This is a genomic window from Campylobacter concisus (assembly GCF_003049065.1).
Lineage (GTDB): Bacteria > Campylobacterota > Campylobacteria > Campylobacterales > Campylobacteraceae > Campylobacter_A > Campylobacter_A concisus_BE.
Window position 1 is genome coordinate 229469 of record NZ_PISC01000002.1, and the last position, 54815, is coordinate 284283.

47 protein-coding genes and 1 tRNA gene are annotated in these 54815 nt (G+C 33.6%); 18 read left to right on the forward strand and 30 right to left on the reverse strand.

Features of this window, described 5'->3' with window-relative positions:
- Positions 1–454: 454 nt before the first annotated feature.
- Positions 455–1906 carry a pyruvate kinase gene (pyk, locus tag CVS81_RS02840; RefSeq protein ID WP_103615659.1) on the reverse strand — a complete coding sequence of 484 codons (1452 nt, stop codon included), beginning with the start codon at positions 1904–1906 and terminating at the stop codon, positions 455–457.
- A gap of 92 nt (positions 1907–1998) precedes the next feature.
- Between pyk and CVS81_RS02845 the strand changes: the two genes are divergently transcribed.
- The 5 genes from CVS81_RS02845 (at position 1999) to CVS81_RS02865 (ending at position 8074) form a co-directional block, all read left to right on the forward strand.
- The gene (locus CVS81_RS02845) at positions 1999–3060 is read left to right on the forward strand and encodes a TRAP transporter substrate-binding protein (RefSeq protein WP_021089010.1); all 1062 of its coding nucleotides are present in this window, start codon (positions 1999–2001) and stop codon (positions 3058–3060) included.
- 115 nt (positions 3061–3175) lie between these two features.
- The gene (locus CVS81_RS02850; RefSeq protein ID WP_107965019.1) at positions 3176–3940 is read left to right on the forward strand and encodes a hypothetical protein; all 765 of its coding nucleotides are present in this window, start codon (positions 3176–3178) and stop codon (positions 3938–3940) included.
- Positions 3941–4087, forward strand: coding sequence for a diadenosine tetraphosphate hydrolase (locus tag CVS81_RS02855; protein ID WP_107965020.1), 147 nt, complete (start codon positions 3941–3943; stop codon positions 4085–4087).
- A gap of 99 nt (positions 4088–4186) precedes the next feature.
- Positions 4187–4822 carry a hypothetical protein gene (locus CVS81_RS02860; RefSeq protein WP_159070950.1) on the forward strand — a complete coding sequence of 212 codons (636 nt, stop codon included), beginning with the start codon at positions 4187–4189 and terminating at the stop codon, positions 4820–4822.
- 36 nt (positions 4823–4858) lie between these two features.
- Positions 4859–8074 carry an Mbeg1-like protein gene (locus CVS81_RS02865; RefSeq protein ID WP_159070951.1) on the forward strand — a complete coding sequence of 1072 codons (3216 nt, stop codon included), beginning with the start codon at positions 4859–4861 and terminating at the stop codon, positions 8072–8074.
- An 8-nt stretch (positions 8075–8082) separates the two neighbouring features.
- Here the strand turns inward: CVS81_RS02865 and CVS81_RS02870 are convergent, their stop codons facing one another.
- Entirely contained in the window at positions 8083–9282 is a 1200-nt protein-coding gene (locus CVS81_RS02870; protein ID WP_107965023.1) for a molybdopterin molybdotransferase MoeA, read from the reverse strand.
- 136 nt (positions 9283–9418) lie between these two features.
- Between CVS81_RS02870 and yedE the strand changes: the two genes are divergently transcribed.
- The 3 genes from yedE to CVS81_RS09735 all read left to right on the forward strand — a co-directional run bounded on the left by yedE (position 9419) and on the right by CVS81_RS09735 (position 11076).
- On the forward strand, positions 9419–10477 hold the full coding sequence (yedE, locus tag CVS81_RS02875) for a YedE family putative selenium transporter (RefSeq protein WP_107965024.1): 1059 nt from the start codon (positions 9419–9421) through the stop codon (positions 10475–10477).
- 116 nt (positions 10478–10593) lie between these two features.
- Positions 10594–10670: transfer RNA gene (locus CVS81_RS02880), tRNA-Met, on the forward strand.
- A gap of 241 nt (positions 10671–10911) precedes the next feature.
- On the forward strand, positions 10912–11076 hold the full coding sequence (locus CVS81_RS09735) for a hypothetical protein (RefSeq protein ID WP_159070952.1): 165 nt from the start codon (positions 10912–10914) through the stop codon (positions 11074–11076).
- A 255-nt stretch (positions 11077–11331) separates the two neighbouring features.
- Here CVS81_RS09735 and CVS81_RS02885 read toward each other — a convergent pair whose 3' ends face one another.
- From CVS81_RS02885 to CVS81_RS02910, 6 genes are all read right to left on the reverse strand, one after another.
- Positions 11332–11589, reverse strand: a complete 258-nt coding sequence (locus tag CVS81_RS02885) for a hypothetical protein (RefSeq protein WP_103596516.1) — start codon at positions 11587–11589, stop codon at positions 11332–11334.
- Complete coding sequence (locus tag CVS81_RS02890) at positions 11589–12158, reverse strand: GTP-binding protein (protein WP_107965025.1); 570 nt, start codon at positions 12156–12158, stop codon at positions 11589–11591. The genes CVS81_RS02885 and CVS81_RS02890 overlap by 1 nt, the downstream gene beginning before the upstream one ends.
- Positions 12159–12299: 141 nt before the next feature.
- The gene (locus tag CVS81_RS02895) at positions 12300–13928 is read right to left on the reverse strand and encodes a hypothetical protein (RefSeq protein WP_107965026.1); all 1629 of its coding nucleotides are present in this window, start codon (positions 13926–13928) and stop codon (positions 12300–12302) included.
- A 51-nt stretch (positions 13929–13979) separates the two neighbouring features.
- Complete coding sequence (locus CVS81_RS02900) at positions 13980–14252, reverse strand: hypothetical protein (protein ID WP_103596513.1); 273 nt, start codon at positions 14250–14252, stop codon at positions 13980–13982.
- A 68-nt stretch (positions 14253–14320) separates the two neighbouring features.
- The gene (locus CVS81_RS02905) at positions 14321–15646 is read right to left on the reverse strand and encodes an McrC family protein (RefSeq protein WP_159070953.1); all 1326 of its coding nucleotides are present in this window, start codon (positions 15644–15646) and stop codon (positions 14321–14323) included.
- Positions 15627–17306 (reverse strand): McrB family protein, encoded by a 1680-nt coding sequence (locus CVS81_RS02910; protein ID WP_107965028.1) that lies wholly within the window; start codon positions 17304–17306, stop codon positions 15627–15629. The genes CVS81_RS02905 and CVS81_RS02910 overlap by 20 nt, the downstream gene beginning before the upstream one ends.
- 217 nt (positions 17307–17523) lie before the next feature.
- On the opposite strand from CVS81_RS02910, the gene CVS81_RS02915 reads away from it, so the two are divergent.
- Complete coding sequence (locus tag CVS81_RS02915) at positions 17524–19011, forward strand: DUF2779 domain-containing protein (RefSeq protein ID WP_234399508.1); 1488 nt, start codon at positions 17524–17526, stop codon at positions 19009–19011.
- A gap of 382 nt (positions 19012–19393) precedes the next feature.
- On the opposite strand, the gene CVS81_RS02925 is transcribed toward CVS81_RS02915, so the two are convergent.
- The 4 genes from CVS81_RS02925 to CVS81_RS02940 form a co-directional block, all read right to left on the reverse strand.
- Positions 19394–21844: an aminotransferase gene (locus tag CVS81_RS02925; protein ID WP_107965029.1), complete on the reverse strand. Its 2451-nt coding sequence runs from the start codon at positions 21842–21844 to the stop codon at positions 19394–19396.
- Complete coding sequence (locus CVS81_RS02930) at positions 21834–22196, reverse strand: plasmid mobilization relaxosome protein MobC (RefSeq protein WP_103617925.1); 363 nt, start codon at positions 22194–22196, stop codon at positions 21834–21836. The genes CVS81_RS02925 and CVS81_RS02930 overlap by 11 nt, the downstream gene beginning before the upstream one ends.
- 152 nt (positions 22197–22348) lie before the next feature.
- Positions 22349–22894, reverse strand: coding sequence for a hypothetical protein (locus CVS81_RS02935; RefSeq protein ID WP_107965030.1), 546 nt, complete (start codon positions 22892–22894; stop codon positions 22349–22351).
- Positions 22872–23174 (reverse strand): hypothetical protein, encoded by a 303-nt coding sequence (locus CVS81_RS02940; protein ID WP_107965031.1) that lies wholly within the window; start codon positions 23172–23174, stop codon positions 22872–22874. Before CVS81_RS02940 ends, CVS81_RS02935 begins: the two co-directional genes overlap by 23 nt.
- Positions 23175–23936: 762 nt before the next feature.
- Here CVS81_RS02940 and CVS81_RS02945 point away from each other — a divergent pair.
- A complete protein-coding gene (locus CVS81_RS02945) occupies positions 23937–24644 on the forward strand; it encodes a hypothetical protein (RefSeq protein WP_107965032.1) in 708 nt (235 codons plus the stop codon).
- Between the two features lie 159 nt (positions 24645–24803).
- Here CVS81_RS02945 and CVS81_RS02950 read toward each other — a convergent pair whose 3' ends face one another.
- The 3 genes from CVS81_RS02950 to CVS81_RS02960 are packed head-to-tail and all read right to left on the reverse strand — an operon-like array spanning position 24804 to position 26852.
- The gene (locus CVS81_RS02950) at positions 24804–25049 is read right to left on the reverse strand and encodes a hypothetical protein (protein ID WP_199907140.1); all 246 of its coding nucleotides are present in this window, start codon (positions 25047–25049) and stop codon (positions 24804–24806) included.
- Between the two features lie 13 nt (positions 25050–25062).
- The gene (locus tag CVS81_RS02955) at positions 25063–25980 is read right to left on the reverse strand and encodes a helix-turn-helix transcriptional regulator (RefSeq protein WP_107965033.1); all 918 of its coding nucleotides are present in this window, start codon (positions 25978–25980) and stop codon (positions 25063–25065) included.
- 53 nt (positions 25981–26033) lie between these two features.
- Positions 26034–26852 carry an SIR2 family NAD-dependent protein deacylase gene (locus CVS81_RS02960; protein WP_107965034.1) on the reverse strand — a complete coding sequence of 273 codons (819 nt, stop codon included), beginning with the start codon at positions 26850–26852 and terminating at the stop codon, positions 26034–26036.
- Between the two features lie 127 nt (positions 26853–26979).
- Between CVS81_RS02960 and CVS81_RS02965 the strand changes: the two genes are divergently transcribed.
- Complete coding sequence (locus CVS81_RS02965) at positions 26980–27645, forward strand: DUF262 domain-containing protein (RefSeq protein WP_107965035.1); 666 nt, start codon at positions 26980–26982, stop codon at positions 27643–27645.
- A 63-nt stretch (positions 27646–27708) separates the two neighbouring features.
- Here the strand turns inward: CVS81_RS02965 and CVS81_RS02970 are convergent, their stop codons facing one another.
- The 6 genes from CVS81_RS02970 to CVS81_RS02995 form a co-directional block, all read right to left on the reverse strand.
- Positions 27709–28923: an LlaJI family restriction endonuclease gene (locus CVS81_RS02970; RefSeq protein ID WP_107965055.1), complete on the reverse strand. Its 1215-nt coding sequence runs from the start codon at positions 28921–28923 to the stop codon at positions 27709–27711.
- Between the two features lie 46 nt (positions 28924–28969).
- A complete protein-coding gene (locus tag CVS81_RS02975) occupies positions 28970–30208 on the reverse strand; it encodes an McrB family protein (protein ID WP_107965036.1) in 1239 nt (412 codons plus the stop codon).
- Positions 30205–30813 carry a hypothetical protein gene (locus CVS81_RS02980; RefSeq protein WP_159070954.1) on the reverse strand — a complete coding sequence of 203 codons (609 nt, stop codon included), beginning with the start codon at positions 30811–30813 and terminating at the stop codon, positions 30205–30207. The genes CVS81_RS02975 and CVS81_RS02980 overlap by 4 nt, the downstream gene beginning before the upstream one ends.
- A gap of 73 nt (positions 30814–30886) precedes the next feature.
- Positions 30887–32356 (reverse strand): DNA cytosine methyltransferase, encoded by a 1470-nt coding sequence (locus CVS81_RS02985; protein WP_107965038.1) that lies wholly within the window; start codon positions 32354–32356, stop codon positions 30887–30889.
- Between the two features lie 9 nt (positions 32357–32365).
- A complete protein-coding gene (locus CVS81_RS02990; RefSeq protein WP_012001261.1) occupies positions 32366–33532 on the reverse strand; it encodes a DNA cytosine methyltransferase in 1167 nt (388 codons plus the stop codon).
- Positions 33529–33771: a hypothetical protein gene (locus tag CVS81_RS02995; protein ID WP_012001260.1), complete on the reverse strand. Its 243-nt coding sequence runs from the start codon at positions 33769–33771 to the stop codon at positions 33529–33531. The genes CVS81_RS02990 and CVS81_RS02995 overlap by 4 nt, the downstream gene beginning before the upstream one ends.
- A gap of 151 nt (positions 33772–33922) precedes the next feature.
- Here CVS81_RS02995 and CVS81_RS03000 point away from each other — a divergent pair, with 151 nt between their 5' ends.
- Complete coding sequence (locus CVS81_RS03000) at positions 33923–34687, forward strand: hypothetical protein (RefSeq protein WP_107965039.1); 765 nt, start codon at positions 33923–33925, stop codon at positions 34685–34687.
- Positions 34688–34701: 14 nt separating this feature from the next.
- Here the strand turns inward: CVS81_RS03000 and CVS81_RS03005 are convergent, their stop codons facing one another.
- Complete coding sequence (locus CVS81_RS03005) at positions 34702–35532, reverse strand: agmatine deiminase family protein (RefSeq protein ID WP_320205041.1); 831 nt, start codon at positions 35530–35532, stop codon at positions 34702–34704.
- A 101-nt stretch (positions 35533–35633) separates the two neighbouring features.
- Between CVS81_RS03005 and CVS81_RS03010 the strand changes: the two genes are divergently transcribed.
- The 4 genes from CVS81_RS03010 (at position 35634) to CVS81_RS03025 (ending at position 40599) form a co-directional block, all read left to right on the forward strand.
- Positions 35634–36221 (forward strand): hypothetical protein, encoded by a 588-nt coding sequence (locus CVS81_RS03010; protein ID WP_107965041.1) that lies wholly within the window; start codon positions 35634–35636, stop codon positions 36219–36221.
- 9 nt (positions 36222–36230) lie between these two features.
- Positions 36231–37127 carry a hypothetical protein gene (locus tag CVS81_RS03015; protein ID WP_107965042.1) on the forward strand — a complete coding sequence of 299 codons (897 nt, stop codon included), beginning with the start codon at positions 36231–36233 and terminating at the stop codon, positions 37125–37127.
- 41 nt (positions 37128–37168) lie between these two features.
- On the forward strand, positions 37169–38449 hold the full coding sequence (locus CVS81_RS03020) for a DUF2130 domain-containing protein (RefSeq protein WP_107965043.1): 1281 nt from the start codon (positions 37169–37171) through the stop codon (positions 38447–38449).
- 134 nt (positions 38450–38583) lie between these two features.
- Positions 38584–40599, forward strand: coding sequence for an ATP-binding protein (locus CVS81_RS03025; protein WP_107965044.1), 2016 nt, complete (start codon positions 38584–38586; stop codon positions 40597–40599).
- 180 nt (positions 40600–40779) lie between these two features.
- On the opposite strand, the gene CVS81_RS03030 is transcribed toward CVS81_RS03025, so the two are convergent.
- The 4 genes from CVS81_RS03030 to CVS81_RS03045 all read right to left on the reverse strand — a co-directional run bounded on the left by CVS81_RS03030 (position 40780) and on the right by CVS81_RS03045 (position 45227).
- The gene (locus CVS81_RS03030; protein ID WP_103641932.1) at positions 40780–41064 is read right to left on the reverse strand and encodes a helix-turn-helix domain-containing protein; all 285 of its coding nucleotides are present in this window, start codon (positions 41062–41064) and stop codon (positions 40780–40782) included.
- Entirely contained in the window at positions 41061–41390 is a 330-nt protein-coding gene (locus CVS81_RS03035; protein ID WP_103616518.1) for a type II toxin-antitoxin system RelE/ParE family toxin, read from the reverse strand. Before CVS81_RS03035 ends, CVS81_RS03030 begins: the two co-directional genes overlap by 4 nt.
- A gap of 359 nt (positions 41391–41749) precedes the next feature.
- On the reverse strand, positions 41750–42949 hold the full coding sequence (locus CVS81_RS03040; RefSeq protein WP_107965045.1) for an ATP-binding protein: 1200 nt from the start codon (positions 42947–42949) through the stop codon (positions 41750–41752).
- Positions 42950–43085: 136 nt separating this feature from the next.
- On the reverse strand, positions 43086–45227 hold the full coding sequence (locus CVS81_RS03045) for a tyrosine-type recombinase/integrase (RefSeq protein WP_107965046.1): 2142 nt from the start codon (positions 45225–45227) through the stop codon (positions 43086–43088).
- Positions 45228–45801: 574 nt separating this feature from the next.
- Between CVS81_RS03045 and CVS81_RS03050 the strand changes: the two genes are divergently transcribed.
- Positions 45802–47223 carry a hypothetical protein gene (locus tag CVS81_RS03050; protein WP_107965047.1) on the forward strand — a complete coding sequence of 474 codons (1422 nt, stop codon included), beginning with the start codon at positions 45802–45804 and terminating at the stop codon, positions 47221–47223.
- A gap of 98 nt (positions 47224–47321) precedes the next feature.
- Here CVS81_RS03050 and CVS81_RS03055 read toward each other — a convergent pair whose 3' ends face one another.
- From CVS81_RS03055 to CVS81_RS03065, 4 genes are all read right to left on the reverse strand, one after another.
- The gene (locus CVS81_RS03055; RefSeq protein ID WP_107965048.1) at positions 47322–50237 is read right to left on the reverse strand and encodes a tetratricopeptide repeat protein; all 2916 of its coding nucleotides are present in this window, start codon (positions 50235–50237) and stop codon (positions 47322–47324) included.
- 688 nt (positions 50238–50925) lie between these two features.
- Positions 50926–51036, reverse strand: a complete 111-nt coding sequence (locus CVS81_RS10180; RefSeq protein WP_234399510.1) for a hypothetical protein — start codon at positions 51034–51036, stop codon at positions 50926–50928.
- Entirely contained in the window at positions 50985–51242 is a 258-nt protein-coding gene (locus CVS81_RS03060) for a type II toxin-antitoxin system RelE/ParE family toxin (RefSeq protein WP_234399511.1), read from the reverse strand. Before CVS81_RS03060 ends, CVS81_RS10180 begins: the two co-directional genes overlap by 52 nt.
- A complete protein-coding gene (locus tag CVS81_RS03065) occupies positions 51235–51498 on the reverse strand; it encodes a type II toxin-antitoxin system prevent-host-death family antitoxin (protein ID WP_107965049.1) in 264 nt (87 codons plus the stop codon). The genes CVS81_RS03060 and CVS81_RS03065 overlap by 8 nt, the downstream gene beginning before the upstream one ends.
- Before the next feature lie 201 nt (positions 51499–51699).
- On the opposite strand from CVS81_RS03065, the gene CVS81_RS03070 reads away from it, so the two are divergent.
- A partial coding sequence (locus CVS81_RS03070) for a hypothetical protein (RefSeq protein WP_159070955.1) occupies positions 51700–54815 on the forward strand: 3116 nt, incomplete at its 3' end.

Sequence of the window (54815 nt, forward strand, 5' to 3'; positions counted from 1 at the left end):
TAATCAAATTTAGATGTTTGCTTCTTTGTTAAGGGGGAAGAGGCTTGAATTACGAAGTCGCTCCCTTCCCCCTTAACAATACCCCAACCCCTACGACGTTCAAGGTGCATGCAATGGTGCTGAAGCACTGTATGCGGTTTGCTTCTAAGAAATTTCTAACAAATTTTAAAATTTCATGAACGAGTAATTTCGGCTCTAAAATTTGAGCTAAGCTGTAGGCGAAGCCAAATTTTAGTAGTCAATTCTTGCGAGTGAGTGGAATTTTAAAATTTACAAAAAAGTAGTAGTTTTATTTTAAAGCACATAGTTTAAATTTCAAATTTAGATCCGACATATCACGCTTTTAAATTTAGTGGCAAAAATGTAGAAATATAAATTAAGGCGATTGCATAAAAGCGTATAAATTTAAAAGAAATTTTAGTGCCCAAAATATCAGGCACTAAAATCCATAAATTTACTCAGTTGCAAGGTCTAAGTAATAATCAAGCTGGTCGCGTCTGATGATACGTATGAGGTTTGTGCTGCCCTCTACACCTGTTGGGTGGCCAGCTGTGACGAGATAGGTCTTGTCATGCTCGACATATCCAGCGTCGTAAGCCTTTTTGATGACATTTGCGAGAAGGACATTTAGCTTTGTCTTTTCAAGCACGAGCGCTGGCGTCACGCCCCAAGCAAGAGTCAGCATGTGAGCCGTCTGCTCGTCGTGCGCGATAGCGATGATATCGATGTTTGTGCGATTTCTAGCTAGTTTTATGGCTGATTTGCCTGAGCCTGTGATAGAGAGTATCGCATTTGCCTTGATGCGAACAGCTAGCGAAGCTGCGCTATTTGCGACCATGTCAGTCTCGTCAAAAAAGTCAAATTCGTCAAATTTATTGTATGGATAGATGCTTTGCGTTTGGATGATCGTTTTGCTCATCGCCTCTACGACTGCGACTGGGTTTTTGCCGATCGCGCTCTCCTCGCTTAACATAACCGCATCAGTGCCGTCTAGCACGGCGTTTGCCACGTCGCTGATCTCCGCTCTTGTAGCAGTTTCATGCTCAGCCATGCTTAGCATCATCTGAGTTGCTGTGATGACTGGCTTGCTGGCTGCATTTGCCTTTTTGATGATGAGCTTTTGTATCGTTGGCACCCTGTAAAATGGCACTTCTATGCCAAGATCGCCACGAGCTACCATGATACCGTCGCTCTTTGCGATGATGTCGTCTATGTTTTCGACCGCGTCAAATTTCTCGATCTTAGACAAGATAGCCGCTTTGGAGCCAAATTCTTTTAAGATATTTCTTGCTTTTATCACGTCATTTGCGTCTTGCACGAAGCTAATGGCGACAAAATTTACGCCCTGCTTTGCGCCAAATTCCATATCTTCTTTATCTTTTGGCGTGATGATGTCGATGCCAAGGGCGGTGTTTGGGAAATTTACACCTTTGTTTGAGTTTAAAATCCCGTCATTTTCGATGATCGTTTTTACCACATCTTTGCCCTCGCCCGTAACTCTTGCTCTGATCGAGCCATCATAGAGATAGACGTACTCGCCAGCCTTTAGCATAGGTAAAATTTGAGGCTGATTTAGGCTCACTCTATAAACGCCCTTTTCGATCTTCTCGCCCACGATATCCTCTGCGTAGATGCTAAGCTCGTCGCCAGCTTTTAAGTAAAATGGCTCGCTAAGCTTGCCAACTCTGATCTTTGGACCGCAGATATCTTGCAAGATGCCTATGCGTTTGTTTAGTCTTTTTTCGATGTTTCTTATCTTATCGATGTTTGATTTGTGGTATTCGTGTGTTCCGTGGCTAAAATTTAAACGAAAGACATTAACACCTGCTTTAACCATCGCCTCCATCGTCTCTTCGTTGTCACTTGCTGGCCCTAAAGTCGCTACAATTTTCGTCTTTTTTATCATTTTTATGCCCTGTAATTTGATTTTTGCGATTATAACACAATTTAATAATGTAAATTTTTTGTATAATATGCAAAATTTTTAAAGGAGAGAGTATGAATAAATTTTTATTAGCATCTCTTGGTCTAGCAGCTCTTGCTTGCGCTGCCATGGGAGATGACAAAGTCTATAAGCTCAAGCTTGCAACCTCGTGGGAGAGCACTATGCCAGTGCTTGGTGACGTGCCAAAAGAGCTAAAAGAGAAGGTCGAAAAGATGAGTAACGGCCGCATCGAGATCAGGATCGACTACCCATCAAAGCACAAGTCACCTTTCGCGATGCTTGACTTTGCAAAGAGCGGTCAGTACGACATCGGCTACACAGCTAGCTACTACTACAAAGGCAAAGACCCTAAGACTATGTTTTTTACAGCGACACCATTTATGATGAATACCGACGAGCAAACAGCTTGGTATGAATTTGGCGGCGGTAAAGAGCTAGAGGCGAAAGTTTTTGACCCATATAACATCAAAATTTTTAGAGCTGGTAACACTGGCATGCAAATGGGCGGCTGGTTTAAAAAAGAGATCAAGTCAGTTGATGATATCAAAGGCTTAAAGATTAGAATTCCGGGCTTTGGCGGTGAAATTTACGCTAAACTTGGCGCAAACATCAACACTATCCCAACTGGCGAGCTTTACATGGCGCTTGAGATGGGCACGATCGATGCAGTCGAGTGGGTTAGCCCAGCTTATGACATGGCACTTGGCTTTCACAAAGTGGCAAAATACTACTACACAGGCTGGCAAGAGCCAGATGGCGAAACTCAGTTTTTCTTCAACAAAAATGCGTATGAAAAACTTCCAGATGATCTAAAAGCTATCTTTGAAGCGGCTGCTGCTGAAGTAGCAAGAGATGTAAATACTAAGGTATTTTACGCAAACGTAGAGTACTGGGACAAGATGAAGGCTGAGTACCCAGACATCCAAGTAAAGTCTTTCCCACCAGAGGTCATCGCAGCTCTTAAAAAGGCTACAAACGAGCTACTTGATGAAGAGAGCGCAAAAGATCCGCTATTTAAAGAGATCGTCGAGTCTCAAAGAGCTTTCCTCAAAAAAGCAAGAGAGTGGACTAAAATTTCTGACTACGCTTACATCAAAACAAACGAAGAGAAATAATCACAGCAGGGAGCTCTCCCTGCTTTTTAAAATTTAAAACCACCACAAAAACTAATCACAATAAGACTTTAAAGCAAAAGATAAGACAATAATGAAAATTTCATAGGAAAAAGAGATGAAAAAAGTCAAATTTATAGTTTTTATCTGCTTGTTTATACTGCTACCACTTGCTTATTTTAATGGCTTTATAAGAATTTCTGATCTGACTAGCGAACAAGAGAGCATTGCTAAAAAATATGGTGGTGTTTATGTATTTGATGAGAGGCTAGAGAAGGAGATAGATAAGAGAGAAGAAGAGATAAAAGAGTTAAGAGATTGTTATGCCACCAAAACAACAAAAGAGTGTGAGCTTGTCGTTAAAAAGCAGGTTAGCACTAATGGATATTTTTTAAACAAAGTTTGGAACAATAATAAAGAAAAATTTAGACAAAGATATAACACTGAGATCGATAGTGAAGCACAAGATAAATTTATAAAAGATACTGCAAATCAACAATCAACACCTATTCAGACATTATCTAATGGAAAAAAATATTATGTAACCACAAGAGACTACGGAAATGATTTTAAGAAACAAGCTTGGATGCCTAGAGAATACTCTGAAAAAATAAACGAATTTATTGGAAAAGAAAATTTAGAAAAGATTAAACCAAGTAAGCTTTTATCTTATTTTTATGCAGATAATGAAAATGGCGATATAGTGCCTATTGTTGTATCTGTATATTACAATGTGCCAACAATAGTATTTGGACTATATGGGGACGAGGCAAGTGGGATAAAATTTTCTAAAACAATAATAAATGATGTAGGTGGAGATGATTACTTTTACCTAATAGACAACAAATTTCAAAAAATCAGCAATAAAGATAAGGACAAATAAATGAATACTCTTAAAAATTTAACTAACAAAGAAATGGTAAATAAGATAAAAGACTATGCTGATATAGCCGATGTTGCTTATGCTTTTTTTGAATACATAGATGAGAATGAAATTTGGAGTGTGTCTGATAAATTTTATAATCAATAAACCTCAACTAAGCATAATAAATTAATAATATTATAAATATATTCACAATAAGATTATAAGAAATTTCTATCTTGTATAGTTTTAAATTTAAAAGGATTTATGATGAAAAAAGTCAAATTTATAGTTTTTATCTGCTTATTTATACTGCTACCACTTGCTTATTTTAATGGCTTCATAAGAATTTCTGATCTAACTAGCGAACAAGAGAGCATAGCTAAAAAGTATGGTGGTGTTTATGTGTTTGATGAGAAGTTAGAGAAGGAGATAGACAAGAGGGAAGAAGAGAGACGAATAATGACAAAAGGCTTAAGTGGTAAAAAATTAGCCGAAAATCGTTATGCAGTTGATATGACGCCAGTTAATGAAAAATTACCTAGAGTTTTATCTAATGGAAAAAGATACTACTCAAGAAAAGACAATATAAAAATAGATAACTACAAAATTTTGAATAACTATGAAGAAAAACTAAAAGAATTTATGGGTAAAGATTACGATAAATATGAAAACTATCTAAGCATAAATTTGGGATATTTCTATATAGACAACGACACCATTATACCTATAAGCATAGGAGTTTCTACACTTTATACAGAAGTTACATTTGGGGTATATGGCGATGAAGCAAGTGGGATAAAATTTACCAAAGAAAGCACTCAAAGACTAATTGGAGATAATAAATTTTATCTAACAGACAATAAATTTGAAAAAGTCAGCACATCAGATAAGGACAAATAAATGAACACTCTTAAAAATTTAACAAATAAAGAAATGGTGAATAAAATAAAGGACTATGCTGATATAGCTGATGTAAGTTATGCCTTTTTTGAGTATATAGACGAAAATGAAATTTGGAGTTTTTCGGATAAATTTTATAATGAGAAAATTTTAAAGACGCCAAATCCTAGATGGGATTATGCTGATAATGTAAATTATGGTCACACTTTAGAATTTGACATTAAAGATGAGAATGGAAATACTATAAAAGCCGCTGGCACTCCTACCGCTTACGCTCTTTGTGTTGAAGCTAGGTTTATGCAGGATTTAAAAATATTTAAACCGAGCGAACTCAAAAAACCAAACCCTAAACCACAAAAAATAAACAACAGTATCCACTCATTTATAGATGTTGATGAAACAACCAAAGAACAAATGTTGTTTTACACAATAGACAATCTCTCCAAACGTACCAAAAATTTCACATCAAGGTTTAGACTTCTCAAACATCAAAAAAATGATGATGAAGGTTTTAGTGCCACACTTTTTGAAGATACCAAAGACAATAATAAAAGAATACTAGCTTTTAGAGGCACTGAAATAACTCCGGAGGACTTAAACGCAGACGTTCAGCTAACAACTAACGATATACCAGATCAAGCAACATCTTTAATATATTTTTTTATGGATAATGTTATACCTATATTAAAAGAAGGTGAAAAGATAAATATATGCGGTCATAGCCTTGGCGGATACTTAACTCAGGTGTGTGCTTTTACTTTTGCTGAATATATAGATGAAATTTATACATTTAACTCGCCTGGGCTATTAAGTGATCTTATGTTAAAAGTCAAGATGACATCAAGGATAAAAAATATAAATAATGTTCTAACGTCTTCTTATGATGAGATGGCAAGATCTTATAAGATCATACATAAAACCAAATATCTTAACATGGCTAGAGCTCGCTCAGACTATAAGGTAAATCTTAGTTACCAAAAAATACTCAACACAAATATATTCTTAGCAAACCAAGACCACACCTACCTACCAGCACCTTTAAATGTTAATAACATATATCACATGAAAACAGACAACGATAGCCTAGCCTTTAACAATAAACTCTATGAAAACGCTATACAAGACCTTGGAGTTGATATAAATGGCAATGAAGTGCTTATAAATATAGGCAACGTAGATGCGATACTAAAAACAGATATAAGTATAAGCTCGCACTTTCTTACCTATACGGCTACTACACTATACTTTTTCTCATATCTTTTAAATGAAAAAGATAATGACGAAAAGACAAACAATGTGAGCTTAAAAGGCACGTTTCTATACCTAAATGACTTTATGGAGCAAAACTATAAGCTTATATTTGATCTTGATACAAATTTATCTTTAGCATATAAAAGTGAGACATCATATCCAGATAATAAAACCACACTTCCACCTCTTTTATATAACAAAAACAAAAATTGGATGTTGCTTATACTAATAAATAACATAAAACACGACTTCAAGATATTAAATCACAATTTAGAAGACGAGCAAGAAGCTTTAATAATAGAAGATATATTTAAGCTTAGTGACGAGAAGCGATATACAAATATAATAAGCAAAGATGAAGTTGAGAAATTTAAAGAAGGTGGATGTGAAACTATAGAAGATCAAAGGGCTATGCATAAGTGTAGGACATACAAGGTAGTAGATGAGAGCTCTAGTGATATCACTAGCACCAAGGCTGAAGCTAGCAAGCTCTATACCTATGCGTCAAATTTCACAAGATCACTTTCATCACAAGATAACAAAGCATATTTTATGAAAAAATCAGAACAGACCTACTCTCTTTTATTTGATAATAGCATAGGCAGTGGCTCTATAAATTTATATGACGTAAAAGATAGAGGCGAGATAAAATTTGGCTTTTTATCAGCTAGCTCTAGCGTATATGTGGATAAGGATAAAGAGAGTTTAGCCATATTTACAAAAGATAAAGACATAGTGGATATTGAGAGACTATATGAGAAGATAAGAGATAAATTTGGCGTGGAAAACCCAGAAAACTACAAGGTCGATCTCTTCTTAAACGCCACACTTCTAAAAGGTGCAAACGAAGCTAAAGACTATAAATTTGGCTTTACAAATTTCAAAGATGAAAAAGAGCACGATCTCTTTGAAAACAAAGAAGATCAAAAGCCATTTTACTACTTTAGCCCAAGGGATGATGAAAGCTCTAAAGGCTCGCTTGATATCACAAATAAAAACACTAGCATAAGAGTGCTTGGCTATGATATAGAGAGGGGTAGCTTAGATGTAAAGCTAAAAAGAGCTAACAGTGATGAGAAAAAAGAGAAGCAAGCACAAGATAGAGAGGCGGTAAATCATCAAAGCATGCCTCTTGGTGCGGTAGCTACAAATTTCACCGCTCACCCAGTCATAGAAGACGACATCATCACTTGCCCGCATGGTGGCCAAGTAGTGCTAAAAAGCAAAGCTGGCAGGAGTATCACATCTAATGGCATACCGCTCATACTAGGTCAAGACTTCTTAGGCTCGCCGATAGTTGGCTGCTCGGCAAATTCGCCATGCACCTGCGTAGCACACGTACCAAAGAGCGCACTAAGTGCTAAAAGAGTAAATGACAACCACGCTCTTATGCAAGACCTAGTTCATCACTGCTTAAGCGATAAAGGCTGCACGCTATCAGTGGCTAAAAAGTCAAATTTACTTACATTTGAGGGGGTAAAATACGTTGATGCAAACGGCAACGAAGTAGCGCCAAAAGATGTGCAGATCACGCAAAACCCAAGGCTAAGGTTTTTCATGAAAAGTGCCGCATCACAAAGAGATAACATGCACGTCGCCATATACTCCATAAACGGCACCGAGTACAAAGAGCCAAACGGAGCTGACGAGATCGTGCTAAAAGAGAGCGACGCAAGAGACGTTAGCGACAAGGCACTTTTAAAGCTATTTAATGAAAACTTTAAGACTACCAGCCAAAGAAAATATGAATTTAAAGAGTACTCGCTAAAGTATGGCGCAGATGTTTTTAGGCTAAATTTCATAAAGCCAGAGTATAAGAGCAAGCACGGCATAAACGGCTACTATGAAAGACTTAGCGAATACGAAAACGACGTTAGAAATTTGATCTTTCTAACGCCAAATCAAACAAAAGATATCACTATAAAAATAGCCAAAGGGCTAGACGCTAAGATAGAAAAAGACGCCGAGATAACCGACGTCGTAGTGCTTCAAGGGCTATAAATTTACCCTTAGCAAGGCATCTTTAAAACTTCTACCACTTCACCTTTTGCGATAAATTCTGTCTCTTTTGGGATGATAAGCAGTGCAGCTTCGTTTGTTAGGTTATTTACGATCGCTGAGCTGCCTAGCTTTTTACCGTTTAAATTTACAAAGATCTTGCCATCTCTGTTTTCTAAATTTACCGCTGTAAATTCCAAAAATGGCGAGCGTTTTTTGTAGTCTTCGTCCATTATCGCCGTGATCTTTGGCTCTTCTTGACTAAACCAAGTGTTTATAAGCACTCTTACATAAAGCACGCACATAACCATCGCCGAATACGGAAATCCCGGCAGCGCAAAGATGTATTTATCGCCTGATTTTGCCACTCTGATGTGGCGGCCTGGTTTTATCGCAGCGCCTTCGATGATGAGCTTAAAGTTTTCATTTAAAGCGCCCTTTACAAAGTCATAGTCTCCCATGCTGATACCACCAGTCGTCACCAAGATATCGGCTGATTTTAGTGCATTTATGATCGCTTTTTCAACAAGCTCGGCCTTATCTCTTACGATCTCACAAAGGATCGGCTCCGCGCCCATTTTACGTATCTGCATAGCGATACCTACGTGGTTTGAGCTGTGAATTTGCGCTGGACTATCAAGAGGCTCGCCAAGGTCTTTTATCTCGCTACCAGTTGCAAGTATCGCCACTCTTGGGCGGATGAAGACGCTTACGTGAAAGACGCCAAGCTCGGCAAGAAGCGCGATCTCAGCGTAAGTTAGACGTGTGCCTTTTTTTATTAAAATTTCGCCTTTTTTATAGCTCTCACCCACTGCTCGCACGGCAAAACCCTTTGGCACGCTCTTTTTGATGATTATTTTTGAGCCGCTTACCTCGACATTTTCAACTGGCACAAGAGTATCAGTACCTTCGCTCATTAGCGAGCCGGTGAAGGTTTTGACGCATTTGCTGCCCTCTACATGTAGCCCTTTGTCACTACCTGCTGGCAGATCGGTGATGAGCTCAAGCTCGTTTAGGCCATCTTTAAAGGCAAAAGCGTAGCCATCCATCGCCGAAACTGGCTTTGCTGGATAGTTCTCCGTAGCTTTCACATCGTAGGCGATATTTCTATCAAGCGCATCTGTAATGGCTACTTTTTCGACCTTTTCCCACGCATTTATTGTATCTTTTAGAATTTTCAGGCTATCTGCATAGCTCATAAAATCTTTCATTATTTGTCCTTTTTATGAAATTTTTGCATATTTTAGCCACTTCTGTTTTACAAAAAATTAATCTTTGTTTTATTTAATGATTATTAAAATGTCGTTTAAGAAACCAGTCTGGTTTTACCCTTACACAGGAATTTACATGAACAAAACACTACTTTACATCATCGCAGGTGCGAGCCTTGGCATACTTGGTCCGGTGCTCGTTCATTTTGGCAACCCAGCAAATATGGGCGTTTGCGCGGCTTGCTTTTTACGAGATAGCATGGGTGCGCTTGGCTTTCACCAGGCCAAAGTCGTGCAGTATCTAAGACCTGAAATTTTAGGGCTTATCATCGGAGGCTTTCTAGCTAGCATGCTTTGGAGTAGAAATTTCACTCCAGTATCTGGTAGCGCGGCATTTTCTAGGTTTTTCTTAGGCGTGTTTGCGATGATAGGCTGCCTCATATTTTTAGGCTGCCCTTGGAGGGCGTTTTTGCGCCTTGGAGGTGGAGATATGACCGCTATTGCTGGCGTTGTTGGCTTGTTTGCTGGTGTCTTTGTGGGACGAGCTTTTAAGAAAAATGGCTACGTTTTACCTGAAAATGAAACCACTGCAAAGGCGATAGGGTTTTTACCACTAATTATTGCTATTTTGCTTTTACTGGCACTTATCTTTGGTCTAAAACTTGGCGAAAATGGCGCATTATTTAGCTCAGAAAAAGGTCCAGGCTCACAGCATGCAAATTTATTTATCTCTCTTATTTGTGCCATCATCATCGGCGCATTTATGCAAAGAAGTAAATTTTGCTCAGTAGGCGCTATCAGCAAAATTTTTGAGCGTGACTTTTCGATGTTTTATGGTATAGTCTCTATCGTCCTTTTTGCAAGCATCACAAATTTAGTGCTAAATCAATACAAATTTGGCTTTGAAGGACAACCTATCGCTCACAATGATATGCTTTGGAATTTCTTAGGTATGACGCTCGCTGGCCTTTGCTTTAGTCTAAGCTACGGCTGCCCTGGCAAACATCTAGTGCAAATGGGAGCTGGAAATTTAAGCTCAGCTGTATTTGTTTTAGGCATGGGAGCTGGAGCTGCTATAAGTCATAACTTTATCTTAGCAAGCTCAGGAGCTGGCATCACACCTTATGCCCCGTATGCCGTAGTGATCGGCTTTATCTACGCTATTTACGTTGGATTTTTCACTAAAAAAGCTTAAATAAATTTGGCTGCTTTTGCAGTCAAATTTGATTTTTATATCTATAAATTTGTGTGAGATAAATTTTAGCTAAAAATAAGTTCTTAGGTTGTATAATCCAAAACTTATTTTAAGTTGTCACGGTAGCTCAGCTGGTTAGAGCGCTGGTCTCATAAGCCGGAGGTCGGGAGTTCAAGTCTCCCCCGTGACACCATAAATACCTAAACTACGATGTTTCTACAATATTATATTGCAGTCACCTTTCATTAAATATAGCTTAATGTTTGTAGCAAAACAAAATTTTATGTAGCAAATTTTTAAGCTTGCAGTAATTTTAGCACGTTTTTTTATAAAACAACAAAAACTAATCATATATAACTGTGCAATTAATACAAATTCTAGAGTTCATATTTCGAGTTTTGGTGAAATTTTCCAAATTATAACTGCACACCTGCATGTTTAATCCAAATTTTTACATCTATTTTAAATCTACTAATCAAAATTTATTTATAGCAAAGGCTACTCCTACCAAAAGCAACAATATGAACGAGCTATCACCAAGCTATTACAAGAAAGGTCTTTATATGAAGAAGTGGTTTATGATAAGCAACATAGGATAGCTAGCAACAAACGACTTTGAATGCGTTAGATGAGATAAGTACCTAGCAAATTTTGCGATTAATGTACTACAACACGTAATCTATAGTAACACTTATACCTATGCGACTATCATAGATAAAAAATAAGACACAGCCTACTTTAATGATCAGTTTATTTTAAAAAATCTCTTTATATAAATAGACAATGGCAAATAGGTAATTTTTATATGAATTTTAATTGATACAATACTTAAACAGCGTTTTCAAAGAGTTGTCTTATTTAGTCTTAGTAGCATTACGTTCTGATATCAATTTTTTAAATTTTTCCATATCTTGTTTATCTAACTCCATATAGTGCGATTTTAATGCCAAATCAGAAATACCAATATCAACCAAATCTTGATTGGTTATATTCCAAGTGTTCATATTTTCTACAAAATATTTTTGATTTTTTCCGGGAACAGTTACGTAATTATAAAAATAAAAAGGCGTTACTATTAAAAACATAACTAGAAAAACAACAAATAACTTCATTATGCCACCTCTATATCCTGTCTAATATTTTTTTTGCCACAGTGTTTCATGCCTTGAATTAATGCATTTCTGACCTCATCTCGTTTTTGTCTACTTAGAAACGTAAGCGACTGAGAGCCAAATGAACCTGTTACACTTAGATTATATCTAGCATGCTTTTTAGTATATTTTTTACCTTTTTCTCCGTGAGTTGTAGACCATCTTTGTGTATCAAGATATACTCCTTCTATATCACGCAAATCTACATCCTGTGTCCAAAATAGTTTAAAAAAGGGCACCAAAATAATAAATGCTATGATGGAATTAGAAATATCAACCGCAGGACATGTAAATAAATTATTTTTGGTATTAATTTTATATGTCAAATTTGCAAAATATATTTTTATTAGCAAAAAAATATATGCAAATCCATAGAATGAAAGTATGGCTGTTTTAATAACTTGAGGGCAATTTAAAAAAGTAATCCCTGTTAGCGTTATATACAAACCAAACAAAAACGGTATTCCAGACCACTTTATGAATACCCATACTCTAAATATAGCAGTTTGCACATCTCTGACAACATACATTTATTTGTCCCTCTCCATTTGTCTATTTTATAAAAACACTCAAAAAGATACTTATTTAGCAAAACTAAAAATGCTGTTTAAAAACCCAGACAAGGTCTCATAAACATAAACTGCCTTATCTGGAATTTAACTATATTTTTACTACTTAAAAAATACTTCATCATTAGCTAGGTCTTTAACAAAAAGCCTAGTTGCTTTATTTTTATCTACTTTAAAAATAACTACCGTTCTAATATAGTCATCCAACACTTCTAGCTCATCGCCATTTTCCTCAATCTCATATTCATCAGCTACACCTTCAGATGTATTTTGCCAAAATGTTTGAGGTAAATAAAGATAGGTTTCACCTCCTTCTGGCGATAACATAGAGTCTACACCATCCTCGTTAGCACCCATGCCAAACGATAACTCTATACTATGAGCTAAATATTTCATACCGCCGTCTACTATTTCATCCATATTTTTATTTTTTACATTTATAGAATAGACGCTTTTTCCACCCCAGAAAACCATGCTGTAAATACCGTTTTCTAAGCTTCTATTGTTAAATGACACTAGTTTCTTTAGGTCTATCTCTGAATGACCTTCTCCATTGCCTTGTTCACACTCCACACCTTCAAAATTAATGGGCTCATCTTCCTCCATCCATGGCGTATTCTCATGGCAAATATCGTCTGGTGTTGCGGTAATAATATCATACACCTCTCCACTATCAGCACCAATAATTTCCACAAATTTATCATAAAACTCATCAGCATCATTTATCTTATTATATGCCTCTTGTATTTCCTTTGCTTTTTCGCTATCAAACCTACCTATTGCTATTTCTCCACCGAGTAATCGCCCATTAGAATCTAGACGGACTGTAGAGGATATATCATCTTCGTAGCTCTCATTGCATTGTTCCTCTTCATCATCATATTCAATTCTAAACTCCTCAAAACTAATTTCTGTAGGATCTATCTCACCACTTGCTATCTTTTCTTTATATAGTGCTTTTAGGTCAGGTTTTAAGCTTTGTTTAAACTCCTCAAAACTAATTTCTGTAGGATCTATCTCACCACTTGCTATCTTTTCTTTATATAGTGCTTTTGGATCTGGTTTTAGTTGCTCTTTAAAATCCTCAAAGCTTAACTCTGATGGATCAATTTCTCCACTTATGATTTTTTCTTTATAAAGAGACTTTGCATCTTTTGTCTGAGATATCGGCTTTAGTTCTTTTAAAAATACCTGCTCCGTTTTACTAAAAGACTCTAAATTTTTAGGATCTGAAGCTATTTTGAACGCTTTATTTAATATCTCTGATTCATTATGATCTTCACCCGCAACATCTACTAGTCGAGAAATCAAGATATACTTTGACAAGAAAGGTAAGACAATTTCTTGTATAAACTTATCGTCTTTTGTTGTAAAATGAATATAATTCATATCTGCACAGTTACTATTCTTTAGGAATATTTTACGATTTATTGGATTACTTACAGAAATACTATCTATATCATTAAGTCTTATACCTTCTTTGCTGGTAAAAGCATCACAGTATACTTTTTTGTGGGTAAAAAAGAAGCCTTTTTTTGCGCTTCCAAAAACAGTATCATCAAATAAAAAAACAATAGGCTCATTGTTTTCAATATTTGAGTATTCTTTTTTGGCGTTTTCTATTTTTTTATGATACTTAGTATCATCGTTTTCATTATTGAAAAACAAAAAATAGCGCTTGACATCAGAGAACCAAGGTTCGCCAGAAAACATATTTAAAATATTCAACATTATCTATCCTTTATAAGATTTTTTAATTTTATCAAAAATTTATTTTTAGAACTACCTAATAATAGTTTTTAAAAATTCTAATCCCGAAGCTACAGCTTTAAAAGCTTCATGGTCTCCATTTTTCAACCGGTCCAAATTGGGATAATACACTAATGGTAAAAATGCCATAAAAAATACATGTATCTTTTTGTGTATATTATCGTCTATTTTATCAGTCTTATCACGCATTTGCTTTAAAAGCTTGGTCGTATCATCAGTTAGTTTATTTAACCTAAAATCAGCTATTAGCTTATCTACTTGCCCAACCAGTTCATTGCTTTGCATTTTACTCTCCTTTGTAGTTGTATTAATGAAATTATAATATATATTTAAGACAATTTTATGTCTTTAAATTAGTAAATATACTCTTTTATTCTAGAGATAAATTCATTTTCTTTGATTTTGATCTCATCGATGCTGGGTTCGTTTAAATTTGTAAGTTCTATGCCATCTACTATAAATTTGGTATTTAAATTTTCAAACCAAGAGTGGCTATGGCATCTATCTATACTAAATTTATTCATAGGATATAAAAGACCGCCAGCTATTACGTTTCTGCCTTGATTTTGATAGTAGCTCATATATGTATTTATCTGAAAAAAGTCATTTCTATCAACATCACCTAGTCCGTATTGATCCTTGCCTAGCATACTCATACGCTTATATTTGGTATCAAGCACGAGCACCTTATCGCCGTTACTCATAACTATATCAGGAATGATCTTTCTTGCAAAAAATTTATCTTTATAAAGCTCTATTTTTGGGCTAGTTACACTCCAGTCTTTAAACTCTTTTTGCAAAAGCTTACGTATATAGATCTCAAAAAGCTCAGCCACATCTACCAAAAAGCCTAAATTTTGCTTACCATTGCTTTTGGTGCCAGAATCTTCGTTTTCTATGATTAGTTTTGCGTATTCTAAGACTTTTTTATATGGGGCGTAGATTGGATTATGCAGTGCTTTTGAATTTAAGGCATTGTGTATGACATTAGGCGTTACAAGTCTTGGCTCCCTTATCTCGTTTAGATAGCTTAAAGTGTTTATGACCGGTTTTATCAGCTCTTTACTCTCTTTTTGCACTATCTTTAATGCTTTATGTAAGAGCAAAACTATATCGCCTATATCTTGTCTCTCTCTATTTGTGCTAGATATTTTACCAGCAAATGGGACATCTTTTTTTATAAATTTAGCCATATCGACTTTGCCCATAACCTTTGCTTCATGATAGCTTTTGTCTTTATATTCTTTAGGCAGTCCAAGTAAAAATGCGCGCTCTAGCGCTTGTATAAAGAGATAATAGATGACGATCCTTGACAGATTTTTCTTAGCATCTATGGATTTGCCAAGCGATACGTCATCCACGTAGATATCATTTGCAAAATTTAGCATCCGCTCTAAAAATTTATTTGAAAATCTAGAGTTTATCTCTATATCTATGCCATTATGGATAAAGCTTCCTATGAAATTTCCAGCTTGCACATAAAGCCCATCATCTTGATTTTTTGTGCTAATGATAAACTCATCTTCTTTTTCTTTGGAGTCTGGCAAAAAAGAGAGAAATTTGCCACCATTAGCCACATACTCACTTAGAGTCAGGCTAAATTCCGTCTTTTCTTTCTTTTGTAGTTTTTTGTCTTGCTCGTAATTTCCGAAAAAATTATCATTTATTACTATTGCCATATTTATCAATCAGCTTTGTTTTCATGTCATTTAAACGAGTTTCTATGTCTTTACCGCTATACTGAGTTCTTAAGTACTCTTTTAAAAGCGGGCTTATATGTCCTTCCCAGAGCTTGCTTATCTCTTTTTTGCTTAAATTTTTTGGTTTTAGGAAATATGAATGCCCAAGTTCGTAGCTGTCATCCAGCCCTAATCCTTTATCGCTAGTTATATACTCATTTATATCTTTGCAAAATTCTACATATGTTTCAAGTTTATCCTCGCTTGATTTATCAAAATGTTCAGCTATTACATCATAATTGCAACCATACCTTTTCCAAACAAATCTTCTTCTAAGCGCCATATCAAAGCTATCTATGCTTTTATCTATATCGTTCATTGTGCCGATGAAGTATAAATTTTCAGGCACTCCAAAGTAGCCTTCGCCGACTTCATCTATATAAACAGCGTGTTTTTCATTATCCCAAAGCGATGAATTTGCTGTTTTTACTAGCATGCCTTGTAAATTTTTGCCCTCATATCTTAGTCTTTTGTCCTCTTCAAGACACAAAAGTAGCTCACCAAAGACCCTTGAAAGCTCAGCTCTATTTATCTCATCAGCTACGAAGTAATATTTTTTGAGTTCTTCTTTGCCTTCTTGGCTATTTTTTAAATTTTTAAAAGCATCAATACACATCTGCTTAAATACACCATTTTTTAGCTCAAATTTCATCGCTCCATTTTCTATACCGGTTGGTTTTACACCGTCCATGAAGTCCTCGTAGCTATAGCTTGGGTGAAACTGAACTATTTTATATTCGTGGTTTTCTTCTATTAGTTTTCTAGCCTCTATGGTTTGTTTGGTTTGATATGTTTTTCCAGTACCTGGGGCACCGTAAAGGATGATATTTTTAGACTCAAAGTCTATGCCACCGCTCCACATATTTTTTACTCTATCATCATAAAAAATATTTTCCTTTAAATTTTTCTCATTTTTTAGAGCATCTTTAAGTCTATTCTCTATATCTTTTAGTTTTTCATCAAGATCATCAGTGCCTTGTTTGCAGTATATGCTCTCAAAAGTAGCCACAATAGCTTCCTTGTGAGCGTTGCTGATTATTGGCACGTATTCTTCTGGCTTAAAAAGATGAAGCAGGGCATTATAGATCGAAGCCGTTTTTTCTTTTCCGTTTATCGTGATACTATTTCCAAGCTCTTTTAGAATGTCTATTTCTTTGTCATTTTCATCATTTTCTAAATATTTTTTTAAAAATTTTATTATATAAGCAAGTTCAAAGGATTTATTGCTGTAATAATAGCTGCCAGGTGAAGCAAAACCGTTAACTGAAGTAGTTTTAAATTCATTATTTTCATTATCAAGCAAATTTCCTTTCCCAACAATATTTAGAAAATTCTTAATAATTGTTACCATATCTTTTTTTTCAATCCTAGGGGGCAATCTCCAAAGCCAAATAATATTAGCCATAAGGTCTATCACGTCATCAGTAATAGCACCCATTAACTGATCTTTTACTACTCTATCAAAAATGACTTCTTTATTATCTTTTGTTTTTTCTATCTTGCTATCGTCTAATTTTTCTACAAAATGATCAATAAGAAGCTCCACGTTGTCTTTATTTAAAATTTCTTTTTTTGTAAAAATAGATTTTCTACCTTTCAAAAATATTTCTTTGTATTTTGAAAATGCATCTTCATACTTTTAAAACTCAATTTTTTCTCCTTACATTGCGTGCTCTAAATAAAATATATAATGCAATTATTATCTATTTTTCTAGACTTTTTATGTCTTATTTTTATGCTAAAATTAAAGACAGTGTTATTTTATTTAAATATAGATTAAATAAAACATAATAATTGCTTAACAAAAGGGTCAAATAATGAGTAGCAAATTTTTATCAAAATCACTCTATGTAAGAGGTCTTCAGTGTCCAAAATCACTATGGCTTAAAAAATATAAATCTGATGTTTTAGAACAAAATACGGACCCTAATATATTTGAGACTGGGAATATGGTAGGAGAGCTTGCTTGTGAACTATTTAGTGGCGGCAAAAGGATAGATTTTGATGGGAGTAGTTTTAATGACAAGATAGATCAAACTAAGAAATTCATACAAGATGGTGAGAAAATAATATATGAAGCTACATTTTGCTTTGATGAAATTCTCGTGATGGTAGATATATTGCAGATCATTGATGGAAAATTCATTATAAACGAAGTAAAAAGTAGTACAAGCCTATCTGATGTCTATATAGATGATGCCAGCATCCAATATCATGTTATTAGCTCATTGGGATATGAAGTAAAGCGAGTCAATATAGTCTATCTAAACAATCAATACATTCGTAGCGAGAAGTTAGAACTAGATAAGCTTTTTGTAATAAATGATGTAACAAACCAAATTTCACTCATGCAAGGCGATGTTATTAAAAACATAAAAAAATTAAAAGAGACTATAGATGACGACGTTGAGCCAAATTTAGACATAGGGGCTCATTGTTTTAAACCCTATGAATGTGATGGGATGAATTACTGCTGGCAAAGGCAAAGAAATATATCTGATGAAATTTCCGTATTTAATATCACAAGAATTAATAAGCAAAAAGCAACTGATCTTTATCAAAATGGGATAGTAAATATTACCGACATTAAAGAGATGGATGCCTTTAATGCAAATCAGCAAATACAGATAAACGCCCAAATTAGTGGAAAAGAATTTATAAACAAAACTGCGATTAGAGAGTTTTTAAGCACGCTTAGCTATCCGCTCTATCACCTTGATTTTGAGACGTTTCAGCAAGCTGTACCAGATTTTATAGGTATTAGACCATATGAACAGATACCTTTTCAATTTTCTATACATAAAGATTATGGCAATGGTAAAACGGAGCATCTTGGATTTTTAGCTGAGGCAGGAGCTGACCCAAGATATAAATTAGCATTAAAATTAGTTGAGTACATCCCACAAGATGTTTGTGTATTAGCTTATCATGCTAGTTTTGAAAAAGGAGTAGTGCAAAATTTGGCCTCATTTTTTCCACAATTTTCATCTCACCTAATGAATATATATGGCAATATCAAAGATCTTGAGACGCCGTTTGCAAAGAAATTTTATTACCATCCAAAAATGTGCGGAAGTTCATCCATAAAGAAAGTTCTACCAGCTATAGTACCTAACTTTAAGGATGCGTATGCAAATTTGGATTTAATCCATAACGGTGGAGAGGCAATGAATGAATACGCAAAGCTAAATAACAAGACTAAAGCAGAACAAGATATGGTTAGAAAAGCGCTTTGGGAGTATTGCAAATTAGATACACTAGCTATGGTTAAGGTTTTAGAAAAGCTGCATGATATCGCAAAATAGGCATATAGATATCTGACACTAGAGCAAAACTATAGTAACCAAATTGGCTTTTAAATTACTAACTCTAAAATGCACCCAGCATTCATAAAAACTATATCTCTTAGAGAATTTTGCTCTATACGGCTTATGTATAGACTTTATCCTTGAGATATCGGGCAAACTCATAGCCATAGAGGTTAAGTCTTCAAAAACTATCAGCAAAGATGACTTTAGGCATATCTACCACTTAAAAGAGAATTTACAAAGTAAATTTGATAAAGGCATAGTCTTTTACGCCGGAGATACGTCCGTGAAACTAGATGATGATATGTTTGCATTGCCGTTTGGTTTTATGGGGTAAGAGATGGCCAATAATTTGGTTTCTATAACAGCTTACGATAATCTACCTTCTCAAACCATCATACTCTGACTTCACATCCTGATCTTTGTGTTCTGCTACACTTGATGGTTGTTTTGTTTGCTCTGCTCCAAAGTTACTGTCAAGTCCTTGACCATATAACTCTTGATTTGTTATTTTTAGTGAGCCAAATGATATATGATCATTTGCTAGAGATATATTATCTGTTTCATAACGCTCCTTTAGCTTATTAAAGCCTTGCATATCTTGCCAATCTTTCATATATATTTTTATATTATAAATTAAGCCTTTATAGTTAATCTTAGCTATATCTGATAGATATTTTTTAAAGCTTTCAGTTCTATTTATAAAAGCTAAGTAGTATCTATTTATATCTAAATGGCCATCAATAGCTTTTACGAAGCCTTCATATTCATTTTGTGTAATACCTAACTTTTTAATGAGATCATCATCATAAAACCCAGTTTTTATCTTTCTAGCCGCTTCATAAAATTTATCTCTGATATAGATATACGGAGTATAGAGTCTATTTTGACTAAAGGAGTAGACTATATTTTCTTCTGGCAAGTAAAGATATCTGCTGCTATTGCTAGAAAGTATTTGATGATTTTTATATTCTTTAAGCACAGTACTCTCGTCAAAGTATTCTATTAACTCTTTTATAGAAATCTTTGATGATATAGCTTGATAGCTTACTCTTTTAATATGCAAGTTGGTATCTTTTGGTTCACAGCTAAGCTCATATATTCTTAGTTTTTGTAAATTTTCCTCTAAGGCTTTAACATCCATATTATTAATATCTGTTTTTAAACCAGCCTCTTCAATGGCTCTTGTATTATCCAAAGTTTTTCCACTAATGCTTACAAGTTCAGATCCTGGCACTGGAGTGTAGTGAAATTTACTAGGATATAGGCTCTGGTTATTTACTATGTTATATAGCCCAAGCTCTCTTGTTATCTCTTTTATGTATTCATCATATTCATTTAAGCTTGGAGCCTTTGTTGTGGGTATGATGAGTTTAAATTTTTCTACTTTTGTATCTGGTGCTTGATAGCTGGTTGGGTACATGAAGCCTTTTATCCCTTTGCTTTGCAGTAAATTTTGAGCATCATTTATAGTAAATTTGGGGCTATATATATCATATATAAGTGTAGGAGTTATGCCATCAATACCGCTATCTTCTTCATTTTTATTCTTAAAACTTGCCACTGATATAGCTGAATAGTTTTTAAGTACCGATTTTAGGTTATATGGCTCTATTTGTATCATTTCCCAGTTATTTAGCACTTGAGTTTTTGGGTTCTTATTTGGCGTGCTAAAGTCACTACTTACACTTAATGTTATCTTTGGCTCATTTTTATTGGCTTGAAGCTCTATAAGCATTTGCTCTAGTTCATTAACTACGTGAAATAACGCTCCTTTTCTGCCATTATAGACTATCTTACACATTAGATCAGTTAGATTATAAGTTCCATTAAAACCATCCACTCTTACTTTATATTTGTCATTTACCATTTCAGGTTTTGCGGTGATGTTAAATTTTGCATTGATCATAGGCAAAAATTCTCTTATATCCACTGCATTAAGCCTCTTTGCCCTATCATAGTAGTCTTTTTTGAGACTCTCATCTTCTTCTATCATTCTTAATAGATAATCAGCTGTAGAATTTTTAGCATCAGCTAGTAGCTCTTCAACACTTATATTTTGCTCTTTTGTATTTGCTTTTGGCTCGATCACCACATCTGTTTCTATCTTTATCCGTGTATCTTTTTCTTTGCCTTTCCTAACCTTTTGTGCTGCACTTTTAAAGCTTTCATATTGCTTTTTTAGTTGGTCTTCATCCATACTTAAAGGCTCTATATTATTTAGACCATACTTGTTAGATAAGATGTCATTAACTACTCTTTTAAATTTCTCTACTGATTTAGCCATAACAGCTTTTGCTTGTTGCTTGGATGCACCTTTTGTATATATAACTCCACCAGTTTTTAGGCTATGAGTAAATTTCATATTTTCAAAAGAGACTATTAGATGGATGTGAGGCTCTCTTTTTAATGGTTCGCCATTTTTATGTTTCTTGTTTAATGTTCTATTTTCTAGTGCCCCTTCTGGACGAGGAATGTATGGCTCTTCTTTGATTATAGGCAGATGAGCTTCAACGTAGAAAAGTAGCTCCTCTATGTCGTGATTTGGGAAAGTTAGTTTCAAAAAATCCATTATAAGCTCATATATATTGCCACTTTCATATAGTCTGCTCCACTCCTCTGAAGTAAATGACAAGGATATATGATAGTAGTTATATTTCTTGTTCTTTTTCTTTATCTGGTGCTTTTCAGACATCTCTATAAGATCTAAATTTCCAGCCAGTGGCAATCTATCATCTTTTTCATCTCTAGTTAGCTTTGAATCTCTTTTCTTGCCAGTTTTTAGATAATCAGCTATGCCTTTTTCTCCCTTTGAGATCTTAACTATCATAGTTACTCCTTATTATGCTTAAAATTTCAGTTAGGACTGATTGAATTTTGTACAACTCTTCTTGTGCTCGCAGTATCGTTTTTGAATCTATATTGCCACTAGTCTTATAAGCTATATTTAGTTTCTTTGCTATTTGATTGATGTTGCTAAAAGGTCTGGCAAAATTTGCAATGATTGCTGGATATAGCTCTTTCTTTTTTATAGATTCAGAATTTCCAGCGCCATTATCTATAAGATAGGAAATGATTTCTGATCTTGACATATCTAACTCTAGAGCTATTTTAGATAGCTTATCGTATTGTTGATAAGTGATCCTTGCGGAGAGCACCTTATCCTTGACATTTTTTGACATATGATATCCTTTCATAAAATGTGATAGCGAGATGAAGCGTTTTAACGCTTCTTATATCTCGCATTGTAGCCCTCGGCAGAGTAAGATTATACAAGGTATGAAAACGAAGTGTCATACATTGTATGTGTCTTGCTATTAGAAAAATTTGCTTACTACTGAACATTGCTGTCACCATTTTTGTTTAGCCATTTAGTAAAATCTTCACTAGCTTTTTGACTATCTTGGTTGTAGATATGGATGATGAAGTCTTTAAGATCGGACACGTTATTAAGTGCTTTATCTAGACTGCTTTGTAGTGCAGATTTGGCTTCATTTGTCTTATGACTATCATAAAACATGTAGCCAAAAAAGAAGATCACTTCTATAAATACAAAGGCAATTAATGCAGATACTATCTTCTTCATCAAAGAGCTAAAAGATGAGTTGATCTTCGATATAGTTTTGTCTGCACCTTTTAGAGTATTTTTAAGGTTGTTTTGAATATCTTTTGTCGCATTTATAAGTTCAGCACTTCCTTGCTCTATAAGCTCTATTTTTTCTTTAAAGCTTTTATCAAAGCTATCTGTGGCTTGATTAAAAAGTTCAATATTATTTCTAATATTTTCACTAGCCTTATTGCCAATTTCGATATGTTCTTGTAGAGCAATTACGGCATTTGCCGCAACTGCTGTATCGCTACTCTTGATTGTTAGTGCCATTGCTTAGCTCCTCATCTTCTTTTTTGTCTTCTTTGGGTACGAGAATATGACATGCATCAGAGGATTGATTGGCATTTGTTTCTTCATACTCTTTCCTCCATTTGGAAAACTCCTTATTTGATAGCTTTACGCTAAAATTTTTTTTGATTAGTAACTTGCACTCTTTGAGTGTTGCTTTTTCTGGAAACAAGACCTCAATACATGCTTGTCTAATCTCCTCTTTTTTCTTATTCTTTCTAATGGTTTTTAAATCATTTAAAATGGCTCTTTTATTTGACATACTAAATCCTCTCTTGTCATTTTAAAAAATCAAGAGATGGCAATAACCATCTCACCAAATAGGCATACTTATAGTGTGCCTTTTATTCTGATATAGTAGTTGTTGATAGGTTTTTATTTAAGTAGTTTAAAAGTAGAGAACTATTACAATAGGAGTGCTAATAACCTATCGTAGAGGTTCTCTTTTAACAACTTAAATAGAGCCTCTGCTTTTAACTAATTTTGATCATATTGCCTCCTTCGGCTAAAATTTTGTTTTAAAAACTAGGATGATTATAGGGCATCTTTATGGCTAGGTCAATAAAATTTAAACTTCGTTTGGAAGTGCGATGTATCAATGATTTGCTCACAACTGCCTCCTAACACTATAATACTTATAAAATGCTTAAGGCAAATATTTATTTATATAATTGAAGTAGTTTAAAAAATTTTACTACATTAAAAAATAATTTTAATATTCTCTACTTTTTATTCATTTCATAGTATATATTCCTCAATAGTTGTATCCAAAACCATATAAAATAAAATTTAGCATCTTTAGCTAATACACTTTTTAGAATATTATAAAAGCTTTTCGAATCTGAATGTATGTCCAGCACAATAAAATAGCTATCAAATATCTTATTATCAAGACCACGCTCTAGATTTTTCGTTTTTTTATTAAGATATTACTTAAATGACGTATCATAAAAATACTTATATTAGTATTAAAAAATATATTTTATTGTATAATAAGGCACAACTTTTAAAAAAGGGAAATAATATGAGTTTGACATTGAGGATTAGTGGCACAGCCTATGAACAAAGGCTTATTGGTTTCAAGGATGAAAAAAGATTTCAACAGGTTGTTAAGGATCATGATGATTCGATTTTTTACGATATATTAGATGAAAATCTAGAAGATACTAAAGAATTATATCATCAATATATTATTGATGCATCATCCACTATATCCTTGGCTACAAATAAAAACATTGAAGAGATTGGTGTTGTTGAGGATCTTTCAACTATATCTAATAGAAAGGTTGAAAAAGAGGATCTACAATCAAAAGGTTATGCTTTTGCCTACTCAATCGAAAGAGGTTTTTTTGAGAGTTATGCTCTACCAAAAGGAGTTACCAAAAAGAACTTCGATATGGATAATCTATACTGTATTGGCTCAAAATTTAATAAAGACATAGATATGGATTGCTCATCTAACTACGCAATGACATCTGGCACACTATATTACATTACCATGGAACAGATAAAAGATGCGGCAATTAAAGATAAGGCTCTTCTAATGGCCAATGATCCTGCTTTTGATATTAATGAACTAGATAGCTATGATATTTCAGATATGCTAGCAACACTAATTTTTGCTGACTCAAGTATCATAGAGAAATACAAGCTAGAATATAATGAAGATGGTGAGTGCTGCGATAGAGAAGTAAGTGGTTATTTTCTAGATAGTGAGCTAAAAAGGAAGTAATTATAAAAGCTCCCTGTCAATATTGATTACCTAATATTGACTGGGAGTTATATGTTTTTAAAGTAAATTTGAACCAATCTAGAAAACCAGACATTATAAACTTATATAAATTTACACTACTTTACATACAAGAATTGTTCAGGTTTATAATTTCATCTCTTACGGCTTAGCTTCAAATTCATCTGCCTTTTGAACGCCAAAGATATCTGACGCATCGCCCTTTTTCATAAGCTCTCTTTTTAGCTCATCCACAGCCGTTAGTGCCTCGTCATATCCAAGAATGAAATTTTCGCCCACATCGCTTTTGCAAGGCCCAAGTGAGCCATCATCAAATTTTTTCAGTAGCGACCAGCTCTTTTTGTAGTATCTGATAAGCTCAAGCGCTTCTTTGTCGTTGCCGCTCATAGTGCCTCTTTGATTAGAAATTTATCTCTTTTAGATACTCGCTAACATCTTTTTTGACCTCGTCAGCTAGCTCTTTTGGCTCAAGCACCTTGATAAATGGCAGGTAGTAGTATATGAGCGGTTTTATCTCCATTATGTGGGTAAATTCTATCTCGATCTCGACTGAGCCGTCGCTATCTTGCCCGGTTATGCGCTGTTTTGCGTGTGGTTTTCGCTCGAAGTATTTTGCCACTTCTGGCGCTAGCAGTAGTCTTGCTGTTTTTGGGGCTTCTAGGTTTGCCCAGGCCGAGTTCATCGCCTTTACACGCTCATCTAGCTCGCCACTTAGCTCAAATTTATCCCCGCTATGCTTTATATCTTTTATGCTTTTTAGGTGAAATTTCTTAAATTTATTGCCCTTTTTGCTATCAAGCAAGAGCAGATACCAAAATCCCTCAAAAAGTGCCAGCTTTAGAGGCTTTACAAGAAACTCAAAGCCATTATACGTGCATGTTATCTCCACTTTTTCTCTTATAGCATCCTCAAGCGTTTGAAAATTTACAAGATCCTCCTCGCTTAGCTTTTCGTTGTTTATGTTTGTAAGTATCGGGTGATTTAGCTGCTGAGAAATTTGCTCTAAAAGCACGTGAGCCTTGCTGTAAAAATTTGAGCCCATGTTTTTTGCCACGTTATCAAGGATGTTTAGCACCACTCTATCATCGCCGTCTAGTCCGTCGTTCGCGTCCTCGTCGTTTAGACTCCAGTAATGCCCCTTTTTGACGGCGCCATACTCTCTTAACGTGTCGTAAAGGTCGCGCTGGATGGTCTTTGAGGTCACTCCAAGCATGGCTGTTAGCTCTTTTATCGTGTGCGGTCTCTCTCTTAGCTTTAGGGCTATAAAATTTATGCGTTCAAATTTGCTGTTTTCTTGTTTGGTTATGATGGGTTTCATTTGCTCTCCTAGTTTGGGGATTATATCCAAATTAGGACTAGAGGATGTCTTTTCTAGCATAATATCTGCCTAAGGCCATCTAGTGCGCCACATTTTAGACTTATGCCGAAATACTGCGAGATGTAGTTATCTCGTGGGTTTATGCGGATAAGCGTTGCTTTTTTTGAGCGTTTAACAAATTTCTCACCAAAATTTCTAATTGTTGGCACCGCAAGCCCAGCGCCTAGCTCTATGATCACAAAGCGGCTATCTTTGTTTTGCTCCAGCCACGTTTCATATCTTTTATATTGCTCGTTTATGCGCCTTGTATTTACCATCCAGTCGTAAAACATCACGATATTTGGGCGGCTCACGCAGCCACACTCTGGGCAAACTGGCATATCTAAAGCGACAAATTTCTCTTCATCTACTTTGATATCGCTACAAGTTTGCCATATAGCGCCATCACGCTTGTGTATGCACTGAGAGTAGTGGATAGAGCCGTGGCACTCATAAATTTTCTCTTCGCTAAAGCCAGCCTTAGCAAAGTGACCATCTACGTTTGAAGTATAGATGAAGTAGTTTTCGTTTTTGCTTTTTACAAGATCTAAAAGCAGTCCAAATCCCTCGTGAGGCTCTGTGTTTTTGTATAAATTTAGCCTGTGACCATAAAATGCCCATGCTAGCCTTGGATCATCTAAAAACCACTGCGGATTTGCCATATCTTCAAAGCTTAAATTTTTATCCCTTAAAAGTGGATACGCCCTCCAAAATCCCACATCTCCCCTAAAATCAGGCAATCCACTATCCACACCCATGCCAGCACCTGCTGTGATGATAACCGCATCGGCCTTTGCGATGATCTTTTTGATCTTATCTATCTTCTCTTGCATTTTGATCCTTTTAAAGAAATTTTGGTAATTGTAATGAGTTTATAAGACAATTTTTTGTCTGTTATCTTTAACATATTTACTTTGTAAAAAATGATATAGCTAATTAATTTTTTAAAAAAGAGAGCTTGTGAATGCAGAGGAGGGTAGTTTTGGTTTTATGCGAGATGAAAATAATATAGAAATTCCATTTTTTCAGCGTCCTTATGTTTGGAGTAAGGTTCAGTGGGAGCAGCTTTTTAATGATCTTCTTAATGGCTTTAAGGAGCAAAGATTGCATTTTCTTGGTTCAATTATATTAAAACAATTACCGAGCTCAATGGTAGAAGGAAGTCGTAGAAGCCTAATAGATGGACAACAAAGATTAAAGACTTTTTCTATTTTAGTTAAGTCTATTTATGATTTATTGGATGAAGATAGACTTGTTGATTATGTAGGTTTTTTGTACGCAGAGCCCACAAAATATAAAAATCCAAAAATAAAACATTCTCATATAAATAGATCTTCTTTTGAGGCCATTATAAATGCTAAAGATTATTCTGAAGTATGTGAGTCAAAAGATGATGGTAAATTACTTGCTTGCTATAAATATTTTTCTGAAAGATTAAAAAATAGTAATTTAGAAAGCAGCGATATTGTTCGTTTCTTGGACTATATATTAGAGATGAAGTTATGGGTTGTTATAAATTTAGATGAAAATGAAGACGAACAAAAGATATTTGACTCTATAAACTCTGCAGGTCTGGTTTTATCGTCAATAGATATCATCAAAATGCAATATTTGATAGACTTATAAAGTCTAGTAATATGAGCGCAGAAAAAGCAAAGGAAATATACAGATATTATGTAGCAAACGCACCTAAATTATATTTTGTATAGCCTCAACTAGTAATTTTTTATTCTCGTTGTTCATCTTGTCATAGTTAAAAATCAAAAATCTAGTATCTACTAAAATTCCTTGCACTATTAAATAATTTGTGCCATTTTTCCATTCCATTATAGCTTTGCCGATATTCTTAAATTTACCATTTATTGCGGTGCTAAATTTGTTATTATTTTTATTGTAAGGCATCAAAAAAGCATTGTAAATATTGCTTGTATCATAACTGTTTTTGCTCTTTATAATATAGGCTGTATATTCGCCATAAGCTACTTGCTTTGTTATATCACTGCTTTGTGGTAGCCCTTTTAAATTAACACCATATTTATAGTATTTTGCATCTAAAATATAAATTTTATCGTCATAAATCATAATGGTATCTGGCTGTAATGAGCTATTATCTTTATCTTTTGTATATCTTAGTTCCCACTTCGTTTTTGGAAAGTATATATTCTTATCAGCAATTCCAAATGCGCTATCTATCATTTTTTCCCAAATCGCATAAAATTTAGTAGTACCAAATTTAAACTCATTTTCTTTTAGTTCATTGTCGTTTTGTAAAAGCATATCTTTCATAGAGCTAAAAAGCAGTCGCTTTTTATCATCAAAAGTGTTGTTTAGTTTGTTTTGTAAAATATAAAGGCAGTGATTTTTGCTTGTTGGTAGATTAAATTTTGGTGGCATAAATGAGTTATAAACAAAGCCAAATTTATGAAAAGCTTCATAAACACAATATCTATTTATGGCTGTAATTAGTTCGTTTTCATTTGTTTGATTTTTCTTGGTTTGAAACTCTGTATAAACGAAAGAACCATTTTTTTGAACCAAAGGGCAATTTTTCTTAATTGTTCTAGCAAAATTTATCTTACCTTTTGTGGCGGTTTGATAAATGGCTTCTCGTTCCATGTAGTAGCTGTGGGCCAAAAAATACTCTATGACATTTTTATAAGCGATGATTGGAAAGGTTTGTTCTATTTGATCGTTATTAGTATCAGTAAAGTGTATTTTGGTATGGGATTTATTAAATTTTAAAAGCACGGATAAGAGCTTTCTAATGTCAGCTCTTATATTTTCATCATCTAAATCAAAACCTAGTGGAAAGCAAATTTGCAACTTATTATTTTTGCTTCTAATGCCAACAAAGTCATCGTTTATGGCATTGTTCAAAAAGCAATGCTCTTTTAAATTAGTTATTTGCTTCATCTATGTTATTTTGTGTCTCTGCTTCGTCTTTTTCGTTTTATTTCGTATTTTTAGCTAGTTCTGCTCTAATTTCGTCATTAAAAATATCAAATTGTAAATCCCCGCTATTTTCATCATTTATAAAATGAACAATAATAGCTTCTAGCGTTTTAAAATTACTATTGAATGCACCCTTGTCAAATTTAAAAACATCATCCCAAAGGTATTTTAAAACCTTGTATGCAAATAGTTCTTTATTTTTTAGCTCATTTTCAGTTAGGAAATACACACCTAGCCTCTTATCTTCCATTGAGCTTGTATTATCGCCACTTTCAGTAATTACACTATTTATAGTGGTGCAAAATTTTTCCCAATTTATGGTTGTGTCTAGGATAGGCAACTCTTTAAATTCTTTTGCTGCATTTTTAAAAGAATTTTCAATCAGTCTCATAGTAAATCTACGCTGAAATGCGGTGTCAAGCGTAAAGACATTTTGGTCACTTGTATTCATTGTGGCGATTATCCATAAATTTGAAGGAATTTTTATAGGTTTATCTGTATTGTTTTTACCATAAACTATTTTTGCAATATTTTCATTATTTATAACATAAACACTGTTGCCGTCCTTGTCTCTATCAAGCAACTGAAAAATTTCGCCAAATATCGCAGGTGCGTTGCCTCGATTTATTTCATCAATGACTAAAAGATACTTCTGGGTTGGATTTTTATAAGCTTTTTCTAAAATTTTAGTAAAAGGTCCGGGTTTAAAATCATAACTTACAGCACCATCATCTTTTAAAGCAGGCATTATCTGTCCAACAAAATCACTATATGAGTAGTCAGGGTGGAAAACTAATTTTTCAAGAATATAATCATGCTTTGGATGCTCGGTTTCTATTGTATGACTTTTACCACTACCTGGCACACCATAGTAAATTATATTTTCTCCGCCTTTTTCTCTTGAATTTTCATCAATTTCTATTTCATCATTGCTGTCTTTTTCGTGACTACTTTCATCTAGTAAAAAATCAATCTCTTTTTCTCGTAGTTTGTATAAAAATTTACCGCTTTTGCAACGATACATAATACTGTATGGCAAATCTATTTTTATCGGTTCTATGTCAATATTTTCTAATTGTCCATTTTCTTTCTTTATAAGTTTTTTTATAATAAAAAACTCTCCGCTTTCGATAGTTTGTACATAGCCAAAAATAATATCATCTGTCAAAACGGTTTCGTAGTTTTTTATATCTTTAATTTCTAAGTCATCTTTTAATGAGCAAATCCAAGTATTCATATTATATCTCCAATCCCGTTAAATTCGTCACATTCTAAATTGGTGTTATATGGAACACCAATGTATTTTTTTGAATAGTGGTCAGTTTTATATACAAAAAAACTACCGTATCCCCTTTTTACAATTGTGTCTGTCCTTAGTATATTAAAATTTCTTAGATAGCTTTCGGCTATTGTGTCATAGCTTTCGCCAGAATCTATATCCAGCAACAAAGTATAATAATCGTTATGTTTTTGCATAACATATCTGTAAAACTCTAAACCATATATTGATATTTTTGCATTATGTTCATTAATAGTTATGTTTAATACCAAGAATTGTCCTGGAATTATTTTTTGATACTGAATATATTTGGTTAGTCTAAACCATAGTCCATCTCTATGTCTATTGTCTTTTATGTGAGCCTCGAAATACTTATTTAAAATCGGGTCAAATATTTGAAAATATGCACTTTTTGTTTCACCATCATATGTTGTCTCTTTGTTATTAACATTAAAGGAACTGGAGTTGCTTATTTTATTAAATAGTTCTGTAATTTCATTTATAGATGTAAGATTTATATATAAATCTCTACCTGAATATCCAGTTAATTGCCTTGTTGCCATAATAAAGTGCGTATTCATAAGCTAACCAATAAGTATATTTTTTGTGTATTGTAGTAAAAAGACACTTATTTTGCTATAAATATTTTTTAAATACCTTTGCAAATACTTTTGACATTAGTGGCGGAACAGCATTACCTATTTGCATATAGGTTTTTAGGTAAGGTCCAAAAAATAGATAGTTATCAGGAAAACTTTGAATTCTTGCGGCCTCTCTTGGGGTAATGGCTCTAATTTGAGTTGGGTGAATATGCGAGTGACAGTCCATTTTTAAATGTGCTGTAATTGTTCTGCTAGGTTCATTTTCTACTAGCTTAAAATATTTATCCTTAAATATGTGATTTCTATGGGAATAAGGCATAATATCTTTTATTGTTTCGGTTGTGGAATCCTCCCCCTGCTTTAATAATGAATATATCTTTAAGTTTGTCTCATTTTGAAATCGTGCCTTATGGTTGTATGTAAGCGAATAGATATTATTATTATTTATCAAATTCAAATACTCATTATTTTTATATTTATTTATAGAAATTTTTGAACCCGATTCGTCATCGCTTTCCGTTTGGTTTTGTTTGCTTGGGCAAACTAAATTTTCAATATTATCTAGTGCATCTTTTAGAATAAATTTTTTATTTTTTTTTGTTTCATTTTCAATATCGCTCATAATTTTATCTACATCTAAATTATGTTTTTTTGAATATTCATTATTTATACCAATATAAATTAGCCTAATTCTTTTTTGTGGAACGGAAAAATTAGTCGCATCATATAACCTATATTTAGCTGTGTAGCCTATTTTATCAAAATCCTCTACTACTTGATTTGCTACTTTTAGCATACCTCTTACATTTTCCATTATTATAAATTTAGGCTTTAAATCATTTACAAATTTTACAAAATATTTATACAAAACATTTCTAGGGTCATCTATAACTCGTTGCTGATTAGCACTGCTAAAAGATTGGCAAGGCGGACCACCTATAATCATATCAACTTGTAAATTTACATATTTATGTATATTTTGAGATATTAATTTTACATCATCGTTAATTATACGAGATGAATTTATTTCAGGGTGATTAAAACTATAAGTTCTTAAAGCATCTTTATCAATATCGTTTGCTAACAATATATTGTAGCCCATTTTGCTAAAACCATAACTAAAACCACCTGCACCGCAAAACAAATCAATAATTGTAGGCGATTTGCTTGTTTTTTTCGCTTGTATAGATTTTCTATATTCATTTGAAAATTTATTAACAGTAGTTATAAAGAACTTTTTATTGTTTGCATAAATTGATAAATTTAGAATCAATCTATCATAGTCTTTTTTTAAAATTTCTTTTAAGATGTCAATTTCTTGTTCGCTTTTTATAATTCCTATATGCTTTAATTCATTGTGTAACTTACTGCTATTTAATTCTATAGTTTTTAAATTATATAATTCTTTGGTTTTTTCTATCATACGATTAATTAAATCAATATTTTCCAAAAAATACTTTTTTTCAAGAGGTGTCTTTATATTTGATGCATTTTTAAAAAACATTGTTAAGCCTCATAAATATTTTTTTAAAACCATAGCTATATATTTTGACATTAGTGGCGGAACAGCATTACCTATTTGTTTATATTGTTGTGTTATTGAACACGGAAAAACAAAATCATCAGGAAAACTTTGCAATCTTGCTGCTTCTCTTGGAGTAATGCTTCTCTCTTGTGTATAATCTGGGTGGATGAATTGATTACCATCTTTATACAAATGAGCAATAATTGTTTTTGATGGGGCATCATAATTTTGAACACAATAGCTATTATTAAATAACCTTTTTTTTATATGTATTAAGCTAGGCTCATTCTTATATAAATCTGATAAATCCCATTTGTTTTTTGCCATAAGGCGGTATCTTTTTCTATCTAGTTCATTATGATTTCTAGCAATATGTCCATGCAAGAGATTATAATTATTTTGCCTAATTAACTTTAAATAACTTGATTTATTGGTTGGATTAAAATTAACTGTTTGCATTCCCTCAGATGGCTTTAATTTTGGCAAATCAGATATAGCATCTCTTACTGTCGTTTTTTTAAGTTTCTTTGTAATATTTTTAAGCTCATCATAAATACTTTTAGGATTTATACTTAAATCTTTTCTTGTGCCTATGATAATAATTCTTTTTCTGTCTTGCGGAACCCCAAAATCAACAGCATTCAATAAAATCATATCTTTGTTTTCAATAATATTGTAGTTTTTTTTCATGCCATCAAATATATCTTTAATTATAGATTTGCCTTTTATTTTCGTAGATAATATGCCACTAACATTCTCAAACACAAAGAATTTTGGTTTAAAGTAATTTAGTATATTTAGGTAATTTTCATATAAATAGTTCCTTGGATCTTTCTTCATGCTAAATGGATCTCTTGCCTTACCGTGTGATGAAAAAGATTGACAAGGTGGCCCTCCTATAATAACATCTATATCACTTGTTTTGCCAATATTGCTCTCTATAATGCTTATAATATTTTTATCTGTTATATCAGTTGGCTTTATTTTATTAATCTCATTTTCGTGATACCCATAATGCCTCATTCTTTCTTGTAGTGTTAAACAAGCATATTTATCAAGCTCTATATGAGTAAGGGCCATATATCCTTCCTGGTAAAAACCCTCTGCCATACCACCAGCGCCAGCAAACAAATCTATAAATGTGTGTTTTTTCATTTTGCTTGCTCGCTATTTTTCCATTCTCTAACAACTTGCAATATATCATCATTTTTTAGTTGCGACAACATATCAAGCACAGCTTTCATAGCAATAGGTTTATTTGTTTCTCTAAGCCACTCTATATATGTTCGCTCAGAAATATTAAGCCTATTTGCCATCTCTTTCTTGGTGATATTTTTAAGCTCATTTGCTTCGACTAATTTGTGGATTTTATGAATAATTTGTGCTAATTTCACTTTTTATCCTTTGTTATTTTGGGATTATATATTATAGATCATAAAAAATCCATAAAACATAAATTGTATTACATTTTAATGTATATATTTTTAGTTTTATTTAATGCATATCTAATTTGGTACAATAACGAAAATTTTATAGGAGAGGAAGATGACAAAGAAATATAAAACTAAAATGGAAGATAGTTTTAAAACAAAAGTTCAGCTATTTTTGTTTGACAAGGCTTTTTCTTGGGACAACTTGGATGAAAATGGATGCAATGATTACTACATTATGAGTAATATTGAAACTATAAAAAAGGATTTTAAAAATTTTAAGGTTACTAATGAAGTAGCAAATTTATATAGTAGTAAATACTATCAACTTGAGATAAATAGTGATAAAAGTAAAATAAAGCACAAGGGCAAAGAGTTAAGCATTATGATTATAGAACAAAGACAATATTTTGTTCAAAAATCTAAAGAATTTACAGAAATTTTAGATGCACTGGAAAAAGAATATGAAGATGATTTTAAAGGAAAATTTTCTGAAACAGATTTTAATAAGATACTTGACAAAACAACTTGCTCATATTGCGGTATAAGCCTAGCTCAGATCGAAGAGCTTGGCAAAAATGGCAAGCTAAACAACAAAAGAAGCGATACCCGCGGATATACGCTAGAGATAGATAGAATGCTACCAAATTTGGAGTATAGCAAAAAGAATTGTTGCATGGCTTGCTACTGGTGTAATAATGCAAAAACCGATGAATTTTCACCAGAAGAATTTAAGCCTATTGCTGAAGGTATTAGAAAGACTTGGAATGAAAGACTGAAGGCTATTGGGTATAGCGAAGAAGAAATAAAAGACGTGCCAGACCCAGAAATTTGGAACACTAAATTTGATACAAGCATGGAGCCAGATATAGAGAAATAATTAAGGCGGTAGCTCTACCGCCCAAATTTCTCCGCCGTTATGCAGTGTAGCGCTCCGCCAAGCTCTATGATCTCGCTTAAATTTATCGTCTCTACATCGCAGCTGCTATAAAATTTCTTGATCTGCTCCAGCGCAACATCGTCATCATCTATCCCATATATCGGAACTATTAAAATATCCTTAATTTTAATAAAATTTAAGTAAGCGCCCCAGTCTCTCTTTTTAGTGAAAAATCCCTCTTTATACTTCATAAATTTCACATCCAAACCGCTCTTTTTAAGGGATTTTATAAGCCTATCGTTAAAGCTTTTGCTCTCATTTGAAAAGTCATTTACTAACACGCTATTTTCATCTATCCACCTCACCATGGCATCGCTGTGCCCTAGCATATCGTAAGGCTGTCTTGGTATGATAATAAGCTCATTTAATGCACATTTTTGCTTTATAGTTCTCACGATCTCGGCTTTTGTTTTTGACGGATTTTCTCTAAAAATTTTATCAGTCATGATGGCTTTGCCTCCAAGTCTTACGAAATTTCCGCCATCAATGACTAAATTTATATGCTCTTTTGATGGCTGGATCTTTGTTCTTAGATGGCTATATTTTTCATCTTTTAGGTAGTCTGGATCGTAGTCGTAAGAGATGAGGCGTCCATCATCAAGCAAAATCGGCATAAAGTCCCTCATCCAAATGTCTTTAGTCTCTAAAAACTCGTATTTGACCCAGTGTTTGTCAAATACCTGGCACAAGCTTTTGGCTGTTTTGACGTGGTGTTTTGCTAAAAGTGCGGAGAGTAGGATAGTTAGCTGAATATTTGCTCCTAAATTTGATAGTTTTTGTGAAATTTTACTAGTAAATTTCTAGACATTTTTTGTCCATTCTAGTTGCTATAATTTCACAGATCGCAAAAAATGTATCGGCGATAAAAATCAAAAAAGGATAATCAATGATCTACGAGCAACTTAAAATTCTCACACAAAACAGCGACAAAAAGGTGCTCTCAAAAGCACTTGGCTACGTTAGAGAGCAAAATTTCACAAGAGCACTTGCAAATTTAGAGGCAGCAAAGAGCCTTGATGAGTTTATCACAAAGGGGCACTTTGACTGGGCGCATAGCTCAGAAACGCTCATCCTAGCTCTTAGCAAGCACTTTGCTCTTAACATAGACGCTGAGCTTAGCGAGGTGCAAAAACTCTACAACGAGCGAGTAAAATTTAGAGGCTCATATATCTATATAGATACGGATTTTAGGCGTAAGGGCGAGCCTATATTTGCCCTTGCTATGGCGCAACACCTAAGGTATATCAGCCTAACGCCGTTTTTAAACAAGCTTTGTTTTAAAGCATTAGATGAGCAGCTAAAAGTCATCTCAAAGATCACCAAAAACTACTATCAAAAAACAAAAACGCTACCTATTTTTGGAGCTATAACTGGCTTTAAGCTCTATTTTTTAGGCAAAAACTACTCGCTTGATACAAACGGAAATTTTACAGATAAAGAGATCGCCGAACAAGTTGCGACGATTAAATTTTAAAGGACAAAAATGGGACAATTTACAAATGAGCAAAGGCGAAAGCTAAATAGCATAAACGAAAGGCTCTATGACCTTGAGCGCCGTATCGTGCCACGTGCAAAGCAGATAAATATGTCGGTAAAAGATGTAAAAGAGGCATGGGATCATGAATGCAGCCTTCTACTCTATTTTTACTCAAAAGATGAACTTCTTATGCGATATAGACAGTTCATGAATCACATAGATGACTACTTTTATACGGAAAATCAAAACGAATTTGAAAACTGGCCCACACATGAGATGTCTAGCGAGTGGCACTGCTGGTTTTACCACTGCTTATATGACCATACGGATCTTGGCTGGGATGAAATTTTAACTATCGACAGGATAGAAGGTAAGCTTCGCTCATGGTACGACTATACGCCTATAGATCTTTGCCTAGAAAAGCTAGAGTGTAGTAAGAGAGAGGAGTACATCTCTGATGCCAACAAAGATCAGTGGGAGCAGATAGAGAAGATAAATAAAGCTCTAGCTAGCTATCAAGATATCCTAACAAGAGATGCAAAAATGCTTGAAAACAGGCTAAAAGCAAGGGTTGAGGGTGGATTTATCGAGGATTATGCTATGGAATTTCGTTTGGTCTTTTATTTGCGCGAAGAGGATCCAGATTATGATGAAAATGACGATAATTTCTTAGCTATCATCAACGAGCCTATCGTCCCTGGCGAAATGAGCAAGAAAAAGAGCCGTTGGACGCAAAACTGTAATGAATATTTTGGTAGCTCTGTCTATTTTGATAAGAAGGCATATTTTTGCTATCTATTTGCAGCTTTTGAAAACAACACACATATCAATAAGATCAAAGACATACTGCGCATAGGCTCTGTTGATATGGCGCTTTGCTGGGATGAATACTATGAAATTTAAAGCAAGATAGCATAAGATAAAGATAAAAATGGAGGTGAAAAATGACAAATCAAACAACGATAAAGTGCCCAAACTGTGGGTGTGAAATAGATATAAATGACGCCTTATATCATCAGTTAGAAGGTAAATATAAAGGTGAATACCTGGCCCAAAAGAAGCAGCTTGAAGCTGAACTTGAGGCTAAAAGAAAGGAGCAGGAGGCCTATCTTGAGAGTTTAAAAGCCAAAGAGGAGCAGCTAAGAGAGCAAAAAGAGAAATTCGAGGAAGAGATCAAAAAAGCTACGCAAATACAGCTAAAAATGGAAAGAGCAAAGCTTCAAGAGGAGCTGCGAAAAGAGATACTTGACGAGCAGAATGAATCGGTGGCACTCTTGCAAAAACAGCTTGAAGAGAAGTCAAATCAAGTAAAAGAGCTAAATATTGCAAAGGCCCAAATTTTGCAGCTTCAAAGAGAAAAAGAGGAGATGGAGTCAGCCATAACTGCAAAGGCCGAGCTGGCATTAAATGAAAAGCTAAAAGAAGAAAAAGAGAAGATACAAAAGGCTGCAGATGAGCAAAATGAGCTTAAATTTAGACAAAAAGAGGAGCAGCTAAAACAGCTTCAAGAGCAACTTCAAATAGCCCAAAGAAAGGCCGAGCAAGGCAGCATGCAGCTTCAAGGTGAGGTGCAGGAGCTCGCGATAGAAGAGTGGCTTAGGGAGAAATTTCCATTTGATACTATTGATGAGATCAAAAAAGGTGCAAGAGGTGCTGACTGCGTGCAGATCGTGCATACAAGGGAGTCTCAAAACTGCGGAACGATATATTATGAAAGCAAGAGAACAAAAGAATTCCAAAGGTCTTGGATAGAAAAATTTAAGGCTGATATGAGAGAAAAAGGCGCTGATATCGGTGTCATCGTTACTGACGCGATGCCAAGCGAGATGCAAAGGATGGGGCTGTATGAGGGGGTTTGGGTCTGCACTTTTGAGGAATTTAAAGGCTTAAGTGCTGTTTTAAGGGAACAACTCATAAGGATACACCACGTCTTGATCGCGCAAGAGAACAAAAGCGACAAGATGAGCTTGCTCTATCACTTTTTAACCAGCAATGAATTTAAAATGCAAATAGAAGCGATAGTAGAGGCATTTTCAACCATGCAAAGCGACCTAGATAGTGAAAAGCGCGCGATGCAAAAGATCTGGAAGCAAAGGGAAAAGCAGATCGAAAAGGTGCTAGATAATACCATAAATATGTATAGCTCTATAAAAGGTATCGCTGGAAATGCAGTGGCAAATATAAAAGCTCTGGAGCTGCCATATAATGGTGATACGCAGGAGTAAATAAAGAGCGTTTCAAAACGCTCTTTATAAATTCACCTTTCACAGCAAATTTCTCAAATTTTTATAATTATGGACATAAAAATGTCTTTTATGCCGAGTAAAATAGCTTCAAACAAAAACAAAAGGAACTTGTCGTGGAAAAAGAGATTTTTTACGTAGATAGCGAGATATATGAGCTTGCAACACTTTGGACACTTCGTGCTATTTTTGATCTCGGAGGAGAAAGAGAATTGCTAAGAAGCGGATGTGACGATGTTTTAGAGTTTTTGGGTATCGAGTCAAAAGAGCCCAAAAAAGAAGAGATCCAAAATCTTAAAAACAAACTTGAAATTCTTGAAAAAAGTCAAATTTCATGTGAGATAAAAGATCTTGAACACAACCTAAATTTACTTCAAGCAAATTTAGGTCTAAATAGTGCCGAGAGAGATATTTTGAGATTTGTTGCGATCATGTACAACTACGAAGTGATATCTAATGCTTGCAGTTTACTAGGAGATCTAAACAACATACAAGCCACAAAAGCCATCTCAAAGATACTAAATTTACGTTTCGGCGATGTTCAAAAAGCCTTTAGAAAAGATGGAATCTTTGCCAAGACTTCGATTATAAAGCTAGAAAATAATGTGCATAACCTAAAATTTAAAATCGATGTCATAAACAATAACTTTATGTGTGATTTGTTTGTTAAATGCGAAAGCATGGACGAGATATTTGAAAGCTCGATAAAGCCATGTAGCAAGACAAATTTGACCACAAAAAACTACCCACACATAAAAGAAGATGTGAAAATCTTACTTTCGTTTTTAAAAAGTGCCGTTAGTAAAAAACAAAAAGGAGTAAATGTACTCTTATATGGCTCAGCAGGAACTGGTAAAACCGAGCTTAGCAAAGTGATAGCTAGTGAGCTAAATTTGAAGCTTTATGAAGTAGCTTATGATGACGGAGATGGATATGCAAATGAGCATCAAAGGATAAGATCGTATTGTCTTGCACAAAATGTATTATCCGCTGGATCAAATTTACTCATGTATGACGAAGCAGAGGATATATTTAACACAAATAATGACGAAAAAAGACAGTATGGTAAAGCCTTTATAAATAGATCTCTTGAGACTAATGAGTTGCCTACTATTTGGATAACAAATAATATCCTTGACATGGATGAAGCTGTGGTTAGAAGGTTTAACCTAGCCATAGAGATAGGCATACCAACTGAAGATGTAAGAGCAAAGATCATAAAAAAATATAGTGAAAATTTGATAGACAATAAGCTCATAAAAAAGCTGGCCAAAAATGACTTTATAGCTCCAGCACTAATCAGCAATGCGAGCGTAGTAGTCTCAAATTTAAACACAAAGGACAAAAATAAAGCCTTTGAGCGAGTAATAAACAACACTTTAAAAGCACAAGGTTACGAGGAGATAAGAGATTACAATCCAAGAGATGATCTGCCAAGTAGCTACGATCCAAATTTTGTAAACTCAGACTGCGATCTAAACGAGCTAATGCAAGGCATAAAAATAAGCAAAAATGCTAGAATTTGTCTTTATGGTGTGCCTGGAACTGGCAAAAGTGCTTACGCTAAATTTATCGCTAAAAGTCTAAAAAAGCCGATCATCATCAAAAAAGGAAGCGATCTTTTATCTATGTTTGTAGGATGGACTGAGAAAAATATAGCACTAGCCTTCAAAGAAGCCAAAGAAAAACATGCTGTGCTAGTCTTTGACGAAGTAGATAGCTTTTTGCAAGATAGAGGCATGGCTACAAGAAGCTGGGAAGTAACCCAAGTGAATGAGATGCTAGTACAGATGGAGAGCTTTGATGGTATCTTTATCGCTACGACGAATTTGATCGATAATCTAGATAAAGCTTGTCTTAGAAGATTTGATCTAAAGCTTGAGTTTGGATATTTACTACCAGAGCAAGCGCAAAATTTGTTTAAAAAAGAGTGCACACTACTAAAAGTCAAATTTGACGAAAACGCAGCCAAAAAGGTTTCAAATTTAGGCTTGCTAACGCCTGGAGACTTTGCCAGTGTTAGAAGACAAGCTAAATTTAGACCTATAAAAAATGGCGACGACTTTTGCTATAGACTTGAGCTTGAAGTCGCACTAAAAAATGAAGCAAAGAGTGTCAAAATAGGTTTTTAGGGATGATTCCTAACGAGGTGTTTTTGTCTGATCTGTCAGACAAAAAGTATCCTCGCCCAGACGGAATAAAAGATAGCTTTTTGATAGATGATATCATATGTATGCGAATAGTGAGCTGGTTATGGATTGCGTTTTTATTCTATATTGATCCATTTGAGATATATGATAAAACCTTAAAAACTATTGCACAAAATTTACATCCAGCCTATATCCCGCAGCATTTGCATAGGCATTTAAAGTAGAGATTGTTGGGGAAATTTTAGAGTTTAGGCTCTCTAATCTTGAGATGTTGCTTTTACTAGTATTCATTCTACTAGCTATCTCCTCTTGAGTTAGATTTGCAGCTTTCCTGATCTTTATAAGTTTTAACTTTAAATCAAATTCAACTTCAAGTCTATCGTATTCTTTTTTTACTTCATCTTTTTCTAATGCTTTTGCTTTAAAATCTTCAAATGTTGGTCTCATTTTATCTCCTTTGCTCTTTGCATAATAATCTTCATATCTTTTTTAGGGATAGCGTCTGATTTTTTAATGAGCGTATGTAAAATCACTATTTCTCTATTTATGACATTTACAAAGACACTTCTTGCAATACCTTCTTTACCTTTTGCTCTAAACTCGAATAGTCCATCACCAAGAGGTGCGCTATGAGGTCTGCCCAAATTTGGTCCAACCTCCCTAGCCATTTCAAGTATGCGAAGTAAATTAGCAAGTATCGTATCTGGCAAAGACAGTGTCTCGTCTTCAACGCTCTTATCATAAAATGTGATTTTCCATAATTGCTCTTTCATACCGGCTATATTATCATATTTGATAACTTATTGTCAAATATGATAACTTTTTAAGAACACTCACCCTTCCCCCTCCTTGATCAAATTTTACCTCTTCAACTAGATCCTTTAGAATTTTTGAAGTTACGGCTTATCGTAAGTGCTCATAGTAGTCTTGTTAGATTTAATATCATAATTACAAGCTATAATAATTTTTATTTTAAAAACACTAATACCGGCTTTTTCCTCATTAAATCATTTTTTCAAATCTTTTGAAATTTTAGACACTATTTCCGATTTTGTGTTGTATATTCTAAAAAGATATAATCCCCACCCTTTAGACAATGTTCTATTTGGCTTATCTTACACGTATATAAACCCTAATACAAAAACCCAAACAGCCATAATGGTATCTTGCTTCCGACACCAACTTCAATATCATCTGCTGCTATAAAAGAATTTGGCATATCTTTTATCTGCTCAAAGCTCTTTTTTGCTCCACCTATTTCAAAGATAAATTTATTACCAACCATAAAGTCGCCACCTTTGCCTGAGTAAATTTCAGTGATATTTCCAAGCTGATTGGCAAAGAACGTCTCTCTCACATTTCCTATATCAGGGCTGTTTATATACATTAAATTTGTATTTTCAAGGTAAATTTTATCCGCCTTATCCATATTTTTTATAGCTAGCTCGTTTTTCATTAAAAGCCTTATAAGCCCGGCACTATCAAGCATAGCAAGATACTCTTTTAGCGTCCTATCATCCCTTATATCAACAAGTGATTTTAGGTTTGAGTAGTTTGGCTGGTATGGGACGTTTGTGCTTATGGCATGAGTTAAGATCTTTAGCTTTCTTGCTGTGTTGCCGTTTAAATTTGGATATATACTTAAAAGATCACTATCTATCGTAGCTTCTATGCTTTGTCTTAGAGTCTGATAAAAGGCAGTATCATTTGGCATATCGTTATAGTACGGGTAGTAACCCGCCTTTAGATACTCTCTAAAAAGCTTAATGACGGCTAGCTCTTTTTGTTTTAAGGCGTTAATGATGTCAATAGCTATCTCCTGATGATTTGTAAGTAAATTTGTAAGCTCAATAGCTTCTAAATTTATACCATACCTTAGCCCTAGATACTCCCTAAAACTCATTCCACTCATCTTATATACGATTGCTCTTCTGCTTAGATCATGAGAGCTTTTTAACACTTCAAGAGCAGATGAACCAGTAGCTACTATATTTAACTCTTTAAAGTTATCATAGGCAAATTTTAATACAGCAGATATATCTTTGCTCTTATGAATTTCATCCAGATATAGATGTTTTCCGCCATTTAGCACAAACTCTCTTATGATCGAGGTTATATCATTTGATATCTCTATGTCATCTAAACTTAGGTAAAGACTGTCTTTGTTTTTACTAGCTAGCTGAGCTAGTGTAGTTGTTTTGCCTATTCCTCTTTGCCCAAGGATAACGATAAGTCTATGAGATAAGTCCTTGGAGTCTATAAAATATCTTTTAAATTTATGATTGTTTAACCTTATAAGGTCATTGCTCTTTAAAAAAAGTTGATCTAACATAGTTTATCCCTGAATTATGTAATATAATACAATTATATCATAAAAATATATGTGATAGACTACAAATATGGTTGATCTTAAAAGCCTAAACGCTTCTTTATTGTAAATGGCTATATACATTTACAATAAAAAGCACTCACTCTTCCCATCCTTGATCAAATTTTACCTCTTCAACTAGATCCTTTAGAATTTTTGGAGTTACTGGTTCGCCATAAGTGTTCATGGTGATCTTGTATTGTTGTTCATGCCCTACAAGAGCAGCTATATGTTCAACCATTTGGCCACTTTGGATGAGTTTGTTTATGAAAGTGTGTCTAAATGAGTGGAATGTCCTTGTTTTATCATTATCTTTTATAACTTTAGTATTTATCTTTTTTCTAAAATACTCAGAGAAGTCTTTATTGTCACAATTAAATAGTCTAACTGCTTTGCCACATTGCTTAGCTAGCTTCTTTTTATTCTCTACAAATTCAAACAGCCCAATGCTACTTAGCTTAGAGTGGATAGGAACTATCCTTGCAGAGTTTCTGGTCTTTAAAGTCTTGCTCTTACCTGTTTTTACATCTACTTTTGTATTTAAACTAAAGCATACTATGTTATATTTTTCGACTATGTCATCCGTGTTTAACTGTATTATCTCATTTAGCCTCATGCCAGAGTAAGCTGCTATATGAGTAACGAAAAATAGCTCATCTTTGCTAATTCTTTGACTTTTAGTATCACTACTTGATCTAATCTTACTAACAATATCCAAAAGTGCGTTTACGTCACTATCTTCATAAGGGTTTTTATTTGTAACATCATCTTGGTTTAAATTTATTTGTAGGTCCACAGCAGGGTTCTTATCTATATATTCGCTATCGTAGCAGTATTTAAAAAACTCACTAACTCTAACAATATACTTCTTGATGGTTGATTTAGAAATTTTTGGTCTATCTTTTGCCAAAGCTATGATCTCATCTAGGCTTTTATCTTTATAGAGACTATTTTGAGAGAGTTTGGTTGGTAGTTGCAGTAAGATATTTCTAAAATTTAGCAAGTCATCTCTTTTTATTTTTTTGATATCTAGCTCATCGCCAAATTTCATAGACATTAGCCGTCCTACATGTCTAACAAGGCCAAATGTGCTATCACTCCAGTTGTTTGAAATGCTTGTGTTTGATACATAGTTTTCAAAAGCGCTCTTTAGCGTGACCGTGTCAGCTTTTATTTCGTTTTTAGCAGTTGAGCCTAGCTGTGATATAAAGCTTTTAGCTCTATTTGAGAATAGCTTTTGAAAGAAATTTATAGCTTCATTAAAAGTCATGTTACTAGCATCACTTGTATCATCTATCACAAGATCTTTAGCCCCAATGTCACTTAAAACTATGCCTTTATCTTCATATTTATCTGCCTTATATAGCTTTACCTGACCACCAAAGGTAGGATCATTTAAATTTCCATATCCAAATTTGAGATCATCGCTTAGCTCATTATCTCCATCTGGTGATAGCTCACAACCAAATATTCTTAGGATATCGTTTTGTGTGAGTGCTCCCTTTTGCCTAGCTAGCTCATTTATGGCATCTCTTAGCTCACTAACAGAGTGCTTTAAGGACTTTTTAGTGAAAGGCAGCACCAAATCCTGCTTTTTTAAAGTCTCTATGTCGTCTTGATAGCTATCTATGTTAGCCTCTTTAACACCTTTTGCTATCTTGTCTTTAGTATTATCATCTAAATTTGCACTATTGTGTTTTTTACCAAGTGGTACAAATGTCTGTTGCTTATCATTTAGTAGCTTTTGGTTTTTGCACATCTTATATGATATGTGATTTATGTTATCTATCGTTGTCTCAAGCACTCTTTTGCCAAGAAGCTTTTTGGTGTGAGAGTCAGTGCAAGATAGCTTTTTGCAGATATCATCAACCTCTTTTGATATTATGCTAGGCAAGCTATCTTCTTTTAAACTCTGTTTTAAAAACAAATTTAGTGATAGTAGTCCATCTAAATTTATATATCTGCCAAGTATATCATGCTCTTTGATACTTTTGGCCTCCTTGGCTTTTAAAAGCAAAAGCACCAGGTGCTCTATAAGTTCGCTGCTCAAATTCATCTTCCGTGCCTTTTTGATCGCGTTAAAAATTATAGAGTAGATCTTAGCACGATTTTTTGCTGTATCAAAGCGTTTTGTGAGGAAGGAGGTTATGTATTCGGTTTTATTACCAAAATAAGGCCTCAAATATAGTGGGATGGCTACTCTAAAGTAGTATATGCCATTTCGTTTGACTAGATATTGCATCTTTGTTGCCTATGCAATATAACTTTGTAGCAAAATGTAGCAGATACCTGGTGTGAAACTGGCTTTGTACCGTCTTTTTGGTGCTTATATAAGGTTTATTTTTAAACCCTCATAAGCCGGAGGTCGGGAGTTCAAGTCTCCCCCGTGACACCAAAACACACTATTTTAGGCACTAGCAGTGATGCTTTTGTTCTTTCCCTTTCTTTAAAATTTCCTTTAAGAGTGGAACACTTAGTTACTAAAGTGGGACAGTCTCTTAAAAATTCCAATGATTATAGAGTCATCGCCCTTTTAATACAATAAAAATTCATTTTTTAAAAATTTTTACTTGAAACTTTTATCCTAAACCCCTATGAATACTTACTTTTAGCTTGCATCCTTTCATTATTCTTAATTTATTCTTTTTTTAATTATGAATTTTTTTACAAAATTTTGCATTTCTAGCTACGATTTTTTTCAAAATTGGTGTAATTACTATAAATACTTTTCAAAAGGATAAAAATGAAAAAATTTTCATTAATAGTAACTAGCACCGCTAGAACGAAAGAATGTTTATATAATGAGGTGATTTGCCATGGCTAATGCATATACAATAAATGATCACAACCTAGTTATAAACGTAAGGTCGGATTTTTTAACATATGGTAGAGCTATAGGTAGATTTGCACACGCGTGCCGTGAGAAAAATCAAACTGAGCATATAAAGTATCTCAACAAGAATCCAGTCACTATTAATCGCTACAAGCTACTAAGCGAGTTTAATGGCAATGGCAATATGAGAGATGCTAACAGCAAAGATGATGAACTACATAATATGGCTTTTGTAAAGAAATTACTTAAAGGCTTTCAGGATAGCTTTAAAGAAGACTATGGCAAGCAATCCTACACGCAAAAACGACAAGGTAAAGATATAGTTATACGTAGAACTTGGCGTAAGGATATGGCTGGTTTTTGTGAAGTCATCATCACATTTGGTACAGATAGGCAGAAAGAGCCAAAAGAAGGGCTAAACGACGAAGAGTCGAAATTTATAAATGAAAACATATGCATGGATAGAGTAATGAGATTTATAAACGCATACTGCGCGAAGTATGGCGCAAAGTGTCTGCTTGTGGCTGAGCATAATGACGAAAAGACCAAGCACTATCACATCATCTTTACAAACTACAACTTTGAGAAGCATGCAAATTTGAGATTTAGCGGCAGGTCAAAAACAGCAAAATTTGGCCAAGAGCTACAAGATATGGGAGCGGAGGCATTTGAAGGTCAGGTACTTCGTGGCAAGCCAAGTAAAAATAGACACAAGAATTTAACCCAAATGCATCAAACAGCAATTGAATATAATAGCGAGAAAGAGTTAAAGAGCAAGATTAGAGAGCAGGTAATTAGTATGGCAAAAAAATATATAAAGCCAGAATACAAGTTTTTAAGAGAAGAGATCAACTATTTTAAAATGGAAGCTAATAGTGAAAAAGCCTTTTTAGCAGAATTTACAAATTTAGTTTATGAACAAATGCAAGAAAGCATAACCATCACATCTGATGAGCAGCTAAAAGAAAAGGTAGAACTTCTTGCTGAGCAAGTAACAGAACAAAGCAAGATCATAGAGGAAGATAAAAAGAAAAGCATAGAAGTCTTAAAAGAAAAAGAACAGCTAGAAAAAGAGCTAGATAGTTTAAGAGAGACCCAAGCTGAGCAAGACAAAGAGATAATGCTTCTTAAAAATAGAGTAAAAGCACATGCCAATCAGCAATCAAAGATAGATGAACAAAATGCATTGATAAAGAGTAAGGGTAGAGAAAATCAATCTCTAACACGTAAAACCGAAAGTTTGCAAAGTGAAAATACCGAGCTAAGAGACCTTAATGACAAAAGCTTAGGTCTTTTAATAGAAATAGCAAGCACCAATCCTGAGCTAAAAGATATGATAGTAAATGAGATGCCAGAGCTAAGAGGTAAATTTACAAAAGATGATGCTGGGATAGAGATGGGGTAGAGTAATTTTTATGAAATTAGTACCAATGAAAAATTAAGAGGGCTTGTTTTTTATAAATGTGCTTAATGAATCTAGCCAGGCAAGTGCCTAGCTAGTAGTTATTCTGAGATAAGTTTTTCTCTGATGATAGCAATTTCTTTTTTTATGGTTTCTTTCATATTAGCATCATCACTATATTTACCACTGTATAATGTTCCTACTGTTTCTATTATTTCAAGTGCTTTTTCATAATATTCAATAGCTCTACCATAATCTCCAAGACTATCATAAGATTCTCCCAGGTTGCTATAATAAAAAGTAATATCTGGATCATTTTCTCCTAATATATTTATCCTAATTTCAAGTGCTTTTTTATAATATTCAATAGCCCTATTATAATCACTAAGACCATTATAGGCTGCACCTAAATTATTATAATAGTCAGCAATATCTGGGTGACTTTCACCTAGCGTATTTATTCTGATTTCAAGTACTTTTTCATAATATTCAATAGCTTTACCATAATCTTCAAGACCGTAATAAATTTCCCCCAAAACATCATAAGAGTCAGCAACATCTAAATGATCGTTACCTAGTGTATTTATTCTGATTTCAAGTGCTTTTTCATGATACTCAATAGCTTTATTATAATCTCCAAGACCATGATAAATTTCCCCTAAAATAACATATGATCTAATAATATTTCGGTGATTTTTATTTTCACCTAGTGTATTTATTCTGATTTCAAGTGCTTTTTCATGATACTCAATAGCTTTATTATAATCTCCAAGACCATCGTAAGATATACCTAAATTATTATAAGAGTCAGCAACATCTGGATGATTTTCACCTAATGTATTTATTCTGATTTCAAGTGCTTTTTCATGATACTCAATAGCTTTATTATAATCTCCAAGACTATTATAGGCTACACCTAAATTATTATAAGAATTAACAACACCTAAATGATCATCACCTAGTGTATTTATTCTGATTTCAAGTGCTTTTTCATGATACTCAATAGCTTTATTATAATCTCCAAGACCATCGTAAGATATACCTAAATTATTATAAGAGTCAGCAACATCTGGATGATCGCCGCCTAGTGTATTTATTCTGATTTCAAGTGCTTTTTCATGATACTCAATAGCTTTATTATAATCTCCAAGACTATTATAAACCGTACCTAAATTATTATAATAGCTAGCAACATCTAGATGATTTTCGCCTAGTGTATTTATCCCGATTTCAAGTGCTTTTTCATGATACTCAATAGCTTTATTATAATCTCCAAGACCATCGTAAGATATACCTAAATTATTATAAAGTTCTGGTTGATTTTCACCTAGTGCATTTATCCTAATTTCAAGTGCTTTTTCATGATACTCAATAGCTTTATTATAATCTCCAATATCCCTATAAGATACGCCTAAAATATTTAAAATCTCTGCCTTTTTATAGTCAAGATCTTTATCTAATAGCCCCAAGAGCATATCTTTAAAAATAAACAACATTCTACATTCACTATAAATATCTAACTTCTCTAAAAGCCAATCTATAGCTTTTTCTACACCTTCTAATTTTTCTTTATGAGCAAATGCTTCCTGTATTAAAGCAGCTTGAGTGCTTGAAGCAGTTTTTATACTAAGGTCTTTTAGCTTATCTTCATAATAACATACCATAGTCTCATGAGCCCTAGCTTTTAACTCGGCATTTAGTTGATTTTGTAAACACTCTTTCATAAGTCTTTGTATTGTATAGTGTTTACTATTATCTTCTGATGATATAAAAGAAAATTTAGCCAGTTCATCTATCTTGGTTGCAGGATAGCCTGTTGAAAATTTACTAACCATAAGTTCAAAAATTTCCCTATTAAAATAACTTGTTATAGACAAAAGTTCTAGCGTAGCAAGCTCGCTTCTATCCAAGTATCTAATAAGTCGCTCTGTTATCTCAGCCTGTTTTATATCCCTAAAGTCCTCTTTACATTTATCTTTTTCCCATATCTCTACACATACATCAAGATAAAATGGTACGCCACAACTACATTTTATAATTCGCTCTTGAATATCAGGATCAGTTATACCGCAATGGTTTAAAAAACTCTTGCAATCATCATCACTTAGCTCTTCTAGTCTGTGCTGTTCTAAAACTTCTTCCCAATCACTATCAGCTAACTCCCAAATAAGTTTTTCACGACCATTAATGACAAATAAAACATTTTTGTTTTGTTCTATAAAATCTCTTATCCACTCATCTTGCTTTAGTTTTTCAGCGTCTGTAGGTTGAGTTTTACATAAAAGCTCATAAGTATCAAAGAAGATGGAGACTTTTTTGTTAGGATTTTCTTTTTTAAAATTTGCTAAATCATAGGCAAAAAATCTAGGAAGCTCCTGTTCTATATTGCATACCTCTTGATTTTCTAGTTTAAATAACTCATTTTTTATATTATCATCCAAGAAAAAGTTAGAATAGTTTTTATACGCATATGCAACTATTTTAGTCGTTATCCCTGCTATAGAACCAACACTCTCACTTAGAAATTCTATAATCCCTGATAATATGTCGCCCTCTTCTGCAAAAGGCAAGGTGTGTTTTTTTAATTCTAAATTCGGATTTAATTTCTTTAAATATATGATATAGGCCAATGAAAATATTGTAAATTTGATACCAAAATTCTTATGAAATCTATCCGAAATAAGCCTATAAAAAACATCTTTTGAAATCATGTTTTTTGAAAAGTCTGTTTGAAAATCAATATATGAGTAAACTACCTGTTCTTTTAAGCTATCATCCTTTTTAACCATATCACATAGATGTTCTCTAAGACTTGTTTTGCCAATACCACCCATACCATAAAAAGCTAAGACTTTATATGTGTTTTTCTCTTTGCCATCTTTGTCTTTACTAATTTCATTTATGTGGGCTATTGACTTTCTAAAAGCATCTTTTGGCTTAATTCTATCTGTAAATATACGCTCTGCCCTTGGTTTTTGTTCTGATCCTAGTGGGTTATATTTAGAACCTATTGCCATGAGATATCCTTTTTGTAAAAAAATATTGCAAAATTATATCAGAAATTTCACTTTTAAAATTTCTAAATTTTTTCACTTTTACATCAAATTAAGACATGCAAAACTTAAGTAAGAACTATGTAAAGTATGGGATAAATCATTCATAAGTTATATAAATAGATTTCGATAATAAACTATTGCTCATATCAACTTTATTGAGTGCATATGTATAAGTTATCTTTGTAAATTCTTAAATAATAGAAGTAAATGCCTTAAACAAAAACTTAGACCTTTTATCAACAAAAGTAATCTTTAATGGATAAAGTTTTGTTTAAGTTGTATTTTTGTAAATAAAAATTTTGCCCGTCTGGCTAAGACCTTACAGCAAGCTCAACCTGAGCTTGCTAAGTAAGTTTATCAACATGCTAAAAATGTTGATAAATATGCTAGAAACTGGCATTAAATTTTCTTGGATTATAACAAATAAATTTATAATGTAACATACTGCATGTGATGTAATGTGCAGTACATGATGTCACGTCAAGTATGTGATGTCACATGCAGCACTTGATGTAATGTATAGTACATGATGTAACATGCAGTAGGTGACGTCATGTATAGTATGTGATGTTATGTATATTTCGTAGATGAGAGAGCATTAGGATTAGTGGATATTTATTTTTAGATAGATATTATTGAAGTTATATGTCTAAAAAGCGCTTGGTGTGTATCTAATAGTGATGATTATAATAGCCTTATCTTTTTCATTTACCCTATAAATAACTGTATAGTTTTTAACAAATAGCTGTCTATAGCCCATATTGGCATATCTGCCAACTTTTCTAATAGCACCACTCTAATAGCACCACGATTTGGCATCTCATCTAGACTAAGGATAGCGTTTTTGATAGCCTCTAATGTAGAGTTTGCAGCACCTGGTGAGAGCAAAGACATTGCGATATATTTATAAATCGCCTCAAGTTCTTCATAAGCTTGTGGTGAGATAAGGACTTTATATTTATTCAAGATACTTATCTTTTAAACTAGCAAAAACATCTTTTGCTTCTAGCATCTTTGTATCTGCTGTTATTCTAGTTTCAGACGATGTGATAGCGCTATCTATATCGGCTGTGGCTACTAGCTTATCATATGTCTTTATACTCATCACAACCAAGTCTCCATAGCCATTTTTAGTGACAAACACTGGCTCATCCTTGCTATTGCATAGCTGTGAAATTTCATTTGTGTTTCTAAGCTCTTTTATTGGTAATATTTGAGGCATATGCTATTTCCTTTTAATAATATGACATGATTATAGCATAATTATGATATAAATTTAGATGGCTTGTCTAACTAACTTGGCAAACTAAAAAATATAAGCCCAAGTATTAAACATTTCCTACCTTCCTTTATCCCATAATAAATTAATAATATTATAAATACAATCACAATAAAATATTAAAAACAGTAGTGGTGGCTTAATATGCAAAACAACGAAATAAAAATAACCTACTCTTGCGAAGAGACATTAAAAAAGATGAAAGAGTATATGGCTGATGCAAAATGTGTAACTCTTTATACGTCTAGCTTGAATTCACTCACATCGTACTCTAACGGCATAGCTAATGAGATCATATCTAATCTAATATTTTCTAAGAAGAGAGATAAAAAAGATGTATCGATCGTATCTGACTTTTATATAGATAAAGAGAGCTTTACTGATAGTAAGCTAAATAGAATAAGAGAATTTGAATATAGAGATATACCAGTAAAGATCGTCCATAAAAAAAGTGCGGTTGATAAGTTTTTTGCAAATTTAAAAGAGAAGATAAGCCCCATAAAAAGCAAAGCAAGATATGAAGCTGAACTTGAAGCTGCTCAGGATGAGCACGAGAGAAATTTGCTAAAAAACATGGGTGAAACAAAGACAGAAGCTATAAGCTTTTATGATATGTTTGAGGTCATAGTATCCAACTATGATGACGCCAAAGATATCGTAAAAGAGTGCCTAAATACATTAAAAAATGATCTACTAAGCGATGCTAGCTTTTTGATATCTAGCGAAGGACTAGATGGAGCTAAATTTGAAAAAAGCATTGAAGAGTGCTTTAGAGAGTTAGATAAGAATTTAAGCGAGTTAAATAAAGAAAGTGGAGAGTTTTTACTCAAACAAATATTTCTTTTTATATTAAGCATAGTTGATCTAAGTGACCCAAAGGCTGCACTCAAAAAGGCAAACGGATGCTTTTTGTTCTATGAGCTTAGTAAATTAACCTACAAGATGGTTGAGCATCAAAGCAATAGATCTCTTTATGGTGTAACCTTACCTATCCTTAGCTTTTTCACATCTAGATTTGCTTCTATTATAAATACTCTAAATATAAACTCAAGTTGCAATGTATTAGTATTTAAACAAGATAAATCCTCTAACTCTGGCTTTTTTATAGACTTTACCCACCTAAATTTAGACTATATCTACTTTAGAGACGACAATAACCTAAATGAGGTTAATTGCAACGCAGATGAGGGATATAGTGTATTTGGTCATTTAGATGATCTATCGGTATTTGATCACACTAAGAATGTTTGCTCTTATGATATAGTAAATAAAAACTTAGGCTTTGGCTCTAGTGATGATACGCTCTTTAAAAGACTAAAGGATCAAATAAAAGGACTAAATGCAAATTTAAATTTTATCTGTGCTTCAAATTTCAACTCTATAAAACTAGCCAATCTAATAGCAAACAAGTCCGATAAAAATGGCACCTCTACAAACGATGAGATGAACAGCAAAGATTTTTCAAATTTAAATAAAAACTATGTAATCCTCTCAAACTCACCTTTTAGATCAAGTGCAGGTCTTAGAGAAGAAGTAATAAGTAAATGCCTAGATCAAGTGATAGAAGACGAGCTAAATAGACCCAATAAATCCAACCTTGTAAAACAAAAATTCACCGATATAAAGACCCTAAGTCCTATTAAGGATTACAGCCAGTACAGCATAAACATCAATAAAGAAAACAATAGATCAACTCTTGTTTTAAATTTATCTCCATTTGCAAGGATAGATAAAAAATATATAGACAACATAGAGCAAAAAAGGGAAGAATTTAAAGAGATCGCCTATCAAGATGACACCAACTATCTTGATAACTACACCAAATACGAAGAGTTATTTAAGACAAATTTCTCTCACGTAAATGCTTATGCTAAGCAGCCAAATGATATGGAGAAGATCAAAAAAAGCGAAGAAGAGTATATGAAAAAGGTAACTCTCTCTTTTAAAGCAGTATTTGATAAGGTAAATGAAAACGCCTTAAACAGAAGAGAGGCTGAAGCATATAACAATAGTAATATCTCAAGCCAACTTATAGATGATATAAAAAATGGCTCATCAACCGCTGATGAGTACTACTCACAAATGCAACGTATAATACAAACCCTTCCAAAACGCTACTCTTTCATAGAGGCACTATCTCTTGGAGTGGCTTACTTTATAATGACTAAAAGCTATTCAAAAAAAATGATAAAGAAAAGCATTCAAGATGGTGATGAATATATAGTAATAGAAGATGATGAGATAAAAGCCCTACACTCAAACTCTATAATAAGAGTTTTTGATAGAGATTTAAAGCTATTTTTCTACAAAGACTCAGTAAAAAATAGTGGTCTAAAAAGTGGTGAGTATCTATGTATAGAAGAAATTTCTAAATATATGGATGGAGTAAATAACAAGGATGTAGTTAGTGTTGAAGAGCTTTTAGCAGAAAATGAAGTTGGTAAAAATGCAGATATCAAAGACCCTTTACAAAAAGATCTAATGAAGCTTCTTATAGAACAAGCTGACAAGATAGATGAGAACTATAAAAAAGATGAAGCTACTATAAAAGAGGCTATAGCTGCTAAGAATAAAAACACTCTAAAAGAAGCTATAAATTTAAAAGATATAGCATATAGCAATGATAGAGATATAAATAAAGAGGTAACCTCATTATTAGTAAAAACTACTATAGAAGAGGTGTTTCCACTAGCAAAATTTGTTGGCGAAGATGGCATATCTAAGATATATGAATCACTTGGTTCTTATATATTTAATAAAGACGCAAAGGCACTAAGAGAAACATTTCTTGATGAGCTTGGGGTATTAAATTTAGTAAAAAACCTACTTGGTGCAAGAAAGACTAAAGAGATAGATAGATATATCTTACTAATAACCAGTCTAAAAACTACAAGCGTAGTTTTACAACATTCAAAGCTTAATCTAATCATTCAAGCTTCAAATGCTTTTAGGCTTCATATGGCAATGGAGTATTATAAACTAAGTATAACTTATACAGAGATCACAACATATACCTTTATGAGATATACTCATAGGTTTAGCTATACAGATTTTCAAGAGATAAAGAGACTAATAAAAGATTATGCAGGATCATTAGGTAAGAGCATAGGTGCTTCTATGGTTAGTGGCGCATTAGAACTTTGGAAAACATCCTATGAAAAACTAGAAGAGAACTACAACGAAATAATGCACACAAGATATACATATAAATTTAATGAAGCTTACGCATTAAATAATATCTCATATAAACCTATGTCTAT

What these genes read in the sequence shown, in the direction of transcription:
- pyk (WP_103615659.1), bottom strand. Translation starts at nt 1,906, where the DNA reads ATGATAAAAAAGACGAAAATTGTAGCGACTTTAGGGCCAGCAAGTGAC.
- CVS81_RS03035 (WP_103616518.1), bottom strand. Translation starts at nt 41,390, where the DNA reads ATGAAAGAGCAATTATGGAAAATCACATTTTATGATAAGAGCGTTGAA.
- CVS81_RS02935 (WP_107965030.1), bottom strand. Translation starts at nt 22,894, where the DNA reads ATGGCACTAACAATCAAGAGTAGCGATACAGCAGTTGCGGCAAATGCC.
- CVS81_RS02925 (WP_107965029.1), bottom strand. Translation starts at nt 21,844, where the DNA reads ATGATAGTTAAGATCTCAAAGGGAGAAAAAGGCATAGCTGATTATCTA.
- CVS81_RS02900 (WP_103596513.1), bottom strand. Translation starts at nt 14,252, where the DNA reads ATGCAAAGCAATGAACTGGTTGGGCAAGTAGATAAGCTAATAGCTGAT.
- CVS81_RS03050 (WP_107965047.1), top strand. Translation starts at nt 45,802, where the DNA reads ATGGCTAATGCATATACAATAAATGATCACAACCTAGTTATAAACGTA.
- CVS81_RS02940 (WP_107965031.1), bottom strand. Translation starts at nt 23,174, where the DNA reads ATGTCAAATAAAAGAGCCATTTTAAATGATTTAAAAACCATTAGAAAG.
- CVS81_RS02850 (WP_107965019.1), top strand. Translation starts at nt 3,176, where the DNA reads ATGAAAAAAGTCAAATTTATAGTTTTTATCTGCTTGTTTATACTGCTA.
- CVS81_RS02855 (WP_107965020.1), top strand. Translation starts at nt 3,941, where the DNA reads ATGAATACTCTTAAAAATTTAACTAACAAAGAAATGGTAAATAAGATA.
- yedE (WP_107965024.1), top strand. Translation starts at nt 9,419, where the DNA reads ATGAACAAAACACTACTTTACATCATCGCAGGTGCGAGCCTTGGCATA.
- CVS81_RS02845 (WP_021089010.1), top strand. Translation starts at nt 1,999, where the DNA reads ATGAATAAATTTTTATTAGCATCTCTTGGTCTAGCAGCTCTTGCTTGC.
- CVS81_RS02990 (WP_012001261.1), bottom strand. Translation starts at nt 33,532, where the DNA reads ATGAAAAAACACACATTTATAGATTTGTTTGCTGGCGCTGGTGGTATG.
- CVS81_RS03055 (WP_107965048.1), bottom strand. Translation starts at nt 50,237, where the DNA reads ATGGCAATAGGTTCTAAATATAACCCACTAGGATCAGAACAAAAACCA.
- CVS81_RS03030 (WP_103641932.1), bottom strand. Translation starts at nt 41,064, where the DNA reads ATGAGACCAACATTTGAAGATTTTAAAGCAAAAGCATTAGAAAAAGAT.
- CVS81_RS02890 (WP_107965025.1), bottom strand. Translation starts at nt 12,158, where the DNA reads ATGTATGTTGTCAGAGATGTGCAAACTGCTATATTTAGAGTATGGGTA.
- CVS81_RS03020 (WP_107965043.1), top strand. Translation starts at nt 37,169, where the DNA reads ATGACAAATCAAACAACGATAAAGTGCCCAAACTGTGGGTGTGAAATA.
- CVS81_RS03045 (WP_107965046.1), bottom strand. Translation starts at nt 45,227, where the DNA reads ATGCAATATCTAGTCAAACGAAATGGCATATACTACTTTAGAGTAGCC.
- CVS81_RS02955 (WP_107965033.1), bottom strand. Translation starts at nt 25,980, where the DNA reads ATGAAACCCATCATAACCAAACAAGAAAACAGCAAATTTGAACGCATA.
- CVS81_RS02895 (WP_107965026.1), bottom strand. Translation starts at nt 13,928, where the DNA reads ATGTTGAATATTTTAAATATGTTTTCTGGCGAACCTTGGTTCTCTGAT.
- CVS81_RS02980 (WP_159070954.1), bottom strand. Translation starts at nt 30,813, where the DNA reads ATGGCAACAAGGCAATTAACTGGATATTCAGGTAGAGATTTATATATA.
- CVS81_RS03065 (WP_107965049.1), bottom strand. Translation starts at nt 51,498, where the DNA reads ATGCCTCAAATATTACCAATAAAAGAGCTTAGAAACACAAATGAAATT.
- CVS81_RS02885 (WP_103596516.1), bottom strand. Translation starts at nt 11,589, where the DNA reads ATGAAGTTATTTGTTGTTTTTCTAGTTATGTTTTTAATAGTAACGCCT.
- CVS81_RS02870 (WP_107965023.1), bottom strand. Translation starts at nt 9,282, where the DNA reads ATGAAAGATTTTATGAGCTATGCAGATAGCCTGAAAATTCTAAAAGAT.
- CVS81_RS02905 (WP_159070953.1), bottom strand. Translation starts at nt 15,646, where the DNA reads ATGGCAATAGTAATAAATGATAATTTTTTCGGAAATTACGAGCAAGAC.
- CVS81_RS02930 (WP_103617925.1), bottom strand. Translation starts at nt 22,196, where the DNA reads ATGTCAAAAAATGTCAAGGATAAGGTGCTCTCCGCAAGGATCACTTAT.
- CVS81_RS02975 (WP_107965036.1), bottom strand. Translation starts at nt 30,208, where the DNA reads ATGAATACTTGGATTTGCTCATTAAAAGATGACTTAGAAATTAAAGAT.
- CVS81_RS02915 (WP_234399508.1), top strand. Translation starts at nt 17,524, where the DNA reads ATGAGTAGCAAATTTTTATCAAAATCACTCTATGTAAGAGGTCTTCAG.
- CVS81_RS02950 (WP_199907140.1), bottom strand. Translation starts at nt 25,049, where the DNA reads ATGAGCGGCAACGACAAAGAAGCGCTTGAGCTTATCAGATACTACAAA.
- CVS81_RS02985 (WP_107965038.1), bottom strand. Translation starts at nt 32,356, where the DNA reads ATGTTTTTTAAAAATGCATCAAATATAAAGACACCTCTTGAAAAAAAG.
- CVS81_RS02960 (WP_107965034.1), bottom strand. Translation starts at nt 26,852, where the DNA reads ATGCAAGAGAAGATAGATAAGATCAAAAAGATCATCGCAAAGGCCGAT.
- CVS81_RS03000 (WP_107965039.1), top strand. Translation starts at nt 33,923, where the DNA reads ATGACAAAGAAATATAAAACTAAAATGGAAGATAGTTTTAAAACAAAA.
- CVS81_RS02945 (WP_107965032.1), top strand. Translation starts at nt 23,937, where the DNA reads ATGAGTTTGACATTGAGGATTAGTGGCACAGCCTATGAACAAAGGCTT.
- CVS81_RS09735 (WP_159070952.1), top strand. Translation starts at nt 10,912, where the DNA reads ATGTTTAATCCAAATTTTTACATCTATTTTAAATCTACTAATCAAAAT.
- CVS81_RS03015 (WP_107965042.1), top strand. Translation starts at nt 36,231, where the DNA reads ATGGGACAATTTACAAATGAGCAAAGGCGAAAGCTAAATAGCATAAAC.
- CVS81_RS03010 (WP_107965041.1), top strand. Translation starts at nt 35,634, where the DNA reads ATGATCTACGAGCAACTTAAAATTCTCACACAAAACAGCGACAAAAAG.
- CVS81_RS02860 (WP_159070950.1), top strand. Translation starts at nt 4,187, where the DNA reads ATGATGAAAAAAGTCAAATTTATAGTTTTTATCTGCTTATTTATACTG.
- CVS81_RS03040 (WP_107965045.1), bottom strand. Translation starts at nt 42,949, where the DNA reads ATGTTAGATCAACTTTTTTTAAAGAGCAATGACCTTATAAGGTTAAAC.
- CVS81_RS10180 (WP_234399510.1), bottom strand. Translation starts at nt 51,036, where the DNA reads ATGGGCTATAGACAGCTATTTGTTAAAAACTATACAGTTATTTATAGG.